We start from the raw sequence: 56,244 nt of genomic DNA on the forward strand, positions 1-56,244 counted from the left end.
ATGGATTTTTATTGAAGAAGCTTCCGCGGCTCTTGCCAATAACCGGGATATCGACACCTGGCAGCAGGGTTATTGCAGGGTCCTGCAAAGAATGAAGGAGAACAAAAACCTTGTTTTGAATACCTACCGTTCCATCAGCCGCGAATATCTGGAGACATTTATGTACAAGGTTCTGTATCAGGTGATCTTTCCGGTTGTCGAGGAACAGGCGAAAGGCTTGAATGTTGAAAAGAGACATAAGGAGTTTATCGCGCATTTTTACAGCCTTGCCGTTGTTGCAATGGGAATCGACTGGGTCCGTACGGGAATGAAAGAGGATCCGGAGGAAATAGCCGAGCAGGTTGCCGTCCTGGTAAAAGGGGATTTTCAAAAGGTGCTGAAGCAATACGCCACCTGACGTCTGTCGGCTAGCTTCGGCGGAGGCGGTTTATTTGCGGACGGAACAGGCGCCGATCAAGCATCAGACCTCAAAATTTCGGTCCGATGCATGCGTGTGCCTGCTGCTGCCGAAAATGCCTCTTCAAGTGGCATCGCATACCGGAAGGAACCGAGTGGAACGAAAGCCGGCAGGGAAATTTTAAGGACAAACAGAATCCCTGCCGTTTGATTCATTAGAATACAGGAGAGAAAAATATGACATACGCGGGAGTTATATACCGGCCGCCAAGCGAGGCGCGAAGCCTGATTGTGCAGGTTACGACCGGCTGTTCCCACAACCGCTGCCGTTTTTGCACGATGTATCGGGACAAGGAATTCAAAATCCGAAGCATGGAAGACATCAGGCGGGACTTTTGCGAAGCCCGTGAGCAATACGGAGATCAAATCGAAAAAGTGTTTTTGGCCGACGGGGACGCTTTGGTGCTGTCCGGCCAAAGGCTGATGGAATTGCTTGCTTTTATTCGGGGACTGTTTCCCCGACTGAGGTCCGTTACATCCTATGGAACTCCGAAGGATATTCTGAGGCATTCGCCTGCGGAACTGAAATTGCTCCGGCAGGAGGGCCTGTCGATGGTTTATCTTGGGGCGGAGTCGGGGGACGCCCGGGTCCTGCGCCAAATGGAAAAGGGCGCAACCAGAGAGGAAATCATTGAAGCCGGGCAAAGGCTGAAATCCGCGGGAATTCAGTCTTCCGTCACGCTGATTTCAGGTCTGGGAGGGAAGGAGAGGCTGAGCGAACACGCCATAGGATCGGCAGACTTAATCAGCCGGATGAACCCCGACTATGTTGGGTTCCTGACGTTGATGCTGGAGAAGGGCGCGCCGGTTCTGCGGGATATCGAAGAGGGGAAACTGGAACTGTTAACTCCCGAAGGGGTTGTAACCGAAATGGAATTGTTCTTACGGAATGTGAACTCGGAAGGTACTGTTTTTCGGGCAAATCATGCATCGAATTATGTGATGCTGAAAGGGACTTTAAATCGCGATATTCCCATGATGCTGAACGAGCTTGATGAGGTAAGAAGAGAAAAATTGTTTCGCAAAGAAAACTGGCGCCGACTTTAAGATTGAAAAGGACGGGAATTTCCCAAAGTCCTGTTTGGAGGAAGAAGAGAAAATGGAATTTCTGGACATTGTGGATGAGGACGGGAACCCAACGGGCGAGACGGTATCACGCGAAGCCGCTCACCGGCTTGGTGTTCGCCACCGTACCTCTCATGTGTGGATTCTGAGGATGCGGGAGGGAAAAGGGCAGGTTCTTCTTCAGAAAAGAAGTTTTAATAAGGACTCGTATCCCGGGTGCTACGATATTTCGAGCGCAGGGCATGTTCCCGCCGGAGACGGTTTCTTGCAGTCGGCGTTGAGAGAATTAAAGGAAGAGCTTGGAGTAAACGCCGTTGAGAAGGAACTGATTTATTGCGGATGCCGCCGGTTCGAGTACCGCGGGCAGTTTCACGGTCATGAGTTCTGGGACAATCAGGTCAGTAATGTATATGCGCTCTGGAAAAATCCGGGGGACGGAGAATTTGTTTTACAGAAATCTGAAGTTGATTCAGTGGTGTGGATGAATTGGGACGCCTGTGTTGATCTGGTGAAAAACAGCAAAGCTCCTCATTGCGTTCGGCTGGAGGAATTGGAAATGATTAAAAGAGCCTGTTGCACGGAGCCCGGAAAAGAACGCTGAACCCCCTCTTCCCGGCCGCCTGTGCCGAGGGACAGCTGGAAAACCCGGGAGGCAGCCTCTGCTTTTAGGAGCAGGGCGATGCTGCCGCCAAAGGTACGAAAACCGGAATTTCTCATATGTTTTTATAAAAAGATAACCCATGCGCAAACAGTGCTGTCTGCGCATGGGTTATTGCTTTATTTCAGGGCGGCTCTGTCCGCGGTTGGTCAGACGCGCCCGAGGAGTTCCTTCGGAATTTCACCGTGAGCCTGACCGACAAACTTGTAGATTTCCACGGTCTGCTTGATCTGCGCGTCGGTCAGATGACGAATCGGGCTGACTGCGCGGGCGGCAAGATAGCCTTTGGCGCATTCTTCCAGATAAACCGCGGCGTTGAGCGCCTGCTTCATGGAATCTCCGGTCGTCATGACTCCGTGATGCGCCAAAATAACCGCGTGGCCGTCGCCCAAAAATTGGACGGTGTCGATGCCCATCTGCTCGCTGCCGGGGGAGCTGTAAGGGGCCACCGGGACGTTGCCGCCGCAGGCGTTGCCCAAAGTTGTAAGGTCGGCGTGGAATTCGTCCTGAATCAGGCCGATTGCGGTTGCGTAAGGCTGATGCGTGTGGATGACCGCGTTCACATCCGGTCTGTGATTAAAAATGTACAGAATGGCGGCTGTGTCCGACGACGGCTTGCGATCGCCCTCGATGACTTTTCCCTCTGGATCCATCACGATCACGTCGTCCGCCTTCATGTCCTCATAGATCATTCCGGACGGCGTAATCAGGATTTCGCCGGAGGGTTGGCGGAGACTCAAATTACCTCCCGCGAGAGAAATCAGCCCGTAGCGGTCCAGACTCATGCCGGCCTTGATAATTTCCATTTTTTCTGTTTCAAACATAGTAAACCTCCTCAATCTTTTATAAAAAGGGGCGGCAGTTCCTCAGGAGAGTGCACAATCCAGTCAGGCTCATACGCGGAAAGGGAGCGCGGGTTCTGGTAACCCCAGGCAACGGCAGCCAAGGGCACGCCCGCAGCCCGCGCTGTCCTCATATCCACGTCGGTGTCGCCGACGAACAGGCACTCCTCCCGACTCAGGCCGAGGAATTGAATCAAATGCAGCAGCGAACGCGGGTCCGGCTTTGAAATCGTGTCGGGTGTCTGGCCCGCGACCGAATTCAGAAGTCCGGGGAAAAAGGAAGAGATGACCTGTTCGGCCAGCGGCGCCGGTTTGTTGGTGAGCACGGCCGTCGCCGTTCCGCGACGCCGGAGCTCATGGAGCAGCTTCGGAATGCCGGGAAACGGGCGCGTCAGCGCGCAGGGGTCTTTCAGGTAAGTCTGCAAATCATATCGGCGAATCGGCTCCAGCAGTTCCGCAGCCCGGTCGGACGGGCAGCCGCCCAGCAGCAGCAGGCGGGGATAAAATTCCGCGATTGGCAGGCGGCACAGGCCGCGGCACTGTTCGGCGGAAACCGGACTCAGGCCGAAGTGCGCGAGCGAAGCGTTGCAGCAGCGGCACAGGGTCGGGAGAGTGTCCAGCAGGGTTCCGTCAAGGTCGAAAATACAGGCCCTGAACATTCCTTATACCGCGGAGAAATCCTCGAAGCGAATTTCCTCAAGGTCTTTTTCGCTGATTTCGAAGGATTTTCCCATCAGGTTTTCGACCGCGCCGATTAGCGTCATGGCATCCATCTTGTATTTTTTGAGCAGGTACATTTTTGAAGCGCCGTGCGCGTAGGTGTCCTGCAGGCCGACCTTCACCAGCTTTTTGCCGATTCCGTGCTCGGCCATCACGTCTGCGACCGCAGAACCCAGACCGCCGATCACGGTTCCGTTTTCAATGGTGACGACGCCGTATTTTGCCTTTTGGCACGCTTCCACTACTTGCGGGTCCGTGAAGGGCTTCAGCGTGGAGACATGCAGGTGCCGGATGGAAACTCCTTTTTCCCGGAGCGCGGCGGTCGCGCGCAGAGCTTCCTCCGTGCAGACAGAAGAAGAGAGCAGTGTAATGTCTGTTCCCTCTGAAAGAATGCGGGCGTGGTTGAAGCGGATCGGCTCGTCCGCCGGGAAGAAACGGGGGACTTCCTTGCGGAGCATCCGGATAAACACGGGGCCGTTGTAGCTGTAGGCGAGGTCGAGAACCCCCTCGATCTCCGTCGCGTCCCCAATGTCGAAGATGGCGAGGTTTGGAACCGTGCGCAGCACGCCCACATCATTTGTGGACTGATGCGTCACGCCGCCCGGCGTGGTGATTCCCGGGACAAAGCCGACAAAAACCACGGGAAGATTCGGGTAGGCCACGCTCATTTCCAGCTGGTCGAGGATGCGGCGGTACAGAAAGACCGAAAACGTGTGCAGGAACGGACGGAAACCTTCGCGCGCCATACCGGCGGCCCAGGAGCACATGTTCTGCTCCGCGATGCCCATGGAAAAATAGCGGTCTGGGAAAACCTCGTGGAATTCCTTGATTTCACAGGAGGTTCCCAGGTCCGCAGACATCACGACGACCTCCGGGTGCTCTTTGGCAAGACGAATCATGTTTTTGGAATGCGTATTCACTTCAATTTTCATTGCTTTTCACCTCACCCTTTCGTTACATCTGCTCGCAGAAAGAGATGAACTCTTCCCGGCGGTCTTTCGGAATTCTGACAAAATGCTTCGGGACAAGGGATTTCAGCGGAGGAATCCCCTGCGCGGGGTCGGTGTCGCAGAGAACCATCAGCGGCTTTCCCGGATGCGGGGTCTGCGCCGCTTGTTCCAAAGCTTCAATATCGTGGCCGTTAATCTGCACCGCTTCCCAGCCGAACGCCTTCATGCGGTCGGTCAGCGGCTCCGTGTTCATCACGTCCTTGGTCCAGCCTTCCACCTGCTGATGGTTGATGTCCGCGTAAACGATGAAATTGTCCAGATGATAATAGGCGGCGGCCTGGAAGCATTCCCAGTCCTGTCCTTCTTCCAGTTCTCCGTCGGAGAGCATGCAGTAGATTTTTCCGGCGTTTCCCTTCAACTTGTACGCGTGGGCTGTGCCCGCTGCAATGGAAACCGTCTGCCCCAGGGACCCCGCCGTGTTTTCAAAACCCGGGGAGTGTTCCGCTCCGATCATTTCCATATTCCAGCCGTCCGCGTTGAATTTGTCGATGGCGGCTTGTGAAATGCGTCCGCATTCCGCCAGTGCGCAGTAGATGACGGAGGCGTAATGGCAGCAGGAAACGAACAGGCGGTCCCGATCCGGCGTTTGTTCTCCATTGTAAAGAGAACCCTTCGGGTAGTCCATGTTTTGCGCCGAAGGAACTCCCGGAAACGGCTGGGCGTCCGGATTCCCGAGGCTGGGCCCGATGTTCAGGATGTTCATGTAGAGAGTGGTGACGATTTCTGCGGAAGAGCAGGCCTGTGTGAGGTAGCAGCCCCCGCGCTCGATCGCCAGGCTGAGAATGTGCTTGCGCACGTTGGTGGCTGCGCGGGCAATCTCCTCGTTGGAAAATTTTTTGTCCGGCATAATACAGATCTCCTTTCGACTCTAACTCCGTAGGAATGTTTAGACGGAAAAAGCTGGGCAGGGCTTTCTAAGCAAGCCGCTTGTTGCCGTGCTGGCCTGACCGGGTAACGGGACATGACCCAGACGGTATAATAATTATTTCATATAAATGAACATATGTCAATACATAATATTTGATAAATCCCTAAAATATATTTAAATAAAACGATTAAAATGTGCAGAATATCAAAAAACAGTTGACATTTTATCAAAAATTGAGTAAAGTAGAATTGTGAAAAGATTCATTGGTATGAACATAATTTAATTCATGAGCACGAATGGCGGAAAAAACAGGAGGAATTTCAAGCATGAAAGCAGTTGTAAAAAGCTCGACTGGCTACGATAACATGATTTATGAGGAAATCCCGGAACCGGAGGCGACCGGTGATCTGGTGAAAATCAAGGTTGCCTATTCCGGAATCTGCGGGACGGACCTTCACGCGTTCAAAGGAACTTACTCCAGCACAAAGCCGCCGGTGGTCCTGGGACACGAGTTTTCAGGAATCGTCACCGCGGTGGGGCCGGAGGTGAAAAAAATCAAAGTCGGGAATCGTGTGACAAGCGAGACGACGTTTTCCACCTGCGGCCACTGCTCCTACTGCCTTTCCGGGGATTACAACCTCTGTTCTCACCGCAGGGGCATCGGCACCCAGATCAACGGCAGCATGGCGGAGTATGTGGTCAGCCGCGAAGAGAGCATCCACATCGTGCCGGAAGGTGTCTCCCTGCTTTCGGCGGCGCTGACCGAGCCGCTGGCCTGCGGTGTTCATGCCGGCATTGAAAAGGGAGATGTGCAAAAGGGCGACGTCGTCTGCATTTTCGGTGTCGGCGCCATCGGCCAGATGGTGGCGCAGGTTTGCAAGGCAAGGGGAGCGACGGCTGTCGTGGCCGGGTTGAGCTCGGACCGGGAGCGCTTCCAGATCGCGCTGGACAACGGCGCGGACCGCGCGGTCGACCAGATGAAGGAGGACCTGGCGCAGGTCATCGGCCAGATGACCGGAGGCGAAGGGGCGGATATTTCCTTTGAATGTTCCGGAGCGGTGCCGGCAGCCAACAAGGCGCTGGAAATTACGCGCCGAAAGGGCAAAGTGATTCAGATGGGTGTTTTTCCGCAGTCAAAGGAGCAGATCTGGACGGATTTGATTCTGCACAAGGAGATCAACTATGTCGGTTCCCGCAGTCAGAAGCCGAGTTCCTGGAGAACTTCCATTCAGCTGCTTGCGGCCCACACGGTTGTCCCGGAAAAAATCGTGACGAAAATCGTCACCCTGGAGAATTGGAGGGAGGGGTTCGAGACGTCGATGCGCGGAGAGGGAGTGAAGGCCGTAATTTCCTGCAACGCCGACCTGGAGGACAAATAAAAAGGCAGAGGCAAAAGCCTCTGCGCAACATTTTCTGTTTTGTTTTGGGAACGGCTAATTTCCGCGGGCAAGCTCCAGCATGCGAACGGCAAGCGCTTCGTCTGCGACAAGGACGTTGATGTATTTTCCCCGGATGGCCCCAAGCACCGCCTCCGCCTTAAACGCAGCCGCGCTGATGCCGACGGACCACTCGGCGGCATGCATGGCGTCCAGCGGCGCCCCGATGGTGTAACGGCCCTCCGGCTCCATATCGATCGGGCTTCCGTTCCGGTCATAAGGGCGCGCCAGCAGGTGCCCCACGGCCCCTTTCCCGATGATGTTCATGCGGTCCTGATCGGTGAAATAGCCGGACTGCTGCAGCGTGGTGCCGGAGTCGAACGATCCGATTCCGGTCAGGATGATGTCGACATGGTTGGCCTGGTTCAGGGTTGCCTCGATCTGAGGCTCTTTGATCAAATAGGAGTGTACGGTTTTGCTGCCGACGTAAATCGGGGCGTAAATGTTGGAATAAGTGCCTCCAAGCCGCTTGGAAATCCGGAGAGCCAGCTCGATCCCGTCGATGTTGGGATTCCCGGTGCCGAGGCAGCCGACCATTTGGACCACGTGAACGTTGTAGTAGTCCTTCCGTTCGATCAGATCGCAGAGGTACTGCGGCGCGGCGCCCCAGGAAATGCCGATGACCTTGTTGTTCTCCATAATGGTGTTAAAAAAGTGGCTGGCCGCCTCGCAGCACCTGCGCAGTGCCTTGTGGTATTCGTAGGAGCCGTTAACCACAATCGCTTCCCGCAGACCGAACGTGTTCCGCAGGTCGAACGAGAGCTTCGCGTTTTTTCGCACCGGGCTGTGAACAATAATTTCCACGATTCCGGCATCCTTCGCTTCCTCCAGAAGGCGGGATACCGTTGGCCGGGAAGTATTCAAAATTTTCGCAATATCAATTTGATTCAGTTTCTGTTCATAATAAAGTTCGGCGGCACGCACCAGAAGGTCGGTTTTATCTTCCATTGGGAAGAATACACTCCTTTGTTAAAATCGGTAAAGATATTCTGATAGCAGTATACCATAATCTTGACGATCTCAAAAGGACTATTCAATAAATCATTTCGGAATGGAGACGAGAGACATGTATCGGTATGAAACAGCCGTAAAAAATCCAACCGGTCTGCACGCAAGGCCGGCTTCACAAATGACGCAGCTCTGCAAAAAGTTTTCCGATAATATCGCGCTGGTCTGCGGAACGAACCGCGTGAATCCCAAAAGCATCATTTCCATCCTGTCCGCCGGAATCAAACAGGGGACCGCGGTCACCGTTGAAGTGGAGGGGGAAAACGAAGAGGCCGTGTGTATGCAAATCGTTTCGCTGATCGAAAATCTTACTGATTAAGGAGATGACCGGGACATGCGGGCAATTTACGAAGATCTGGTTGTCTGCGGCGTTGATGCCGCGGACGCGGAGGACGCGATCCGTCAGGTTGGGCGTCTTCTTTTCCGGAAGGGATTTGTCAAAGACACCTACGTTGACGCGGTGGCCGCACGTGAAAAGGAGTTTCCGACGGGCTTGCAGCTGAAAAATCTTGCCGTGGCAATGCCGCATACCGCGGGCGTTCACGTCAACACGCCAGCGGTATGCGTGGCCAAGCTGGCACATCCGGTTCAGTTCGCGCACATGGGCGATCCGGAAACGGAAGTTCAGGCGGAGCTTTTGTTCATGATGGCGATTCAAAATCCGGATGCCCAGCTGGAAACCCTGCAAAAGGTGATGAAGGTTTTTACCGACGAAGCGGCCGTCGCCGAATTTAAGGCGGCCGGCGACAGGGAATCCCTTTATCAGGCGGCGAAACGCCATATCGGGTAAAACGAAGAGATGAAATTCAAGGAGGTAAATGCAATGGCAAAACATGTAAAGATTCTTTGCGTCTGCGGTTCGGGGACTGTCAGCTCCGCGATGGTCGCGAACAAGCTGAAGGAAAAGCTTGCCGACTACGGCTATGCTGTTGAGGCGACGGAATGCAGCCCAAACTCCGCCGAAACGGCTTTGGCCTCGGGAGGATTTTCCCTGATGGCCTGTGTCAGCCCCGTCTATCAGGAGTTCGGGGTCCCAAAGGTAAACGCGGTCGGCATGCTGACCGGCCTTTCGGAAGATCAGGTGCTGCAGGACTGCTTGAAAATTTTAGAGAAGGAATAAGCAATCCTTCTGCGCGGAGAGTATGAATTTATAAAGAAATCCAAAGGGATTAAAAAAATACGGAAAGCCGTTGGACGGCGTGACAAAATCAAGGGGGATGTTTGTATTGGATAATTTCTTTAAAGGCATGAGCGACGTTTTTTCTACGTTCGGGGCGGGTGTCTTTGTTCCTGTCATTTTGTTTGTCATTGCGATCGGCATGGGAGTAAAAGGGAAAAAAGCCTTTAACTCGGCTCTTCTCTGCGCGGTTGGACTGACCGGGTTCAATCTGGTCATCAGCAGCTATGGGAACATCATTACTCCTGTCGTCAATTCCATGGTAAAAAACTCGCATGTAAACCTTCCCGCGCTGGACACCGGGTGGCAGTCCACCTCTGTGATTGCTTATTCCACCAGCGTCGGCCTGATCTTCATCGGAATCGCCATTGTAATCCAGCTTGTGCTCTTTTTCAGTAAATGGACGGACATATTCATGGCTTCCGACTTATGGAACAACTATTCGTTCATGGTATGGGGCTCCATGCTTTATGCCCTGACGAAAAACATGTGGCTTGCGCTGACCTGCATGGTCGTGCAGCTGCTGTACATTCTGCTTTTCAGCGAAGTGGTCGCCAAGCGCTGGTCGAATCACTATCAGTACCCGAACTGCTGTATGACTGCTCCGCACCATATGGAAGCGGTGCCGTTTGCCCTTTTCATGAACTGGTTTCTCGGGAAGCTCGGTTTTAACAAAATCAAGCTCAACGCGGCTTCCATTCAAAGACGGTTCGGCCTCCTGGGCGAGCCGATGTTCATCGGCCTGGTGATCGGCGCACTCATCGGCGTATTGGGGAATCTCAGCGCTTTGAATCAGCTGGCCTCATGGGGAGTCATCACCTCCTCCGCGGTTTCAACTGCGGCGGTTATGGCGGTTTTCCCGAAAGTCGGCGGGATTTTCGCTTCCGCGTTCACCTCGCTGACAGACGCCTATAAATCCAAGGCTGCGAAGAGCGGGCAGGGACGCGTCTGGTATCTTTCCGTCAACGACGCCGCCGGCTACGGCGAGCCGAACACGCTGGTGACCGGCATTCTGCTGATGCCCATTATGCTGCTGCTGGCGTTTGTCCTGCCGGGCAACACCATCCTGCCGATGCTTGATCTGGTCGCGCTGCCTTACATGGTTGAGGTGTTTGTCTGCGTTTCTCACGGCAACATCGCCAAAAGCCTGCTTTCCGGCGCCATTTGGTTCAGCCTCGGCCTGATTGTTGCCTCGCAGCTGGCTCCCACCTTTACGCAGGTTGCGATTGCAGCGGGCTTTGAGCTGCCGCAGGCCGGCGTGTACATCATGAGCTTCGGAATCATGTGCCATCCCCTGATCGCGGGTCTGTTTTACGCGTTCCTGTCCCGGAACCCGGTGATCATCGGCGGCGTGATTATCCTGTACTTTGTTCTTTACTATCTGTTCCGTAAGAATAAGGACCGTGTGGTGGACTGGCTGGAAAATTACGGAGCCATTCCGGAAGTTTCCCAGACCTGAGCACGATTTGCTGAAACAGAAGGCCCTGCAGCAATCGCAAGTTCCAAAACAGATCCGCAGCCGCTGTTGCAGGAAAGGACAGCGGCCCTTTTTTAAGGAGAGGGAAATGCTTGATTTTTTGAAAAGCGAACCACAGAACATAGTTGTCGTCGGCGATGCTTTTGTCCGGCCGGAGACGATGGAGCGCGCTGTCCGCGCCTCGCGGGTTAACGCGGCGGAGGTATCGCGCGTTTTCTGGGGAAATGAGGATAAAGACGACTTTGCCGCCCGCCAGATGAATCTTGAGAAAAACGGACCGGAAGCGGAACCCTGGGCGGAGGGCCTTGCTCCCCTGCTGAAGGACTGCACCGTGCTGATGACTCATTTCAGCCCTGTGCCGCGCGGGCTGATTGACCGGGCACCGAAGCTTCGGGCCGTACTGACCTGCCGGGGCGGGATGGAACACATCGACGTAAAGGCGGCCGGCGAGCGGAAAATCCCGGTGATCAACGTAATCCGGAACGCGGTGCCCGTCGCGGAATTCGCACTCGGCTTGATGCTTGCAATGACGCGCAACATCGCGTCTTCCCATCATCGGCTGATGGAGGGAGAGTGGCTTAAGGAATTTCCGAACTCCGGGTTTGTCTCCACGCTCGGCAGCCTGACCGTCGGTCTGGTCGGACTGGGAAATGTGGGGATGGAGCTTGCAATCCGTTTAAAAGCGCTGGAAGTTCCATTGATCGTACAGGACGATTATCTGGACCGGGACCGCATGAAGCGCAATGGTTTGGGAGATGTTACAATCGTAGAGACGAAAGAGGATGTGTTTCGGCTTGCCGATCTGGTGAGCCTGCATCTGCGCCTGACGCCGGAGACGCGAGGCATAATTGATCAAAGCTGCTTTTCACTGATGAAGCCGAGCTCCTATCTGATCAACACGGCCCGGGGAGGACTAGTCAACCAGGCCGACCTGATCGACGCTCTGCGCCGCCATGCCATTGCGGGCGCGGCCCTTGACGTGTTTGACCGGGAGCCGCTGACCCCGGAGGATGGATTTGCCGGATTGGACAATGTGGTGATTACCCCCCACATTGCCGGCGCTACCGTTGACGCGATTCCAAATTCCCCATTTCTTCTCATGCGAACGGTCGATAAAATCCTGACGCAGGGACTGAAAGACAGAATTGTAAATTACAAAGAAATTTTTTCGGACTGATTAGGAGGATTTTGACATGATTTTAAAAGAGGAACGCGAGCAGGTTGTGGAGTTTGGAAAGAAGCTGGTGGAGCTGGGCCTTACCGCAGGCACGTTTGGAAACGTCAGCGTATATAGTCCGAAGGAAAAGCTGATGGCGATCAGCCCGTCCGGAATGGACTATTTTCAGATCGACCCGGAGGATGTGGTTGTGCTGACGCCCGACGGAGAAAAGGTAGACGGCGAAGCGAAGCCTTCGAGCGAATACGACATGCACCGAATTTTCTACCAGAAGAGGCCGGGCGTCAATGCCGTGATTCATACGCACTCCGTTTACGCGACCACGCTGGCCTGCCTGCACTGGAAAATCGAGCCGATTCACTATGAGGTTGCCTACGCGGGGCCGGATGTCCCGTGCATCCCGTATGTACAGTTCGGAACCTACGAGCTGGCCGTGGCGGCTCTGCAGGCCATGGGGAACGATCATTATGCGTGCCTGCTCGGCAACCACGGCCTTCTCGCCGTGGGAAGCAGCCTCACTTACGCGCTGGATGTTGCGCAGCAGACGGAATTTGTCGCTCAGCTGTATTACAACACCAGAGTTGCGGGCGGCGGCGTCAACCTGACCGACAAGGATATGAAGAATGTTTTGGGAGCGTTTCAGTCATACCGTCAAAGATAACAAGGGAGATAATTTTATGAAAGTCATCAAGGGCCTGGCCGGTGCTTCCGGATATGCGGCCGGACATGCCGTGGTTTTTTCGCGGACGGTAATTCCGACCGATAAAAAGAAGATTGAAGATCCCGAAGCGGAAATAACCGCGCTTGAATCCGCGCGTTCGCGTTACGTCCGCTCTTTGGGGCTTTTGGCGGAACGCGCCCGCCGGGAGCACGGCGAACAGGAGGCCGCTATTTTTGAGGCTTACCGGGAAATAGCGTCGGACGACGTGTTTTTTGATGAGATCAAGGAAAAAATTCGCACGGAGCGCGTCGACGCCTCCTGGGCGATCGAACAGAAGCGTTCGGAAACGGAATCTGTTTTGGACGGTTTGGACGATCCCTATTTGAAAACCAGAAAGGACGACATCAACAACGTCTGCAGGGAGGTTACGGCGGAGCTGCAGGGCGCCGGCGCCGCGGACCCGATTGCCGAAGCCGGCGGGGACGACTTGATCGTGTTTGCCGAAGATCTGACTCCTGCCGATACCGTCCGCCTGGACCGCGCGCGTCTGAAAGGCATGGTGACAGAAAAGGGCGGCGTGACGTCCCATACCGTGATTCTGGCCAAGCTGCTTGGAATTCCGGCGATTGTGGGAACGGGCCCCATGCTTTCGGAGGTTCAAAACGGAGACGAAGTGCTGGCCGACGGCGGCTCCGGCACGGTGGTCCTTTCGCCGGACGCAGCCGGCAGGCAGGGTTTTCTCGCAAAACAAAAAAAGGCGGGGCTTCGGGAATCTTTATACGCGGAATGCCGTGCGAAACCCGCTCGTACCCGCGACGGCTTTTCCGTGCGCGTGGATGTTAATTCCGGCGATAAAGAGAGCATAGAGACGTTCAACGCCGATGAGTGTGACGGCGTAGGGCTGTTCCGCACGGAGTTCCTCTATATGGGGCAAAAGGATTACCCGTCCGAAGAATTCCAGTTTGAAGTCTACCGCGGCATGGCGGAAAAGGCGGGCGGAAAGGAACTGATTATCCGCACGCTGGATATCGGCGGCGACAAGCAGCTGGATTATATGGACCTTCCCAAAGAAAGCAACCCGTTTCTGGGGTTCCGCGCCATTCGGATCTGCCTTTCCAGGCCGGAGCTTTTTCAAACGCAGCTGCGCGCCATTCTGCGGGCCGGCGTGTATGGAAACGTGAAAATCATGTTCCCAATGATTGTGAACCTGGAGGAGCTGCTTCAGGCGAAATCACAGCTGGAGGCCGCCAAGAGAGAACTGGACGGACGCCAAATTGCCTATCGAAGAGACATCCCGGTCGGCATCATGGTGGAAACGCCGGCCGCGGTACTGCTCTCGGATATTCTTGCGAAGCATGTGTCGTTTTTTTCCATTGGCTCGAACGATCTGATTCAGTATACCACGGCGACGGACCGGATGAACGAAAAAGTTCAGTATCTGTATGACAGCTGCAACCTGTCCGTGCTGCGGTCGATCCGGATGGTCTGCCGGAACGCGCACGCGAACGGCGTGCAAGTCGGAATCTGCGGAGAGACGGCTTCGGAGCCCCGCCTGATTCCGCTTTGGTGCGCCTTGGGCGTGGATGAGCTTTCGGTGGCTCCGCCGCTGGTCGGGCGGACCAAATATATCGTCGGGCAGGTGTCCAAAAAGGAAATGGAAGAGAGGACGGAAAAGCTTCTCGCTTCCGGAAGCATTCCGGAAGCCAAACAGGAGCTTTCGGGAATTCTCGGGGAGCTTGGACTATGAGTGGAAAACGGGCAGGGAAAAAGCGGGCGGCGGCAGTCCAAAGTAAAAAAATCGAATCCGTGCGGGGCGAACGCTGCGTCTACTGCGGGAAGCCCCTCGAAGCGGGCGGCGAACCGTTTGAAGCGACAGTTAAAAGCCGCAGATTCCATACGTGCTGTGCCTCCTGCAAAGAGGCAACCGAGCGTTATGTCCTGCTGGATAAGCGGAAAAAAGTCTGGCTGTATCTGACTCTTCTTCTCTGTGCGGCCGGGATTATCATCAGCGCCATGGGGGCCGCGAATCTCTTTATGTACGGCAGCATCCTTCTTGCCGGAATTGGATTTTTGGCCTTTCCGTACCCGATTACGACGTTTGAGACATTTTTGAGCTGCCCGATTCAACGGGTGACTGTGATCACCCGCGCGGTGGGGGCCTTGCTGAGTGTTTTGGGTCTTCTTTTCCTGCTCCTGGCCCACTGAAAGAAGCGGGGGCTTTTACCGTCTTTTGACCGCGTTCCGCCCGCAGCGAGCGCGGATTCAGCCGGAAGTCAGCATGCCGGTTTCTGAAACGTCGTATCCGCCGATCGCCTGAAGCTCGGCGCGGAACTCCGGGGAGCGAACCGTTTCCAAAGTCTGCCGAAACAACGGCTTTGAAAGGTTTTCCTTCTTGAAAACAAGGTCGTACCGTTCCTTCTGCAGAGGAACGAATTCAATCGAATCAACCTGCATCGCCGTTTTTTCAATGCCGACCGCGGCGTCCGCTCCGCCGCGGGCAACCGCGCCGGCAGCCGCAAGATGTGTGAGGCAGGCGCGGTTGTAGCCCTTGATCTGCGTTCCCTCAAGACCGAGCAGGCGCAGATGCTCATCCAGAAGGATTCTGGTTCCGCTTCCTTTTTCGCGGTTTGCAATGGTGATGTCGGAGCGTTTCAGGTCTTCCCAGGAGCACAGGTTTTTCGGATTCCCTTTTTGCACGTAGAAGCCCTGCATCCGGTAGGCCAGATTAACCGAGACAACCGCAGTTCCGGGGAGCAGGCTCCGGAGGTATGTCGTGTTGTACGTTCCGGTTTTCCCGTCCCAAAGATGAGCCGTCGCAAGCTGCACTTCATTGTTGTAAAGCCCGTAAAGACCGTTGTAACTGCCGATATACGAACGAAGAATCCGCTGGCTTGGGCGGGATTCCTCCAGCCTGCGGGAGAGCAGGTCGAGCGCAAGGTCCTGCCCGCACAGGACAAATCCGTTTTCGACAGGCTCCCGCTCTGAAAGAAGAGGATTTCGGCCTGCGTTTTTGTCCGCTTTGCCCGGGCCGGTCTTGGCGGACTCAAGATACGCGCGAATGTCGCTGTAATCAAAGCGGATTTTATTGCCGATGCGGTAGCCGTTCAGCTCTTTCCGCTTAATCAGCTCGTAGACCAGATTTTTGCTGATTTTCAGCAGATCCGCGACTTCCTGGGGAGTCAGTGCAGTAAGCTCTTTTGCCGGTTGGTTCATTTCACAAGTCCCTTTCCGCTTTGTTTTGTTATTAATTATACCAAATTGTCATTTGTTTGCAAGAAAAGGATGGTGCCTTTTTGCACTGACTTTATTTATTTTGGTTTATGATGGAATTAATTGGGATTTTTTCTACGCCTCATTAATAAATTATGTTTAAAATCGAATAAAACCTTTTATCTAACGGATTATTTTCGAAGTATTGCAATATAAAACAAAACGATTTAAAATAAAACGGTACAAAAACAAACAGAATGCGGACGGAAGCAAAGAAGCTTAACGGCTTTGCTTCGTCTGTTTTTTTATTTGCTGGTACCGGAATACCCGGCTGCGGCAGACAGGAGGAAAGAGAGGATGGAAATGGGTCAGGTAAAGTGGAAAAATGTACGATTATACAGGGTCGCCGTCGGCCTATCCCTGACGATTCTGGCGGTCGGTCTTTTTTGGGGATGTTCTCAGGGGAGCGCGAGCCCGCCGAATTCACAGGCCGCCTCCATTCTCTCCTCCGACATCTCATCCGAGGCGACTTCCAGTCATCGGAAGGCCGCAGACGGGACAAGGACGATCACGGACATGATGGGAAACCGCATCACTGTGCCTGACGAGATCCGCCGGGTGTACTGTTCCAGTCCCATTGGAACCGACTTCCTTTACACGCTCGCGCCAGAAACGCTCCTCGGGTGGAGCTGGGCTATGTCGGACGAGGAGAAAAAATATATTCTCTCTCCGTACAAGGATCTGCCGGTTCTCGGAGGGAATATGGCGGGACAGAATTCCATCAATACGGAAACCGTTATTAAACTGAAGCCGGATATCATTCTGGACTTTGCGCACGAGGGACAGGTCGGCGAAGCGGTGAAAAAGCTGAGCGAACAAACAGGAATCCCAATTGTGGAGGCGCCCTCCGATCTGGACCGGACTGAGGAATGCTATCGATTTTTCGGGGATCTCCTCAATCGGAAAGACCGCGGCGATCAGCTGGCGGATTATGTAAGGGACTCTCTCGCAAGGACGAAAGCCGTCTGCGAAAAGGTCCCGGCCGGCCAGCGGATGAAGCTGTATTATTCGGAAAGCGCCGACGGGTTAAAAACGGATGGGACGGACTCCATGCATACGGAGGTGATCGACTTTGTCAGGGCAATCAACGTGGTGGATATGAAAACCACCGCGATGGCGAATGGAACGGCTGTGTCGATGGAACAGGTCCTTGCCTGGAATCCGGAGGTAATTCTGTTGAATAGGAAGATGGGGGGCGATGAATTTTTAAAATCCGTTTACTCCGACCCTAAATGGGCCGCCGTTTCCGCCGTGAGGAACAAACGAATTTACACGCCGGTTTCCGTCCCGTTCAACTGGTTTGACCGCCCGCCCTCCGTGGCGCGCGTGCTGGGGGTACAGTGGCTTGCGAGTGCTTTGTACCCCGATACGGTAAAAATAGACCTGAAAAGTGAAATACAAAAATTTTATCAGCTTTTTTATCAGGCCGAAGTATCCGGTGAGCAGGCCGAAGCGCTGCTGAAAGCCTCGGGAGTCGGTCCATGAACGCCCCGTCGGTCAGGCTTGTAAAGATCGGGCCAAGGGCCGGACGCGTGAGTGTGAGCCAAAAAAGAGTGAAAATCGCGGCGGTATTGCCCATTCTGCCGATTGCCGCTTTTCTGTTTTCCCTCACGGTCGGGCGGTATGGAATCCCGCTTCCCGAGTTTTTCAGGCTGCTCCGGATGCGGGCGCTGGGAATCGCCTTGGAAGGAAACTTTTCCACAATGGCGACGGTCCTGTTCGGCGTGCGCCTTCCCCGGATCCTGAGCGCCTTGCTGGTCGGCGCGGCTCTTTCCGCCTCCGGCGCGACGTATCAGGGAATATTCAAGAACCCGATGGTGTCGCCGGATATTCTCGGCGCCTCGGCCGGCGCCGGTTTCGGCGCGGCGCTGGCGATTCTGAACTCGTTCGGAATCCCGGGGATTGAACTCTCTTCTTTTTTAGGCGGAATCACCGCCGTTTTAATGACTTCGCTTTTCACCCGCGCGGTTGGGCGGCACGGAGAAACGGTTTTGCTTTTGATTCTGACCGGAATGGTGGTGCAGAATCTGTTTAGCGCATTCACCTCCATCACGAAGTATGTTGCGGACCCGAATGACAAGCTCCCGGAGATCACGTTCTGGCTGATGGGAGGACTTTCCTCCATCACCTGGCGGGAGGTTTGGATGCTTCTGATTCCCTGTGCGGCCGGCATGATCCCGCTTTTTTTAAGCCGCTGGCAGATCAACGCGCTGACCTTCGGGGACGAGGAAGCACAGTCGCTCGGCGTGGATACGCGGAAAATCCGCATTTTGCTGATTTTCTCGTCCACTCTGCTGACCTCGGCTTCCATCGCGGTCTCCGGAATGATCGGCTGGGTCGGGTTGATTATTCCGCATCTGACGAGACTTGTGGTCGGCCCCAATTACAAAACGCTTCTGCCGGCGTCCGTTCTGATCGGGAGCGCCTTCCTTCTTTTGGTTGACAATGCCGCCCGCTGCATTTTTCCGACGGAAATTCCGCTTGGAATTCTGACCTCAATCATCGGCGCCCCGTTTTTTCTCTATCTGCTGCTGAAACGAAGGGGGGCGGCGGAATGAAACTGGAGCTTTCGTCCGTCGCGTGCGGGTACGGCGGAAAGAACGTCCTCAGCGGAATTTCGTTCAGCGTTTCCTCCGGCGAAATTCTCTGCATTCTGGGACCGAACGGCGTGGGAAAAACCACGCTGTTCAAATCGGTGCTCGGATTTCTGAACCTGAGGGGAGGGGAAATCCGGGCCGATGGGGAGAATGTGAGCGGCTGGTCGCGAAGACGGTTTGCACGTTCCATCGGCTACGTCCCCCAGGCGCACAACACCCCCTTTCCGTTCACGGTCTTCGATGTGGTCCTGATGGGCCGCACCGCCTATTTCGGCACGTTTTCCACGCCGGGCGAACAGGATCGTAAAATCGTTGAACGGGTGCTCGAGGCGCTGGAGATTGGTTGTTTGAGGAACCGCCGGTTTACGGAGCTCAGCGGCGGCGAACGGCAGATGGTTCTCATTGCCCGGGCGCTGGCGCAGAAACCGAAAATTCTTGTAATGGACGAACCAACCAGCAATCTTGATTTCGGGAATCAGATTCGCGTTCTGAGGCGGATTAAGAAGCTGTCGCAGAGCGGCCTGGGAGTCGTGATGACGTCCCATTTTCCCGATCATGCGTTTCTGTGTTCTTCCCGCGTGGCCCTGCTGCGGCGGGGGTGGGTTGCAGATCGGCGCGCCGGATACAATCGTTACGGAAAAAAATCTACAGGATATTTATGGGGTTTCCGTGAAAATTGCTGAAGTTTCCATCGGAAACGGCATTGGTGTCAAGACCTGCGTCCCCCTGATTAACTGAAAAAGCGTGAAGAACAAGGAGATGAAGAAGATGAATCATGCGGAAGATTTTGACTGCATCGCGGAAAATATCTTTTTCCCGATCTATGAGGTGATTGCAAAGGACATCCTCGCTTATTCCAAAATCACCTCCGGAAGGATTCTTGACCTGGGCTGCGGGGGCGGGCATCTGGGGCTTTCCGTATTAAAACAGGAAAAAGGGCTTTCAGCTGTTTTACTGGATCGGAACCCGGACGCGGCGGCGATCGCGGAACATCGGGCGGCGCAGTGGGGCCTCAGACAGCGCGCAACGCCGATCGTTGCCGACGTTTCACGGATTCCGCTTCCTGACGGCAGCGTCGACCTCGCCGTGAGCCGCGGTTCTTTCGGTTTCTGGCCGGATGAGGGCCTCGCCTTTTCTGAAATTCTGCGGGTTTTGAGCCCGGGCGGCAAAGCCTATATCGGCGGCGGATTCGGGAACCTGGACCTGAAGCGGAAAATCGTGAAAAAGATGAAGACGGTTTCCCCCGACTGGCCGGAGTGCGTTCACCGGAAGACCAACGGATTTACCGCAGAGGATTACGGCAAAATTTTAAGCGGGCTCGGCGCGGAATTTGAGTTCATTGACAATGAGGAGAAGGGCTTCTGGATTTTGCTGCAGAAGCCACGCAGAATGGAGGCTGTGTCATGAAGCTGATTACAGTTTCGGGCCCGCCGTCCTCCGGGAAAACTTCCGCCGTTCTTCAGGCAGTTCGGTTTTTCCCGCAGAATGTCAGATTCGGCGTTGTTAAATTCGACTGCCTTTCCACCTGTGACGACGGGATATATCAAAAATCGGGGATTCCGGTGCGGGTCGGCATCTCCGGAAATCTGTGCCCCGATCACTATTACATCACAAATATCAGCGAGGCGGTTCAGTGGGGGCTGAATAACCGCTTCGATTATCTGATTTCCGAAAGCGCGGGGCTGTGTAACCGTTGTTCTCCCCATATCCGGGACGTCCTCGCCGTCTGTGTGATCGACAATCTTTCCGGAATCAACACGCCCCAGAAAATCGGCCCGATGCTCCGCAACGCGGACCTCGTGGTCGTAACGAAGGGCGACATTGTTTCGCAGGCGGAGCGGGAGGTGTTTTCCTTTCACATCCGAAAAACAAACCCGAGGGCCGCCGTCGTTTCCGTCAACGGTCTCACAGGGCAGGGGGCGCTGGCTCTAAGCAAGTGGTTTGAGCGTGCAAAAGGCATTGACAGCTTGGAGCACATGCGTCTCCGCTTTACCATGCCGGCGGCCGTATGCTCCTACTGCCTCGGACAGACGCTGATCGGGAAGGAATTCCAGATGGGATTTACCAGAAAAATGGAGTTTTGAGGAATCAATATGGAACACAGTCAGATTTTAAAAATGATTCACACGCAGAAGCTGGGGCGGCTTTTCGAGCTTTGCCCTGCCATCCGGCTCTTTTTCAGCGGAATTCGGCTGGAACGGCTGGACACGGAGGAGACTCTGGAGGAGGCGCTTCAGGGGATCGCCGACGAATATCTGGAGGATTTCGGCCTGACGCGCGGAGAAATTTCGGACTCCCTCGTTCGCCTGATGGAAAAGGACCGGGACGAGAAATCCGGGGAGCAGGTCGCCGTCAGGGAACTGACCGTCCTTCCCGGACTTGATAAATCCGGGAATGCGGAGCAGTCGGGCTTTACGGTGCGCCGCGGGGAAATCGTCGCCGTCGTCGGGCCGACCGGTTCCGGGAAAAGCCGCCTTCTGGGAGACATCGAATGCCTTGCCCAGAGCGACACGCCGACGGAAAGGAGCATTCTGATCAACGGTGAAATTCCGGACGACGCCTGTCGCTTTTCGCTTGGCGGACGCTTAATTTCCCAGCTTTCACAGAACATGAATTTTGTCATCGACCTGTCGATCCGCGACTTTTTAACCATGCACGCGCAAAGCCGCATGGTTGAACGGGTGGATGACAGAATCGAGGAGGTCTTTCTTTGCGCAAACCGGCTGTCCGGGGAACCGTTCCAAATGGATTCCGGCGTCACACAGTTGAGCGGGGGCCAGTCCCGGGCGCTGATGATCGCCGACGCCGCAATCCTCAGCAATTCCCCGATCGTGCTGATCGACGAGATTGAGAACGCGGGAATCGACCGGGAACAGGCCGTCAGGCTTCTTGCCGAGCGAGAAAAAATTGTGTTTCTTTCAACGCACGATCCGCTTTTGGCCCTTTCGGCCGACCGCAGGGTGGTAATCCGGAACGGGGGCGTTTACCGGGTGCTGGAAACGTCCCGGCGGGAAAGAAGCAACCTTGCGGTGATCGAACGGGAAGACCGGAAGCTGATGGAGCTCCGCCGGTCCATCCGTCTTGGCGGCCGGCTGGATTTCGACATGGAAGCTTTTTTTCACGGAGTTCAGGGTTCGGCGTAAAGAACCTGAAACAAGAAGGAGGATACATGTATGAGTCAAATGGTCAAAACCGGCGAGGCCTGTTCCAGCGTCATCGCGGACAGCCGACTGGACTTTATCGGTCAGGTCCTGTGCCCGATGAAAGCCAATTTTAAACAGGGCTACGACGAAGTGGCGGAACAGTATAAGAAGGAAACAGGATGTGCTTTTTACAGCTATGTTCCAACCATCTGCGGGAGCAAGGGAGACCGGACCGAAGCGACGGCCGGAGACATCCTGAAATACCTGACCATCGACGATCTTCCGGGTATGATCGCCTCGTTCGGACTGGGGGATTACTTTTCCTCACAGTTCCGCGAGCGTTTTCTGAAACAGGGTTATTTTGAGTCCATCAAAAGGAACGGTTTGAGCCCGGCCTTTGAAGAAGCGGGAATTGACGACCCATCCGGCGAGTTTTACATTTATTCCGGGTATCCCGCCGTATTTCTGGTGGACCGGAAAAAGCTCGGCGATCTGCCGGTTCCCCGCAAATGGGAGGATCTGCTCAGCCCCGTTTACCGCAATAACATCACCATCGGGGGAGCGCACGGCATGGTTTCCCAAACGCTTCTGCTTTACCTGTACAAGATGTTTGGGGATGAGGGGCTTAAAATGCTGGAACCGAATGTCCGTCAGGCGATGCACCCCTCGGAAATGGCCAAACTTGCGGGCACATCTGCCAAAGCGGGTACCGCCATCTACGTCATGATGCTGTTTTTTGGAAAAGCCTGCGGCAAGACAGACCGCACGGAGCTTGTCTGGCCGGAGGACGGCGCAATTTTCGATCCCGCTTTTATTTTGGTCAAAAAAGGCATGACCGAAAAGTATCAGGTGCTGATCGATTATATCACCGGAGAGCGGTACGGGAAGATTTCCGCCGCAAACAGTTTTCCGGTGACGACTCCTCTGGTGAAAAATCCCCTGCCCGAAGGAGCAAAGCTGCAATGGCTGGGGTGGGATTTCATTAATTCTCACCGTATGGAAGAGGTTGTCGACCATGTGACGGAACCGTTTCAAAAGTTTTTAATTTAAGAGGCTAATTAAGAGGCTAAGCTGGGCTTCGGCACATAGGTTCTCGGGGCGTCTGAGAATCGGGATTATATGCGCCGCGTTTGACTCTGGGAGCTTGCAGCGAGCGCGTCAATTTTTTAGCTCTAAATATTTGACAGAAATTACCTTGCCGGATATACTTATATTTGGAAATAGAGGCGAGATTCAGACGGATGGATCTCCCATCATTTTTAAATTGGTTCCCCTGATTTTTCAAGGAATTTAGTTGCGGGCAAATGGAATGATACTATTGAAGGCGCATAAAACAGTGTGTTCCATCGCTGAATCCGGAAGGGAGAGTATCACATTGAAAACCGGTCGGAAATTGATCAAGCGGCCTTTATCGTTGTTTCTTGTTCTGGTTTTAGTTTTTTCTATTCCGTTCGTTCCAGGGGCGGATGCCGCCGTCAATGAGAATACGGTCCTTCTTGCAAGTGAAAATCTGGCGGAAGGCATCCGCTATACGGAAGAAGATGTACAAAATTATGCGGGCAAGGCGGGAGACCGGGTGCGTTTCAACCATCTGGCCGTAAGCTCCGGCGCGCGGAACATCCGGATCACAGCCGGGAAAGCAAAGGAAACGGTCAATGCGGTGGAAACCATCGGCGATCAGGCCCAACGTGAAATTTCAAGAGGAAATCAGGTTGTCGCAGGGATCAACGCCGATTCTTTTGATATGGATTACGGCAGCAACCGGGGCATTCTGGTACAAAACGGGGATATCGTCACCAGCCAGCCGTACAATTCGTACACGGAAACGCAGCCCGCCTTTTGGGTCGATTCCTCCGGATCGGCGCATATCGGCGCTCTCCGGGCAGGCGGCACGATCCGGATCGGCGGCAGCTATCAGGCCGAGGCCGATTTCATTAACCGGAACCATTTCATGGGCCCGGCCGGTTATCTTTCCCCTGCAAATTCTACGCGAATTTTCACCAGTGACCTCACAGCGGACCACGTCATGAGGAACGGCGCGGGTAAAGCGCCGACCGATCAGGCGTATGCCTTGATTCAGATCAGCGGCTTTTCCGGCTTCCTGCATGCGGGAACGGAATATACCGGAAAAGTGACCGCCCTGTATTCCTCGGCGGGCTTTCCGATCCCCGCCGACTGCATCGTCTACGCCGGATACGGGACGAAGGCCGCGGAGGTGCGCGGGCTTGCAGCGGGCATGGACGTTTCCTACGTCTGCCATCTTTATTCGGGCTCCTATACTGAAAACCCGGACGGGACGCTGAACAACCGCGGCATATTGCAGGACGACGCCGTGACCGCCGTCAACAGCTTTCAGCTTTTGGCACAGAACGGGGAATTGAACCATGCGGTCGTGGATGCGACAGGGACCGATCAGAACGCGCGGACCGTGATTGGCCTGACCAAGGACGGAACGATCCACGTGCTCACCGTCGCCAAGGCCGGTGCCTATTTCAGCGCAAGCCAAGGCTCGACCATGAAAGACGTCGCCGAATATATGCTTCAAACTCTGCAGTGCACGGGCGTAATCAATATGGACGGGGGCGGTTCCACCGAGATGATCGCACGGCGCGCCGGCAGCGGCAAGCCGACCACGGTCAGCTATCCGAGCGACGGCAGCTCCCGAATCGTTTCGAACTCCCTGTTGTTTGTCAGCGACGCGCAGCCGACCGGCGTGGTCGGCCAGGTGCTGGTGGACGGAAACACCAGCCTTTACAAAGATTCCCACACGAGTTTTTCCGTCCGGCTGACGGACCAATACGGCAATCCGATCTCCGCGCAGGGACATTCCATCGTTTGGAAAGCGGAAAAAGGCGCGATCGATCAAAGCGGAGCTTACACAGCGCCCGGCAGCGCCTGTCAGGATACGGTCACCGCAACGGTAGATGGAGTTTCGGGCACGGCGAATGTCCGGGCCTTGGATCTGAGCGGGATGAACTCGATCGGTCTCAGGGAAACCGGTGCGATCGCGGTTCAGAAAGGGGCGAAAAAGCAGTTTGCTCTTCAGGCGTATGACGCGGAAAATCAGACGGTCCTCATCGATCCCTCCGCTGCAAAATGGTCCCTGTCGAACGCAAAAACAGGGTCGATGAAAAACGGCCTGCTGTCCGTCACGGCGGCCAGCGGCACGGCCACTGTTTCCGCAAATTTCGGCGGAAAGACCTATTCAATTCCGGTGGTCGTAGGTCCGAAAGGGCAGACCGTCGACAACTTCGAGCAATTCCCGATTGAAGGATATTATGCCGGCAGCGTGCTGTATGGAAATCAAAATCAATACGGCGGAAAAAGCAGCATGCTGGGGCTAGAGACAAAAAGCACGCCGAACAGCCGGGTCCGGGACGGCAGCCGCAGTTTCCGTCTGACCTATGACACGTCGCTGTGGGCGTGGGACGACAGCAATCAGAAGCGGACGGCGAACGGGACTGCAAATTTGGTCCCGCTCTGGGATACCGGCAAGGATTATGCAGGCCATGGCAAATGGAACGAAAAGGAGCGGGCTGCGATGGAATCCAGCTTCACTGCGAAAGCCATGCCGAAAAATTTCGGCGTGTGGGTGTACAGCGGGGATGAGAACCATGACGGCGTCAGCGACAACAAAAGCTGCATGTTGAGTGTGAGTCTTTATGCGGACTGCGAGGGCGGCTATCGGAACGAAACCAAGGCGAAGCCGAAAATCCTTTTGCTGACAGACAGCATGGACTGGATCGGCTGGAAATATCTGCAGGCGGATATTCCGCAGGACTGGAAGATGCCGATTGTGTTCAATTACCTTTCCTTTTCCAACACGGAAAGGATTTTAAAGCAGTCTCAGAACTACAAGACCGACGTGCTTTTCGACGACCTTCAATTCAATTATTAATCACGAAATGAGGAGCAATTCCCTTAGAAGCTGATTCTTGAAAGTTATGAGAAATCGCGGAAGACCGGTCCGTTTCCAAGCTTATCTTCCCCGAATCCGTTCAGTACTTCTCTTAAAACCTGCTTGATTCATTTTCTGAAGCCCTAAATTGCGAACTTCTTTTGACACTGCCTTGGGTGTAAAAAAGAGCTATGTTCTCCTATTGAAAAACATAGCTCTCCTCTGTTGTTATCAAAACATGCTGCATAGATAAAACAAAAGCATCGAGGATCCCCCAATGTTTCTGGATAAGGACAATATATTACTGATTCGGATTTTGTTTGAAGCTATTTCCCGCTACAGTGATTGCCGGGGTTCGTCTTCGAATCCATTTGATATACCGTTGCTCTGAAAAAGCTGTGATATCTGACGATCCGCGCTGAGGATGAAGTTGCATAGGAAATCGCGGTCGACCTTGACCGGGATCTTGTCACAGCAGGAAAGGATGAGATTTCGGTCGAGCTTATGGATGATTTGTTTCGTAAAGTATTGAAGCGCCTTTGGACGCTTCAACAGCAGTTCCTGAAAGAGCTCGATCAGCTTATCGTTTTTGCGGTATTCGTTTTTTGGGTAACCCCTTGACAGAAGAGCAATGTTGTTATCAAAATTTGGTGCCAAGGACAGCACCGCCCCGGTCTGCACATCGCGCAGAATCCCGTAATTTTCCGTATGCCTGTCCATATTGAAGCATAAAGTGTCCAGATAAATCAGGGTGACATACTGCTTGGCGGTATCTGGGAATAACGTTTCAAAGGCATCAAAATTAAAAATATAGTCGTCGTTGTCACCGACAAGACCGTTCGCCGCCTCATAGTTGACACTGGCGCCGTCCGTGAAATCACGGCTGCGGATGTACTTGCCGTCCAGTTCATATTCCGCCATGGAGAAGCCCAGAGCTTTCCCCAGCTCATAAATAAACATTTCTGAGAACCGTTCCATGTCGTTGCCCTGCTTATAAAGCCACCAGTGCCCGTCGATCAGCCTCCAGCATTTTTCGTAGCTCCCGATATTGGTCAGCTCCGGAGTGGGGCTGTATTTTAAATTAAAGCTGTCTGGGTCACCGTACAAAGCCAGCTTGTCGAACAAATTCTCTTTAAACACAATGTCACGATAGGTGAGTGTGCTTTCCTCGTCGCCCTTAAACCAGTAGGTATCGGTGATGGTGGCGGCGCTGACTTTCAGGACCATGGAAACATCATCGTAATTGCTGAGCCGCAGCGCCTTTTTCAGAAGCCTTGAGTTCGTGCGGTGCCGGTCGATTGCCCTGCTTTCAAGCCAGCCTTCCAAATAGCCGGTTCGTTTTAAATACAGAGGAAGAAGAGCCTCGTTTATCACTTCCAGATTGCCGTCTTTTACCTGAGCAACCTGTGTGTCGCGGGACATTAAGGTTCCGTTGAGCCGCAGCAACTGACACCGCCTCCCATCCATGATGCTATGAATTTATCGTAAAGTATTTTCGTAATGGAAACACTTCCACCTGCCCCGATTTTTCTATCAAGTGTCCGGTCGCTGTCAGATAAAAGATAAACCACAGGGCTTTTGGCCTTGTGGTTTCCTGTTTTTGGTGGAGCATAGCGGGATCGAACCGCTGACCTCCACACTGCCAGTGTGGCGCTCTCCCAGCTGAGCTAATGCCCCTCATGTCAGAAAACCTAGCATTCATGCGGTTTTCCGGATCTTCCAATTTTTCGTTTGTCTTTTTCTTGTGGGGGAGTACAGGTGGTAGCTTGCGCTTCCATCTGAGCAATACCCCAAATGTCTTGCCTTTCAAACAGCTTTGTTATAATATCATATTCGTCATTTTTTTGCAAGAGCTATTCGGAAATTTTTAAAAAAATCCGATGATAGGAATGAAATTGAAAAAATATGGAAATCGTGATAAAATAAAAAGTAAAAAATAAACAATAAAATTCAAAAGGGGATCTGCATGACATACCAAATCTTATTGATTTTAGCGTTCACGCTGATGTCGGCTTTTTTTTCTGCCAGCGAAACAGCGTTTACAACTCTGAATAAAGTGAGAATTAAAAGTTTGGCGAATAACGGGAACGCGCGTGCCGCCGCAGCTTTTCATCTGGCGGAGAATTACGACAGCCTGCTTTCCACGATTCTGATCGGCAACAATATTGTCAATATTGCGGGCGCTTCCATTGCGACGATTGTCTTTACAAACTTATACGGGAGCGCAGGCATTACAATTTCCACCGCCGCCATGACGGTGATCGTATTGATTTTGGGGGAGATATCCCCAAAGTTCCTTGCTAAGGAAAGTCCCGAAAGTTTTGCGCTTTCGGCTACTCCGGCGCTGACTTTTTTCGTTTTTCTCTTCACGCCCCTGAATTATCTTTCCTCATGGTGGAAGAAGCTGCTGGGGCATCTTTTTAAGCGCAAGGATGAAAAAAAAGTTACGCAGGAGGAGCTGATGACTTTCGTCGACGAAGCTCAGAACGACGGCGGCATCGATGAGCGCAACGGGGAGCTGATTCGCTCCGCGATCGAGTTTAACGACCTTGATGCGAACGACATTTTAACTCCAAGAGTAAATATCGTAGCGGTTGATCAAAAAATGCCTATGGAAAAAATCACCGAGCTGTTTTTAAATACAAATTATTCGCGCCTGCCGGTTTACGAGGAATCCATTGACAATATTGTGGGTATGATTCATGAGAAAGACTATTTCCGGGCTTTGCACCGGGGAGAACCCAGTGTTTCACAGATCGTAAAAAAGGTTTCTTATGTCGGCACGGGCATGAAGATATCGGATCTTCTGCGGCTTTTGCAGCAGGTAAAAACACATATGGCCGTTGTTGTCGACGAATTCGGCGGCACGGAAGGCATCGTGACAATGGAAGATATTCTGGAAGAGCTTGTAGGAGACATTTGGGACGAACATGATGAAGTGATCGATTATTTTAAGAAGATAGACGATTTGACTTATGAAGTCAACTGCGCGGCAAACCTGGATGATATGTTTGATTTTTTCGACCTGAAGAAATCGGATGATGAATTCGATTCCGTGACGGTCAGCGGCTGGGTGATGGAACAGCTTGGAAAAATACCCGCCGCGGGGGATAATTTTGAATTCCAGAAAATAAAAATCACGGTATTAAAGGCTGCCGCCAGACACGCGACAATGGTAACGTTTCTGCTGCCGTGTCCGATCAATGAGGAACAGGACCGGAGAAGCAGCGAATGATTCGTCGGGAAAGCAGGGGGTGTTTATGTCCGAGTCGCTCATCACCAAAAAGGCGATTGCACAATCCGTCAAGGAACTCATGAAAAAAGAGGATCTCAGAAAAATATCGGTCGCAGACATTGTGCAGCACTGCGGAATCAACCGCCAGACGTTTTATTATCATTTTAAAGATAAGTATGATCTTGTAAACTGGATTTACTACAACGAGGTTGTTTCCGCCGTCTCCTCCCGCAAGACCTTTCAGGACTGGAGCGATGTTCTGCTTGAAATCCTTAGCATCATGAAACGAGAAAAATTTTTTTACAGAAACGCGTTGAATGTGACAGGGCAGAACGCTTTTCAGGATTATTTTTTCACTCTGACGAAAAGCCTGCTGGTAGAGATTGTCAACGCGGTGGAGGACGGGAAAGAAATTCAGGAAGCGGATAAGAATTTTATCGCCGAGTTCTATACATACGGTCTGGTCGGGATCGTAATACAGTGGGCTCGCAGCGGAATGAAAGAACAGCCGCAGGAATTGGTGGACAGGTTGAAGTATTTCATCGACGACAGCAAAAAGGTTGCGGCCGCGAGATATTTGGGCGGGATTGCCGACCAATCCAAAGGGCCGGACCGGCGTTAACACCAACGCGTCTTTGGGGTTTGGCAGTGGCGCTTTACCGCTTTGTCTGAAAAAATCAAATAACACCGTCCTCCAGTTACAAACCGGTTCAGGATCATTCGGTCGTTATCCGTACTGAGAAGAAGCAGCGGCTTGCTTCGGGAAGTTAAGGAATATTTCATCAGCCTGTTTACAGCCAGACGGCAGGCGCTGTTTTGGCCTCCCTGCTCCGCAGCGTAATACCAGCCGAACAGACAGCCATATTTTGCCATACAGTTGATGAAGCCGTCGCTGCAGCATGATTTAGCCGAGGAGGATCCTATTTCAGCGATATAGCCGAACAGGCATTTCTGCTTTTTTAAAATTTGAAAGAAACGGCTGCATTCAGCGACCATTTTTTCAGGCTCGATCCGGGTGTTGATTCTAACGGATAAAATAATGTTTCCGGCCTTCGCGATCTCCCCCGGCGAGATTTTCATTGATATCGTTCCCATCAGCGGCAATATAAAAGACACAGTCCCTGTTTTTTCGGCATATGTCGAGAATCCTTTCACGAAAACGGAGAGGACGATAACCGCAGAGGACGAAGAAATAGATTCCTGCTTCTTTTGCCGACTTTACCTTTTCGGAAAGCCGACCGGGTGAAAACGGGAGGGACCCTTTCGGCTGCTTTTCCACGGCAACCCGCTCCGGTTCAGACAGAATGGCGATACGGTTATAGCACATATTAGTACCGACAGTTTTTAAAATGAAATGGTCCACATTCTGAACCATCGAGGTTATCATGCGGTAGAAACAGCTTCTTGGATTTTCCGCCTCACGGCGTATCTTTGACATCGTGCTTTCACCGAACAGGTCCTCGGTCATGTAGCTGAACAAATCCACCGCGTTTTTCATGCTTCGGCGGGGGTCGTCCACGATTTTCCGAAGAGCAAGGTCCACGGTTGCCCCGATTGCGGCTCTTTTCATAACGGAATCAAATTTCATGCTGATCACCCCCCTTTTTTAAAATACCTTTTTGCCGAAAGGCATAAAATAGACAATTTTATAAAAGTGTCATATTTTTTTACAATTTTGTCGGATTAATATGACAGGCAGGGAAACTAAACAAGAAATCGGTAATTTATATCCGCGATCTGTTAAAAATAAGGCTTTCCTCCCGCCGGCAATATGATATACTTTTATTGCAGGACTGAAAAAGTTGAGGTGTATGTCACTGTGAAGGCTATGGAACTTTCCCTTATATTGCCGGTCAAAAATGTTGAAGAAGAAATTGTGGGTGTTCTCGATTTTATTCAGAAGCAGACCGAGAGCGTGAGCTCGGAATTAATTGTCGTCGACATGGGTTCCACTGACCGCACGGTTTTGCAGGCGGTTCGCCGGATGAAGGATATGGGACTTCACGGTTATGTGATTCAGAATGGAAATTCAACGGCTTCCGCAGCGCTGAATACGGGTATCCAAAAGGCGGACGGCAGTTACGTTTCCTTTGTATTTGCCCGCAGATTATATGAAAATTTTATTTCTGTTTATCTGGAAACGGCGAAGCGGACAAAAGCTGATTTCGTATTCGGCTGTACGGGCCGGGAGGAAGCCCGCGCAGCCGAGCGCCGTTCGCTGAGCAGCGCGATTCTTCACCGCGGCGGGGGTCAGTATTTGAAGAACTGGGTTCTCCACGGCTCCGCCATTGACATTTCCGCCGTTTTAATCCGGCGCGGATTCCTGCTGGACCGGCAGATTGAATTTGAAGAATCCTGCCGTTACGGTTATTCGGAGGAGTTTATCGCGCGATGCCTGCTGCTTTCGGACTCTGTCGTGCAGGCGCCCGTGGTGCTGAAACGAAACGAAATTAGCGAACTGAAGCGCGGAAAACAGAAACCGGCGGGCACGGATATTTTTCAGCGCGTGGAGTCGGTCCTTCGCGTTGCGGACGCGGTCAGAACCAACTGCCCGGGGGATACGGAACTGCTTCGGCTGATCGAACGGGTCCGAGCGCCGCAGGCCGTCATGAACGCGGTCGACGTCCTGCTTCGCGAAGGGAACGATATTCGCTCCGTACGGGGGTGCCTCCAGGCTTTTGGCTATAATCACTTACTGACGGTTGACCGCAGAATGGACCCGGGATTGAGAAAAAGCATTCTCCTGTGGCGCTTTTCGCCCGGACTGTACCGTCCAAAATAAATAATTTTTCTGGCCGTCCCGTTTTGGGACGGCCTTTTTTTCAAGGAAATCGCAGCCGATGCGAAAAAATACTCGAAGTTTTCAATAAAAACAACCCGCTCGTGAATCTAACAGATGAGCGCGAAATGAGGAAATGAGGTGCGGCAGTGGACGACACATCCTTCTTTGAAAGGACGGACCAATTGAAACGAAGATTGTACCGGATTGCTTTCGGCTATCTCGGGAATGAAAACAGCGCGCTGGAAGCCGTGGACGAAGCAATCTTCCGAGGGTACGGTGCGAGGAAAAAATTGAGGAGGAAAGAGTTTTTTGAAACCTGGATGACCCGCATTCTGATCAATGTCTGTAAAAAGGAGTTAAAGCGCGGCAAACGGGAAACTTCGGTGGAGACGATTCCGGAACAGGCGCGGGAACAGTATGACGCACTGCCGCTCAAAGAGGCGGTCCGCCGCTTGCCGGAGGAATTGCGCAGCGTGGTTGTGCTGCGGTATTATGCCGGGCTGACCGTCGCCGAGACCGCGCAGCGGCTTGGAATTCCGCAGGGGACGGCGGCAACCAGACAGCGCAGGGCGTTGGAACTGTTGAGACTGGAGCTGAAGGAGGATTTGGAATGAACCGTATGGAAGAATTTATGACACTGCAAAGAGAATTGGAAAATGAACCTGCGGCGCTTCAAAGCACGACGCTGCGCTGTCTGGAAAGGGTCGGCAGGGCCAGAAAAAGAGCGCGCTTTTGGAAGATACCGGTTTCCGCAGTCGCGGCGGCTTTGGCCTGCTTTGTCATATTGGCAAACACCTCCGTCGCGTTCGCGCGCTCCGTGGGAGGAATCCCTCTGCTCAGCGATCTTGCAAAAGCGGTTACGTATGAGCCGGGGCTGAAAGCTGCGATTGACAATGAGTATGTGCAGCCCGTCGGACTGTCGCAGACAAAGGATGGAGTGACCCTGTCCATTCCGTATTTGATTGCCGACAAAAGTCAGCTGGTTCTGTTTTATTCGCTCCATTCCGCCGACGGACGGAGTCTTGAACTGCGGGGCGCGGGCCTTGGCGGGCTGACCGATGAATTTGGAAAAAAAGTCGAATATACTTCTTACTGCGAGGGACCGGAAAACGGCGCGGAGGCGCTGCAAAAAATCCATTACCAGTTTACAAATGGCTCCGAAACGCCTGAAAAGATTCACCTTGAGCTGATTGCGGCGGACAGGTCCGCGGTTGTGCCGGACGCGCCAGCGGCGGCGAATTTTACCATGGATGTTTCGATCGACCATTCCCTGTTTCAGGAGCCGGAAAAATTCGGAATTCAAAAAGAGTATTCCGTTTCAGGGCAGAGGCTCATCGTTCAATCGGTGGAAATTGCTCCGACTATGACGAAAATCACGTTGGATACGCCGAAAACCAATACCGCGTTGCTTCGGAATATCGCGTTCAGTCTGTCGGATGAACAGGGAAATATGTGGAGCGGCAGAAAAAACGGGATAACCGCGACCTTTGACCCCTTCGGCGACAATGTCCGCGATGTTTATCTGGAAAGCAATTTTTTCTCTCATTCCAAGCATTTGTACCTTAAACTGGAAAGTGTCGGCTGGCTGCCGAAATCGATGAGAACCGTTGAAGTTGATGTAAAAAATAAAACGGCTTCGCCGCTTTCGGATTCCATCCGGATGACGCAGTTGGAACAGAACGGCAGCCGACTGAATCTGACGTTTGAAAAACCCATTGACGGAAAGAACCTTTCGCAAATTTTCAGCAGTGTTTATTCCGATTCCGCAGGGAACTGGGATGTGAAGTCGTTCAGCGATCGCAGCAGCGAAAATCGAATGGAAGAAATCGTTTCTGTCAATCATTGGAAGGGCGGAATCATTTATCTGACGCGCGACTGGACGCCGCCCGCCGTTCCCAACGAACCGGTTGTCATAACGCTGAAATAAGGTGCGAATCCTCTTGACAGGGAATACTATGCTATGTATAATATATCCTAATCGGAGGTATTGCCTTGGACACACAGCTGAAAAAAGGAGTTTTGGATATCTGCGTGCTGGCGGCGGTCAGCCGAAAGGATTCTTACGGCTACCAGATTATTCGCGACGTTTCGTCCTGCGTAACGATTTCCGAGTCAACGCTGTATCCGATTCTGCGGCGCCTGGAATCCGGCGGATTTTTAGCGGTATATTCGGTGGCGCACAATGGAAGGCTGCGAAAATACTATCGGATTACGGATACGGGGCGGCGGAAAATCAAAGATTTTTTTGAAGAGTGGCAGGATCTGGTTCGGATTCATGATTTTATTTGTCAGGAGGCAGAAACCGATGAATAAGAAACAGTATTTTCGTCGGCTGAAATTTCTCTTAAGGTCTCTTCCGCGCGGCGAGAGGGAAAAAATTCTTCAGTTTTACCGTGAAATTCTGGAGGATAAAATAGAAAACGGGATTCCGGAAGAAAATGCGGTAAACGAGCTGGGCGATGTTCATGTACTCGCACAGAAAATACTGGCGGAAAATCCGGTGAGGAGACAAATGTCACCGGGAAAAATCGTTGCGATCGTCCTCGTGTCATTTTTTGGTGTCGTCCTGGTCGCCGCGCTGACTGCCGCCGCTCTGGGCTTCGCTGCATACACACAGGTGAAAACGAGCGCAACGGCCTCCTCGTCAAGCACCCGGGACGGCGGTGAGAAGGAATCAAGAACTTATGCCGCGGCAGCCGACGGTGTTTTGACGGTTCAGGTGAACGCGGAAAACAAAAAGATTGAACTTGTTTCAACCGACGGCGACCAGATCACGGCTCAATACTGTACGGCACAGGACCAGGTTTACAAGCTGTCAAATCAAAACGGCGTTTTTTCCGTAGCCAACAAGGACTTAAGCTACGGCAGCAGATTTCCGGATTCATGGATTAACGGGTCCGTGATCGATCCGGCGGATCTGATTACGGTGAAGATTCCGAAAGATTTCGCGGGCGATATCACGGTGGAAACATCGAACAGCGCCATCGCCGCTTCGGACTTTTCTAAGCTGGGCGGCTTCCGCTGTGAGACCAGCAATTCCGCCATCTGCTTGTCCGGAATTTCCGCGCGGGATGTCAAACTGGAATCTTCAAACGCGCTCATTTCGATGGAAAACATCTCAACCGCCGGGCAGCTTTCGGCGCGAACGGACAATGCCGCGATTTCTCTGGAAAGGATCGCGTCGCCGGATATCAAGCTGGAAACCACCAACGGAATGATCCGCGGGACGATTCAGGGTCGGGAAAACGATTATACGATTGACGCGGACACCACCAACGCGGTCAGCAATCTGCAAAGCCGTTCCGGCGGGGAAAAGAAGCTGTCGGTTCATACGTCGAACGGATTGATTCACATTGATTTCGACGAATAAAAGCACGGCCCCGCTGCGGTACGAAACAGCGGGGCCGCGCTTTTGATACGAAGCTACCGAATATTTTTCCCCTTGATACAATCCACAAATGTGGCCCCAGTCCAGACGGCAATCCCGTAGGCAAAGAGGGTTTGCATGGACAGGGGAAACAGGATACAAGACCCAAAAAATAATGACCAAATTGGCTGCAAGAGGATTAAAATGCCGGGGACAACCAGCACGAGAAAGCGGGCCAGGTTGAACCGCCCGCCATCATGCCATCGCGAAATCAGGCTCGGAATTCGGGTCAATCCGCCGAAAACCATCGGCGTTACGGTTCGGTAAACGACAACCCAAGTCATAGTATAGTATCGTTCACCTTGAAGCTTTAAATACTGCTCTCCTTTTGTGATCAGGTACAAGAAGCCGAAAACACACAGCAACTCCAGGACACAATCAATCAGTTCGTGCTTTTCAACGGATTCCCTCCTCTTTATGATTTGGCTTTCCTTTCATACAGTCCAGAAAAACAATGCAGGTCCAAAAGCCCAGAGGCCCCAACACGTTAACTTTCAGAACAAAGGGGAACGAAAGACCCACGGCGGCAAGTGGCTGCAATAAAACCAGAAAGCCGGGCACAGCCAGAATAAAAAAACGAAGCCGGTCGAACCGGTTGTCTCCATGCAGACGATTAATCAGGCCCGGGAACCTGATTGCCACGCCGGCCGCGCCACAGAGCAGCGTAGCCGCATAAATGGAAAGAGGAGCAGTCTTTTCGGCAGGCTCAAAGAAATTACCCGGATTGAAATTGCTATGAATGAAAACCAGTAAAAACAAGACTGCAAAAAGCGTTGCATCATTCCAAATGCTGTTGCGCTTCAGAACGTTTCTTTTTGAGCTCTGAAAACTTTTCTTTGATTTTATTTTCAGCTCGGTAAAAATCTCCGCGTACACGGTACATAAACGATGAAGAAGATTTTTCACTTTAATTACCATCCCCCAGCTTAATTGTATGGGGATGGATTAAAACTGTCAAGTTCTGTGACCGTACCGATTGAGACCTCGCGGACGGAATGCTTTTTCCTGTTTTTTCTTGAAGCATTTCCGGCGCTATGCTATAATGATCTGTAATCCAAAGCATGGGAGGAAATTTAATTTGGCAGCAGAAACCCCGCTTTTTTCTCAGGCCCAGACTCTTGAGAACGACGAAGCCGTCAGGGAAGTCCGTGAAATCATGGCGCTGCGGGCGCGCGGAAGCGCTCCGATGGCGCTGGTTCGCACCTACGGGTGCCAGCAGAATGTTTCCGACAGCGAAAAAATCAAAGGCTTCCTCGCTCAGATGGGCTTTTCATTTACGGAGGATGAGGAAGACGCGGATTTTGTCTTATTTAATACCTGCGCGGTTCGGGAACACGCGGAAGACCGGGTCTTCGGCAATGTAGGAGCTCTGAAGAACGTCAAGCGCCGCCATCCGTCCACTTTGATCGCCGTATGCGGCTGTATGATGGAAGAGGAAAAGGCGGCGGAGCGGATTCGCTCCGTGTTCCCGTTTGTCGGCCTTGTGTTCGGCACACATGTGATTCATCGTTTTCCTCAGCTGTTGCTGCGCGTGCTGACGGAAGAAAAGCGCGTGTTCGAACGCGGCGACGACAGCGAGGACCGTGAAATTGCGGAAGGGCTTCCGGTTCGGCGGGACGGCGCCGTCAAGGCGTGGCTGACCGTGATGTACGGCTGCAACAATTTCTGCTCCTACTGCATCGTGCCGTATGTGCGCGGCCGGGAACGCAGCCGCGAGCCCCAGGCGATTCTGGAGGAGTTTCGCGGCCTGGTTCACGACGGATACAAGGACATTACCCTGCTGGGCCAGAATGTAAATTCCTACGGAAAAACGATCAAGACTCCGGTCAGTTTTGCGCGGCTTCTGCGCATGCTGGATGAAATCGACGGGGATTACCGGATCCGTTTTATGACCTCTCATCCCAAAGACCTGACCAAAGAGCTGATCGATACCATCGCGGCGGGCAGACATATCAGCCATCATTTGCACCTGCCGTTCCAATCCGGGAACAACCGCGTTTTGAAAGAGATGAACCGCGGCTATACCCGGGAGCAATATCTGGACCTGATTCAATACGCGAAAGAAAAAATTACAGACCTTTCGCTGACTTCCGATGTGATTGTGGGATTTCCCGGGGAAAGCTATGAAGAGTTCCTCGACACGGTTGACCTGATCCGCAGGGTGGAATTTACTTCGCTGTTTACGTTTATCTATTCTCCCCGGACGGGAACAAGAGCGGCGGGGCTGCCGGACCCGATTCCCGCAGAAGAAAAGTCAAAATGGCTGCGGGAGCTGTGCGCCGAGCAGGAAAAAATCGCCGCCGTTCGGTGCGCTTCCTCCGTCGGGACGGTGCAGCGGGTCCTTGTTGAGGAAAAGAACCCCAAAACCGGTCTGTTAACCGGGCGCACGGATGGAAATATTATTGTTGATTTCGCCGGGGATCCGGCTTTCATCGGCAGTTTTGCCGAGGTTCGCATCACCAGCGCGCGCAACTGGATCTTGGGCGGGGAGCTGGCTTAATTATTTATTAGAAATTAGAAGGAGAACTGATCATGGATATTATTCAAATGACAAGAGAACTGGGCAAAGAGATTCAGAAGGACGAGCGGTACCTGAAAATGCAGCTTGCGGTGCAGAATACCGACAATGACGGGCAGCTTCAGGATCTGATCGGCCAGTACAATCTGAAACGGATGGCGCTGGAATCGGAGGCGCAGAAGCAGGACCGAGATCAGGAGAAAATACAGGCTTACAACCAGGAGCTGGGGGGCCTTTATGAAACGATCATGAAAATTCCGAACATGATCGCCTATAACGAAGCGAAGGCGGAGATTGACACCCTGCTGCGCCGGGTTAACGCGATCATTGAACAGAGCGCCTCCGGCGCCGACCCGGAAACGGCCGACTATGTCGAACACTCCTGCGGCGGAGAATGCGGTTCCTGCAGCGGCTGCCACTGAGTGGTTTCTTCCCCGATTCAAGCGAATGCCGGATTGAATGATTAACGGAGGCGGTCAACTAATATGGCGGAATTATCTCCCATGATGAAGCAGTATTTTGAAATCAAGAAACAGTACCCGGATACGATCCTTTTTTTCCGCCTCGGCGATTTTTACGAGATGTTTTACGACGACGCGAAGCTCGCTTCGCGCGAACTGGAGCTGACGCTGACGGGGCGCGACTGCGGGCAGGCGGAGCGGGCCCCGATGTGCGGCGTCCCGTTCCACAGCTATGAAACCTATGTCGCGCGGCTGATTTCAAAGGGCTATAAAGTCGCCATCTGCGAGCAGATGGAGGACCCGGCGCTGGCGAAAGGGCTGGTGAAGAGGGACATCATCCGTGTCGTGACACCGGGAACCGTACTGGAAAACAGCATGCTGGACGAGTCAAAGAACAACTATATCTGTTCTCTGTGCATTTCCGGCACGCAGGCCGGCGTTTGTTTTGCGGATGTTTCCACCGGGGAGCTGCACGCGACCACGCTGTACGGAAAGAACGCGGAGGAGCTGACCCAAAGGCTGATCAACGAGCTGAGCCGGTTCTCCCCGCGTGAAATTCTGATCGGTCAGGAAGCGCTTGACTTAAGCACGCTTCCCGATTTTATCAAAAAACGTATGAGCGTCAGTCTGGAACTGCTTTCCGGAGACGACTTTGCCGCAGAAACCTGCGCCCCGCTGGTGCTGGAGCAGTTCCATAAGGACGATCTGGATGAGTTGGAGCTTTCCGAAAAGCCGGAAATCACACGCGCGGTCGGTGCGCTGCTGAAATACCTGAAACGGACCGAACGCGCCGGGCTGGAGCGTATGGAGGACCTGGACCTGTACAGCGGAACCCAGTACATGCGGCTGAACCTGAATACGCGGCGGAATCTGGAGCTGCTGGAAACCATGCGGAGCAAGGAAAAGCGCGGTTCGCTTTTATGGGTTCTGGACCGGACGAGGACCGCGATGGGGAAACGGCTGATCCGCAGCTGGATCGAAAATCCACTTTTAAGCCCGGCGCAGATCGGCCGCCGCCTGAACGCGGTGGAAGAGCTTCTTGACGACAGCATCCTTCGCGACGGCCTGTCGAACCGCCTTTCGGGAATTCACGATCTGGAACGGCTGATGTCCCGCATCGTTTACGGGAATTCGAACGGCAGGGAGCTTCGGAGCCTTTCCTTCGCGTGCGAATCGCTTCCCATGCTTAAGTCGCTGCTCAAGGATTCCCGCTCCGAAATGCTCCGCGGCATCTGGGGGGAGATTGACGAGCTTCAGGATCTCCGCGGGCTGATTGAATGCGCGATTGTGGACGAGCCCCCGTTTTCCGTGCGGGAAGGCGGCGTGATCCGCCCCGGATTCAGCGAAGAGCTGGACCATCTCAAAGGCGACATGAGCGACGGGCGCGGAGTGATTGCCCGGATTGAGGCGCAGGAGCGCGAACGCACGGGAATCCCGAAGCTGAAAGTCGGGTACAACCGCGTGTTCGGCTATTACATAGAAATCAGCAACGCCTACAAGGACCAGGCGCCGACCGAATATATCCGCAAGCAGACCCTGACAAACTGCGAGCGGTTTATCACCCCGGAGCTGAAAGAGCTGGAGGGCCGCATCCTTGGCGCGCACGACAAATCCGTTCAGCTCGAGTATCAGCTTTTTGATTCCGTCAGGAAGCGGGTGGCGGCGCAGATGAGCCGCGTGCAGAAAACGGCCGCCGCCGTCGCGCGTCTGGATGTTCTGCTCTCGTTCGCTCAGGTTTCGGCCGACCGGAAATATATCCGGCCCACCGTAAATCTGAATGGAAAAATCATTTTGAAGGAAAGCAGGCATCCCGTTGTCGAGGCGCTTTCAGAGGAACCGTTTGTTCCGAACGACGCGGACCTGGACCGCGAGGAAAACCGGGTCGCGATTATCACCGGGCCGAATATGGCGGGAAAATCCACTTTCATGAGGCAGATCGCCCTGATCGTCATCATGGCGCAGATCGGCTGCTTCGTTCCGGCGGCGAGCGCGGAAATCGGCATCGTGGATGCGATTTTCACCCGGGTCGGCGCGTCGGACGACCTGGCCTCGGGCCAGTCCACCTTTATGGTGGAAATGGCGGAGGTGGCGGAAATCGTGAAGGAAGCGACAAGCGACAGCCTTTTGATTCTGGATGAAATCGGCCGCGGCACCTCGACGTTCGACGGCATGAGCATTGCGCGGGCGGTGCTGGAATATGTGGCGGACCGCAGGCAGCTTGGCGCAAAGACCCTGTTCGCGACCCACTACCATGAGCTGACCGAACTGGAGGAACTGATTCCGGGGGTCAAGAATTACAACATCGCGGTTAAGAAGCGCGGGGACGACATCACCTTTCTGCGCCGTATCATCCGCGGCGGAGCGGACGACAGCTACGGGATTGAAGTAGCCAAGCTGGCAGGTGTTCCAAACCGGATCATCACGCGCGCGAAACAGATTCTGGCGGAGCTGGACAGCGGAAACGCGGTGCCGCAGCAGAAGGGGAACGTGAAAAAGTCAGAGGACCCCGAAGACGATATGCAGCTTGCGCTGATCCCGCCGAACCAGACGGAGATTCTCGACAAGCTCGGCGGGCTGGACGTCAATACCCTGACTCCGATCGAGTGCATGAACACGCTGTTTGAACTGACGAAGCTTGCAAAGTAAACGGGTTTTTAGAGGAGGGTATGGATTGGCTAAGGGTCTTCTAAAAGACGGGCGAGAGCTTTTGATTCGGCCGGCGGAGGAGAACGACGCGGAGCGGCTGGTGGAATACATGAACCTTGTCGGAGGGGAAAGCAATTTCCTCACCTACGGGGAAAACGAATGCCGGTTTACGGTCGAAGGAGAAAAGCGGTTTCTCCGGGATCAGAGTGAAAATCCGGCCAATCTTTTTCTGGTGGGTTTTGTCGGCGGCGAGCTGGCCTGTTCCGCGAACCTTGCGGCGGAAAGCAAGAAAAGAATCGCCCACAACTGCGAACTGGGCATTACCGTACGAAAGAAATACTGGCGGCAGGGCGCGGCGAGCGCCCTATTGACCGAACTCATCCGTTTTGCAAAGGAAAACGGAACGCTGAAAACGATTCACCTCGACGTCTACGCAAATAATGCGAATGCGATCCGCCTGTATGAAAAATTCGGGTTTCAGGCAGTCGGGCGAATCAGAGATTATTTTCGGGTCGGCGACAGATATTACGATGACCTGATCATGGATTTGTATCTATAAAAGAAAAATGGGAAGAAGGGCGCGCTGTGGGAAAAATCAATGTGCTGGACAAACACGTCGCGGAGCTGATCGCCGCGGGCGAAGTTGTGGAGCGCCCGGCCTCCGTCGCCAAAGAACTGGTGGAAAACGCGGTCGACGCGGGTGCGACAGGCGTTACGGTCGAAATCCGAAACGGGGGGACTACTTTTCTGCGTGTCGCCGATGACGGCTGCGGCATTGCACGGGAAGACGTACCGCTGGCTTTCCTGTCTCACGCAACCAGTAAAATTTCCGGCCGCGAGGATCTGGACTCGATTGCCACGCTCGGCTTTCGGGGCGAGGCTCTGGCTTCCGTCGCCGCCGTGGCGCGTGTGGAGCTTCTGACCCGCACGGCGGAAGAGCTTGCGGGGACTCATTACGTGATCGACGGAGAAGGGGAACATATCTGCGAAGACGCAGGCTGCCCCAAGGGCACGACCTTTGTGGTGCGCGATCTGTTTTACAATACGCCGGCCAGAATGAAATTTCTTAAAAAGGACGTAACCGAGGGCAACGCGGTCGCCGCCGTCGTGGACAAAGCGGCGCTGTCCCATCCGGAGGTTTCGTTCCGCTTTTTGAGGGATGGGAGGGAAACGCTCCACACGCCGGGGGACGGCCGGGTGAAATCCGCCGTTTACGCGGTTTATGGGAAGGAGTTTACCTCCGGAATGATCCCCGTTGAATACGAGCTGAACGGAATCAGGCTGAGCGGCTTTGTCTGCAAACCCTCCGCGGCAAGACCGAACCGGAGCATGCAGAACTTTTTTATCAACGGCCGCTTTGTCCGCACGCGGACCGCTTCCGTCGCGCTGGAAGAGGCGTTTAAGGGGTCTCTGATGGTGGGAAAGATTCCGTCGTGCGTACTTCATCTTCGGATTCCGCTCGGCACGGTGGACGTCAACGTCCACCCGACGAAGCTCGAAGTGCGGTTTATTAATGAAAAGCCTGTTTTCGACGCCGTTTATCACGGCGTGAAAACCGCTCTCAACCGCGGGGATACCCCAACGGTGCTTTCACTTCACGGGGAAAGCAGGACGCCGCTTGCCTCCGTTCCAAACGCGGTTCAGATTCGTTTCCCCGCAGAGCCGGAGCAAAAACCGGTGGATGCCCGCTTTCCGCAGGTTCCACCGCCGGCACGGGAAAAAAGCTACGCCGTGAACGATTCGGCGTGCGACATCGAGGCGGATGATCTTCCGGAAGTTTCAGCGCCGGTGCCGCGCGCGGTACCGGCTTCCGGTTTTGGGGCGATGACAGTTCCGAGGAGGCCGGAGGAGGAAGCCGGCAGTCCCCCGGCAGCAGCCCTGTCGCGCGTGGAAAAAAATCCAGAACCGGTCGCGCCGGCTGCGGAAACGCGTGAGGAAACGCAGGAAGAGCCGGAACGGCTGATCGGGGAAGCGTTCGGCACTTACATCGTGCTGGAGCGCGGCGAGTGCCTTGTGTTTGTCGACAAGCACGCGGCGCACGAGCGGATGCTGTATGAGAAGCTGAAGAACGAGGGCGGAGATGCGTTCTGCCAGATGCTTCTGGAGCCGGTGACGGTCACACTCGAAAAAAACGAGTACTCTGCGGTGCTTGAGTCGCTCGATCTTTGCAGACAGGCCGGTTTCGAGCTGGAGGATTTCGGCGGCGGGACTGTGCTGGTGCGCAGCGCCCCGATGATTCTGAATGACGGGGACATTTCCGGGGCTGTGATGGAAATCGCCGGTTATCTCGCCGAGAATAAGAACGATCTGACAACACGGAAGGTCGACTGGCTGTACCATAATGTTGCCTGCCGCGCGGCGGTCAAGGCGGGCGACAATACTTCCCCGATGGAGCTGGCCTTGCTTGCCCGGCGGGTGGAGCGGGAGGATGTCCGGTACTGTCCGCACGGCAGACCGGTTTCTTTCCTGCTTAGAAAAAAAGATCTTGAGCGTCAGTTTGGGAGGATACAGTGATGGACCGGATTCCGGTCGCCGCGGTCGTCGGCCCGACCGCCACAGGGAAGAGCCGGCTTGCGGTGGAACTGGCCCTGCGGCATCGGGGCGAGGTCGTTTCCGCCGACTCCATGCAGATTTACCGAGGCCTGGCCATCGGTACGGCACAGCCGGCACGGGAGGAGATGAGGGGCGTTCCCCATCATCTGATCGGGTTTCAGGACCCGGAGCGGCCGTTCAGCGTTGCCGATTATGTTGCACTGGCATCGGAACGCATCCGGCAAATCTCAGAACGCGGCTGTATGCCTTTCCTGGCGGGAGGGACGGGCCTGTATGTCGCTTCCCTGCTTCGTCACCGGAGCTTCACTCCGGAGGGCCGGGACGACGTGCTGAGGGAAAGTTTGTTTCACAGGGCCGAAGCACAGGGACCGCTCGCTTTGTGGGAAGAACTGAAAGGCTTTGACCCCAGGTCGGCGGAGCGGATTCATCCGAACAATATCGCGCGTCTTGTGCGCGCCATCGAGATTTACCGCACGACGGGGACGACCATGACCGAGCAGGTCGAGCGGTCCCGGCGGGAACCGTCGCCTTACGACGCGTGCCTGATCGGTCTGGATTACCGCGACAGAAATAGGCTTTATGAAGCGATCAACCGGCGCGTCGACAGCATGGTGGAGGCAGGACTGGTGAGGGAAGCGGAACGGGTGCTCGGCCTGCCGGCCGGAACGACCGCCCGGCAGGCGATCGGCTATAAGGAGTTTCTCCCGTATTTCAACGGCGAATGCAGCCTTGAGGAAGCGGCGGAACAGGTCAAACGGGAGAGCCGCCGTTACGCGAAACGCCAGCTTACCTGGTTCCGGAGGCAGGAGCAGGTCGAATGGATTTACCTTGATGAGGAACCCGATTTTGGCTCCGTGTGCCGCAGAGCGGATGAAATTCTTCTGAAAAAGGGGTGGGTCCTGCAATGAACAGCCCCTTGCTCAGACGGCTTGCGGCGTCGGCCATTGCGCTGCTGCTGCTTCTGTACGTCGGGTATCAGGTTTACAAATCTCATTACACGGGGATTCAGACCGAAACCGCTTCTTATTTTACCGCTTCCGATTCCGTGCAGGTGAACGGAATCGCAGTCCGGGACGAAGTTCCGCTGAAAAGCAGCGGCGGCGTGATCGATTATGTTCTCTCTTCCGGCGATAAAGTCGCGAAGGGGGGGCATTGTGGCCAAGGTTTATTCGAGCGCGCAGCAGGTGACCGCCCTCCATAAAATGGAAAGCGTGGATGACGAAATCAAACAGCTGGAGGAATTGCAGTCGCCGGGTGATACCTATGCGGCAAGTCCGGATTCCCTGAACGAGCAGATTCACCGCAAGTTGTCCAATCTTCTTGTACAGACGGTGTCCGGCTCCCTGTCATCGCTGAGCGAGACGCGGGAGGACTTGTTGTATCTTCTGAACGAACGACAGATCATTACGGGAAAGGTCACTGATTTCACCGCCAGGCTGAAGGAGCTGCAGGCGGAGCGCACAAAGCTGAATCAGCAGGCGGGTTCCGCCCTGAGTGAGATTGTATCGTCGGATTCGGGCTATTTTATCTCTTCTACCGACGGTTTTGAATCCGCGGTTGATTTTTCAAAGGTTAAGACCCTTACCTGCGACCAGATACAGGCGGCCCTGGACGCAAAGACGGCCTCCGATTCCTCCATCGGGAAGATCAGCAGAAGCTATGAATGGTATTTCGTGTTCACGGTTTCATCCGGGCAGGCCGCGGGGTTCAGGCAACTGGCGGACGGAGGTACCGTATCCCTTCGGTTTCCGTTTGTTTCAAACGTAACCGTTCCCGCTTCCGTCGCGGCCGTCAACCAGGCCGGCTCCGACTCTAACGCGGCCGTAATTCTTCAGTGCAGCAACATGAATTCCGAACTGGCGTCCATCCGCAAGGAGACGGCCCAGGTAGTCGAACGGGAATATACCGGAATCCGTGTCAGCCAGAGGGCGCTTCATTTTGAAACCGTAACAAAAAAAACAAAAGATGAAAAAGGGAACGTTAAAACGACTAAAAAGGAAGTTAGCGGGGTATATGTTCTTCATGGCAGCCAACTCAGCTTTCGTCAGGTCGTGCCGCTTTACAGTACGGATAATTATGTGATCTGCGATCCGAACCCGGATATGAAGACTCTGATGACGGACGAAACCATCAAACTGCATGATGAAGTTGTTGAGGAAGGGACTGATTTATATGACGGAAAAGTTGTCCAGTGATCTGGAACAGCGTTTTTTGGATGTTGAAGAGAATTTAAAAACAGTTCGTGAACGGATTGCGGAGGCCGCGGTCAAGAGCGGGAGAACGCCGCGGGACATCACTCTGCTGGCCGCGACCAAAACCGTTTCCGCGCAGGTCATCAACCACGGAATTGAGCTTGGAATCGATCATATCGGGGAGAACAGGGTTCAGGAGCTGGAGGATAAGTTTGACTCCTACGACCTTTCGCACTGCGAGCTTCAGTTTATCGGCCATTTGCAGACCAATAAAGTGAAATATCTGATCGGGCGCGTTTCCATGATTCAGTCTGTCGATCAGGAAAAACTGGCAAAAGAAATTTCTAGATTGAGTGAAAAACAGAATCTTACGACCGATATACTGATTGAAGTGAATATCGGGCATGAGCCGAATAAATCAGGCGTTTTGCCCCAGAATCTGTATGAACTGGTGGAAACGGTCTCGCTTCTTCCGGGAGTACGCATCCGCGGACTGATGGCAATTCCTCCGGCCGGAGCATCGGAAAAAGAGACGATGAATTATTTTTTGCAGATGAATCAATATTTTGTTGACATAAAGAGCAAAAAAATAGATAATGTAGCTATGGACTTTTTATCAATGGGAATGTCTGCCGACTATCCCCAGGCAATTCTTGCAGGCGCCAATCTGGTCCGGGTAGGCACGGCTTTGTTCGGACCGAGAAATTATAATAGATAGGCTTTTGGAGGTGCTCATTTTATGCCCGGATTTGTAGAAAAAATCAAGGACATGTGGAATCCGCCCGAGGACGAATACGAATACGACTATGCGGAAGAGCCGGAAGAGGTAGATTCAATGGCTGGTGACAAAAGAGAAAGCGAAGCTGAAATGCAGCAGCGTGAATCCGCAAGACGCATGCAGGCGATCAATTCGGGGAATAAGGTTGTCAATATCCATGCCACGGCTCAGCTTCAGGTGGTTCTTTTTAAGCCGGAGCGCTTTGGGGAAGAAACCTGCGCTACTGCGGACGAGCTGTTGAAAATGCACACCGTTGTTCTGAATCTTGAAAACACCAACAAGGATGTTTCGCGCAGGATCATTGATTTTCTCAGCGGAGTTGCCTACGCCAACGGCGGAAAAATCAAGCGCGTTGCAACCAGTACGTTCATTATAACGCCGTACAACGTCGACCTGACCGGGGACGATGTTCTGGATGAGCTGGAAAGTAACGGCGTTTACTTTTAATGGAACAGAAACCGGGTTCGGCGGCGCTTGAATCCAGATTCCGCGACCTCACGCGCCTTTCCTCATCCGGCGGCAGAGCCAGGTTCATGGGCTTTCTCGATGAGCGGGAGGCTTTTGCAGTTCATGGTTTCGCACAGCGGGAAAAAGAGCGGTGCACGATGCTTTGGGGCGGCTATCCCGATGCGGAACGCGTGATGTTCGGCGCGTTCCCCGACTTTATGCAGCCGGATGGGGACGCTTTTCCCATTGCGGCAGTGACTGCGGCTTTCCGAAAATGCGACAGGCTTTCCCACAGGGATTTTCTGGGGGCGCTTCTTCATGCCGGAATTGAACGAAGCGCCCTCGGGGATATCCTTGTTGAGGAGGGCCGATGCGTTTTTTTCTGCCGGGATGAAATTTCCGGATTCCTGATTTCTCAGATTTCGAAAATCGGCGGCATCGGCGTCCGCTTGTCAGAAGGATACGGCGAACCTCTGCCGCAGGCGCATCATTTTGAGGAATGGACCGCCGTAATCGCTTCCGCGCGACTGGACTGCGCGGCCGCGGCGGCGGTCTCCACAAGCCGGGAGAAAGCTTCGGAGCTGATTCGTTCCGGCTTGGTGCAGCTGAATCATGAAACCGTCGTTTCTCCTTCGGAAGAAATCCGGGAGGGCGATAAGCTTTCCGTCAGGGGAAAAGGCCGGTTTGTCCTTGACCGGGTGGGACCTGTCACCAAAAAGGGCAGACTTATCATAAGGGGCCGAAAATATTTGTAGTAGGGGTGTGTTTTCTATGCTTTCGATGAACGACATTATTAACGCCAGTTTTCGTAAATCAGGTTTTTCCGGATACAAAACCGACGATGTCGACGTCTTTATCGATCAGGTCAGGGATACTGTCGACCAAATGCAGAAAAAAGAGGTTGAACAGGAAGAGCTGATTGATAAGCTGAGGGCTGAAAATCAGCAGATGACCGAAAAAGTGAAAATTCTTGCCAATAAGGTAGAGGAGTTCCGCTCTCAGGAGGATGAAATCAAAAATGCCCTGATCAGCGCCCAGAAGGTTGGGGATGCCTCCGTGCGCGAAGCGCGCCACAGGGCGGAGATCATCCTGAAAGACGCCAATCTGAAAGCCGAGCATATCGAACAGGAAGCGCGCGAGAAAACCGAGGAACAAAGAAAGGAAATGGAACGTCTGCAGCGGGCTGTTTCGGATTTTCGCTCCCATTTGCTTGCCGCATATAAAGAACACCTTACCCTGATCGACGCCTTGCCCTCCAACAAGCCGGAGTCAAAGCAGGAAGCGGCTGTGCCCGCGTCTGTTCCGCTGCCGGAGCCGGAACCTCAAAGTGCTTCTGCCGCTCAAGCCGGCGAGGAAGCGCCCGAGATGTTCCAGGCCGATATCTCCTGCTTTGAAGCCGAGCCGGCGCAGGATTAAAAACCGCACGAATTCTAAATCTTAAGGAGAGAGTCAACCAATGGATTATAAAAGCACCCTGAACCTTCCAAAGACTGATTTCCCGATGCAGGCGGGCTTACCGAAAAGGGAGCCGGATCTGATGGGAAAGTGGCAGGAGGAAAAACTTTATCAGAAAGTTTTGAAAAAGAACGAAGGCCGTCCTCTTTATGTGCTGCACGACGGCCCTCCGTACGCAAACGGAAACATCCATCTGGGAACCGCTCTCAATAAGATTCTGAAAGATATCATTGTCCGGTACCGCAATATGGCCGGTTACAAGGCTCCTTATGTTCCCGGGTGGGATACCCATGGCCTTCCGATCGAACGGAAGGCGATCGACAGTGTCGGGCTGGACAGCAGGAACGACGATCCCGTTTACTTCCGGAACCAGTGCAGGGACTTTGCCTTGACGCACATCAGCAGCATGACCGAACAGTTTCAGCGGCTCGGCGTGATCGGCGACTGGGAGCATCCCTATGAAACGCTCAGTCCGGATTTTGAAGCGAAGCAGATCGAAGTATTCGGCGAGATGGCGTTAAGAGGTTATATTTATAAGGGCCTGAAACCGGTTTACTGGTGCGCGCATGATGAAACGGCTTTGGCCGAGGCGGAAATCGAATACAGCGAGGATCCCTGTGATTCCATTTATGTAAAATTTCGCGTGACGGACGATAAAGGTCTGCTGACGGCCAAGGGTGCGGATCTCTCAAAGACGTATTTCGTGATCTGGACGACGACGACTTGGACGATTCCGGCGAACACGGCGATCTGCCTTGGCCCGGATTTCGATTATTCCCTGGTAAAAGCGGGGGACGAGTATTATGTTCTTGCGTCCGCTTTGACGGAAGCAACCATGCGGGAAGCCGGCATTTCGGAATATGAAAAGATTGCCGAATTTAAGGGCAGCGAGCTGGAGCATATCCGCACGGTGCATCCGTTTATCGACCGCCCGTCTCCGATCATCCTCGGCGACCATGTCACGCTGGAAAGCGGAACCGGCTGCGTTCACACCGCCCCTGGACACGGAATTGAAGACTATGACGTCTGCCATAATTTTTACCCGGAAATTCCCGTCATTGTGCCGGTCGACAGCCGCGGCAGGATGACCGCCGAAGCAGGCAAACGCTTTGAAGGTCTGACCACGGAAGAAGCGAACGGCGCCATCCGCGATTATCTGAAGGAAATCGGCGCCCTGCTTGCCGTAAAGCACATCATCCACCAGTATCCGCACTGCTGGCGCTGCAAGCATCCGGTGCTGTTCCGCGCCACGGAGCAATGGTTCTGCTCCGTGGAAGCGATCAAGGACAAAACGGTGGAAGAGATCAACAAGGTACAGTGGATTCCCGAATGGGGACGCGACCGCATCACTTCCATGGTCCGCGACCGCAAGGACTGGTGCATTTCGCGCCAGCGCCTTTGGGGAGTACCGATTCCGATTTTTTACTGCAAGAACTGCGGGAAAGAGCTTGTCACCCGCGAAACGATCGAGGCGGTTGCGGCCGCTTTCCGGAAAGAAGGCTCCAACGCATGGTTCAGCCATTCGGCGGAAGAACTGCTGCCGAAGGGAACACACTGCGATTGCGGCTGTACGGAATTCACGAAGGAGACCGACGTCATGGACGTTTGGTTTGACTCCGGCTGCAGCCATGCTGCGGTTCTGACCACCCGCGACGACCTGCACTGGCCGGCAGAGCTTTATCTGGAAGGGAACGATCAGCACCGCGGGTGGTTTCAATCCTCGCTTTTAACCAGTGTTGCCTGGAGGGGACAGGCCCCCTATAAGGCGGTGCTGACGCACGGAATGGTCATCGATCTGGAAGGGCGCAAGATGTCAAAGTCCCTTGGCAACGGCATCGCACCAGGAGAAGTCGTCCAGAAGTACGGCGCCGATATTCTCCGTCTTTGGGTTGCTTCCAGCGATTATCAGGCGGACGTTCGTATTTCCAATGAAATTTTGAAGCAGCTTTCCGATGCGTACCGGAAAATCCGCAACACCGCCCGCTTCATTCTTGGAAATCTTTCCGACTTTACACCGGACAGGGATATGGTTTCCCCCGACCGTCTTCTTCCGATCGACCGCTGGGCGCTTAACCGCTTTAACGGCCTGCTTCAAGGGGTTGACAAGGCGTATCGGAACTTTGAATTCCACGCCGCCTATCACGCGATTCATAATTTCTGCGTGGTGGATATGTCGAATTTTTATCTCGACGTGCTGAAAGACAGACTTTATGTGGAAAAGGCGGAGAGTGAGGAGCGCCGCGCGGCGCAGACCGCGATGTTCCTGATTCTTTCCGGTCTTACCCGTCTGGTTGCCCCGATTCTTGCCTTTACCTCGGATGAGATTTGGCACAGCATGCCGCATCTGAGCCGGGAGAACCAGGAATTTGTCATGCTGAACGACCTCCCGAAGCCCGTGGACGTGAATGCGGACGAGGAATTCGTCGCAAAGTGGGACCGGATTCACCAGATTCGCGACGAAGTGAAAAAGGCGCTCGAAATTGCCCGTAAGGACAAGACGATCGGCGCGCCGCTTGACGCGGAAGTTCAGCTTTACTGCACCGGCGAACTTTATGATTTCGTAAAGTCGGCGGAAGATGAGCTGAAGACCGTTTTGATTGTCTCCGGCGTGGAAGTTTTCAGCGATGGGTCCGGCACGTTCCAGGGCGAGGAGCTTCCGGAGCTTTCTGTTTCGGTTGCGCATGCTCACGGGGAAAAATGTGCCCGTTGCTGGTGCTACAGCGATTCGGTCGGCACCGATCCGGAGCATCCGGATATCTGTGCCCGGTGCGCGAAAGCGCTCGAGTAACACGAAACTGTATAACCGTGCCGGCAGCCGGCAAAGGCTGCTCGGTACGGCTTTTTTGTTATGGGACGGCTTTGTTGGGGTTTATGGTTCTTTTTCCTATCTTTTTGTGGACAAACTATGAACGCGCCTCTATAATAAATAGAGTGAACCGTAACGAATGAATTTTCTGATAAGGAGATGTTTTTTTGCCTTTGATCATACTGCTTCTGTCGGTTCTGGTCATTGCAGCAGACCAGGTTTTAAAGCTGCTGGTGATTCAATATTTAAAGCCGGACGGGGTAAAAACGATTTTTGACGGCCTGCTGTCTTTTGTCTATGTGGAAAACCGGGGAGCGGCGTTCAGTATTCTTCAAAATCAAAGATGGCTGTTTATTGGGATCACACTGGTGATCTGCATCCTGATTATTTACGCGCTGTTCCGCTACGGAAATCATGAGTTCTTTTCTTACGCAGCCTCCGCACTGATTGTGGGCGGCGGAATCGGAAATTTGATCGACCGCATTTTAAAGGGCTTTGTTGTGGACTACATTCATGTTTCCTTTTTTCCCGCGATCTTCAATTTCGGCGATTGCTGCGTGACGGTGGGAACCGTGTTTTTAATGATACATGTCCTGTTCTTCGCGGATGACAGTCACGGCGCGGAAAAAGTTCTTCGGACCAAATAATGATGGAATTGCAGCATAAAATGGTAGAAGCGGAGCAGGCCGGTTTGCGGCTGGACAAGTTTCTCAGCCTGAGCATGGAGAATGTGACCCGGTCCGCGGCGGAAAGATGGATTGACGACGGGCTTGTTACAAAGGACGGGCGGCCTTTGAGCAAAAGTTATCGCTGCGCAGAGGGGGATTTTCTTGAAATCCGGATTCCGGACCCTGTCCCTCTTGAAGTCCGGCCGGAAAAAATTCCGCTCGAAATCGCCTATGAGGACGACGACCTGCTCGTGGTGAACAAACCGAAGGGCATGGTGGTCCACCCAGCGCCCGGCCATCCGGACCGAACGCTGGTCAACGCGCTGCTTGCGCATTGCGGCGCGTCTCTTTCCGGAATCAACGGAGTGTTGAGGCCTGGAATTCTGCATCGGATCGACAAGGATACCAGCGGACTGCTGATTGTCGCAAAAAACGATTTCGCCCATCAAAAATTGGCGGTTCAGATTAAAGACCACAGTTTCACGCGGATTTACGAGGCGGTTGTACACGGCAATCTGAAGGAAGACAGCGGTACGGTGGATGCGCCCATCGGGCGCCATCCGGTTGATCGGAAAAAGATGACCGTTACCAAACAGAATTCCAGAAACGCCGTGACTCATTATCAGGTCATTGCCCGGTACTGCGGGTTTACCCATATCATGCTGAAGCTTGAGACCGGGCGCACCCATCAAATTCGGGTGCATATGGCCTATTTGGGCCACCCGGTGGCGGGCGACCCCGTCTACGGACCGAAAAAGCCGGCTCCGGGCCTGGACGGTCAATGCCTGCATGCCAGGCTCATCGGCTTTGTGCATCCCCGCGACGGAAGGTATCTGGAGTTTTCCAGCGAGCTGCCGGCTTATTTTACGGATTTTCTGAATCGGCTTACTTTGCTTTAGCTTTCTAAAGGGATGGGACCAAAATGGATGAGGAATCCCGGCAAAAAAAGCTTTTGATTTTGCTGGCGGCGGTGATCTGTTCGGTTATGATCGGCTACAACGCCTTTTATGTGCCGGACGCGACCGTCGCCTGGAGACAGGAATCTTCTTCGCGGTCGGAAACACCGGCTTTTTTCTCAAGCGGATCGGAACCGGCGTCCTCCGATTCTGCGGTTTCTGCCGGCGTGCGGAGTGCCGCTTCATCGGGCTTGTCTTCGGCGGTCCGAATCAGCGGCAAAGTGAATATCAATACGGCGACCCCGCAGGAGCTGAGCGACGGGTTAGTCGGAATCGGAAAAACACTGTCTCAGCGCATTGTTGACTACCGCGAAAAAAACGGGCCGTTCCGCTCGATTGAAGAAATTAAGAATGTATCGGGAATCGGCGATAAAATTTTTGATCAGATACGGGACTCTATCACAACTTAAAAAGAATTTTGAAACGGGCACCCAATCAAGGAGATGCGCGGCAAAGCCTGATTCTGCTCTGTTTATATTGCGTTTTTCATAGTTTTATGGTACCATATGCTATAGATGGGGATTTCATCCATCCGGGTCCTTTTAAGGGGGGTCTTATTGATTTATATTCTATATATGCCGTTTATCTGGATTGCCGTCATGGTGCTTGCCGCTGTTCTGGAAGCTTCCACGGCGCAGCTGGTTTCCATCTGGTTTGTTGTGGGCGGAATCGGGGGACTGATCGCCAGTCTTGTCGGAGCCTCGGTTTCCGTGCAGGTGCTTATTTTTGCGCTTGTATCTGCGGTTACGCTGATTGCCACAAGACCGTTTGTCAAAAAAGTTCTGGATTTTAAAACGACCGGAACAAACGCGGATCGTTATCTTGGAAAGATTGCCGTCGTGACTGTTGAAATTAACAATACGCTTGGCGTGGGTCAGGTCAATGTTCTGGGGAGCATCTGGACGGCGCGTTCGTCCGACGGCTCCGTCATCCCTGTCGGATCGCGCGTATCTGTTGAATCCATAGACGGTGTGAAACTGATCGTCCGTTTGAAGACCGATTAATTTTTTATGGAGGGATTATTCATGGGTGGATTTATTGTCGGCATTGTTATTATTCTTTTGGTAATCATCCTGCTGATTTCAAACATCAAGGTGGTGCCGCAGGCTCACGCTTATGTGCTGGAGCGTCTCGGGGCCTATCATGTTACCTGGAATACCGGTTTGCATATCAAGGTTCCGTTCGTTGATAAAATTGCAAAAAGGGTTTCGCTGAAGGAGCAGGTCATTGATTTTCCCCCTCAGCCGGTGATTACGCAGGACAACGTGACGATGCAGATCGATACGGTGGTCTATTTTCAGATTACGGATCCCAAACTGTACGCGTACGGCGTGGAACGTCCGCTTTCCGCAATAGAAAATCTGTCCGCCACAACGCTGCGGAATATTATCGGCGATCTTGAATTAGATAAAACCCTGACGTCTCGCGACACCATCAACACGCAAATCCGTACGATTTTGGACGAGGCGACCGACGCATGGGGCATCAAGGTCAACCGAGTGGAACTGAAGAATATAATTCCGCCGAAAGAAATTCAGGATTCCATGGAAAAGCAGATGAAGGCCGAACGTGAGCGCCGCGCCCAGATTCTTACCGCAGAGGGCGGAAAGCGCAGTGCGATCCTGATCGCGGAAGGCGACAAAGAGTCCGCTATTTTGCGCGCCGACGCCGCGAAGCAGACCAAAATCCTGGAAGCACAGGGTCAGGCGGAAGCGATTATGCTCGTGCAGAAAGCCTTGGCCGACAGTATTGTTTTACTGAATACCGCCAATCCGGCCGAGAACGTGATTGCGCTCAAGAGTCTGGAAGCGTTCCAGAAGGCCGCGGACGGAAAGGCGACCAAGATTATCATTCCGTCCCAGATTCAATCCCTGGCAGGGCTTGCCACTTCGCTGAAGGAGTTGGTTGTTGACGCTCCAATGGGCGGGCAGACGGGTAAGTCTGCACAAAGTTAATTCTCACTTGATTTGTATTCCTTGCTAAAGAGTCGAAAAAACATTCCTTAGGAAGGGAACAGTTGAATTTGTTGTTGGAATCCCCTACAATAATAGGGCGAGGATTTCGGAGGTGGATGCAATGACAGGGTTGGGAAAAAATCGGGCCCAAAAGATTTCTGTCGGTGCTGTCCTTGCCGGGTGTGTTAAAATTCTACAGTAGAACTGCAGGCTGCGCCGGAAAAAGGCGCAGCCTTTTTCCGTTTCGGAGTCCGGCAGCCGTTTTTCTTCCGCCATTCTCGTCAGCAGTGTCCGCCAGCCTTCTGTTTTTAGACAGATAAAGGAGAATAAAAATGCAGAATATGAAAAAGGTAGCCGTGATAATGGGAAGCGACAGTGATTTTCCGGTTGTCTCGGCCGCGGTCAAAAAGCTCAAGTCCCTTGAAATCCCATGTGAGGTACATGTTCTTTCCGCACACAGGACACCCGCCGAGGCGGCTGAATTTGCAAAGAATGCCAAAGCGAACGGTTTCGGCGTCATGATCGCCGCTGCCGGGATGGCTGCGCACCTGGCAGGTGTGCTTGCGGCCTACACCACTCTGCCGGTCATTGGAATTCCGATGAAATCTTCCGCTCTTGAAGGGCTGGACGCGCTGCTCGCGACCGTACAGATGCCCGGCGGAATTCCGGTCGCGACCGTAGCGGTCAACGGCGCGGAGAACGCGGCTGTCCTCGCGGCGCAGATTCTTGCCCTTGGAAATAATGAGCTGGCCGAAAAGCTGGAGCAGATGAAACGGCAGATGAGCGAAAAGGTTGCCGCAAAAGACGCGGCGATTCGTGCGCAGGCAGAACAGCTCTGAAAGGGTTAATCAAGCAGATTGATGGAGGAAAGAATGAAAAGTTACAGTGAAAGTTACAAGGCGGCCGGTGTGGACGTGACGGCGGGATACCAGGCAGTGGAACGGATGAAAAGCCATGTGGCAAGGACGAACATCCCGGGAGTCCTTTCCGGCATCGGGGGGTTCGGCGGCTTGTTCCAGCCTGATCTTTCCGGAATGAAAGCTCCGGTTTTTGTCAGCGGTACCGACGGGGTGGGAACCAAGCTGAAGCTCGCGTTTTTAATGGACAAGCATGATACGATCGGGATCGACTGTGTTGCCATGTGCGTAAACGACGTGGTCTGCTGCGGTGCAAAACCGCTGTTCTTTCTCGATTATTTGGCCGTGGGCAAAAATCACCCGGAAAGTATTGAGAAAATCGTATCCGGCGTCGCGGACGGCTGCGTTCAGGCCGGGTGTGCGCTGATCGGCGGAGAAACCGCGGAGATGCCCGGTTTTTACCCGGCCGACGAATATGACCTTGCCGGATTCACGGTCGGCGTTGTAGACCGCGGGAAAATGCTGGACAGTACTTCTGTTCGCCCCGGGGACGCGCTGGTCGGATTGGAGTCCTCCGGACTGCATTCCAATGGCTTTTCCCTGGTGCGCAAGGTGTTCAATATCGGGGACCGGAACGTGAACATGCAGATCGGCGATCTTGGCTGCACCCTGGGCGAGGAACTGCTCAAGCCGACGAAGATTTATGTCAAACCGATGCTTGAATTGATGCGGCAGCTCCCTGTCAAGGCGGTTTCCCATATTACGGGCGGCGGATTTTATGAAAATGTTCCGCGTATGCTTCCGGCGGGCGTGACGGCCCGAATCGAAAAAAACCGTCTGCCGCAAATGCCGGTCTTTGCTCTTTTGCAGCAGCAGGGAAATATCCCGGAGCGCGACATGTACAACACCTTCAACATGGGAATCGGAATGTGCGCCGCCGTAGCCCCGGAGAATGCCGACCGGGCGGTGAAATTCCTGAACGCGAACGGAATGCCGGCTCGTGTCATCGGTGAAATTGCCGAAGGCGGGGAAGGCGTCGAGCTAT

General features: G+C 53.6%; 58 protein-coding genes, 1 tRNA gene and 1 pseudogene (3 of these 60 cut by a window edge). 49 read left to right on the forward strand and 11 right to left on the reverse strand.

The window, feature by feature from the left end:
- The 4 genes from HCR03_RS00565 to HCR03_RS00580 all read left to right on the forward strand — a co-directional run.
- On the forward strand, nt 1-397 hold the 3' portion of the coding sequence (locus HCR03_RS00565) for a TetR/AcrR family transcriptional regulator (RefSeq protein WP_066648842.1). 158 nt of this gene lie to the left of the window's left edge; the window shows 397 of its 555 coding nt (coding positions 159-555); its start codon lies off the left edge, out of view; it ends in the stop codon at nt 395-397.
- An 86-nt stretch (nt 398-483) separates the two neighbouring features.
- Nucleotides 484-615, forward strand: a complete 132-nt coding sequence (locus HCR03_RS20430) for a DUF4186 family protein (RefSeq protein WP_187036171.1) — start codon at nt 484-486, stop codon at nt 613-615.
- Nucleotides 616-633: 18 nt separating this feature from the next.
- Complete coding sequence (locus HCR03_RS00575) at nt 634-1,503, forward strand: B12-binding domain-containing radical SAM protein (protein WP_187036173.1); 870 nt, start codon at nt 634-636, stop codon at nt 1,501-1,503.
- 52 nt (nt 1,504-1,555) lie between these two features.
- Nucleotides 1,556-2,122, forward strand: coding sequence for an NUDIX hydrolase (locus HCR03_RS00580; protein WP_187036176.1), 567 nt, complete (start codon nt 1,556-1,558; stop codon nt 2,120-2,122).
- A 206-nt stretch (nt 2,123-2,328) separates the two neighbouring features.
- Here the strand turns inward: HCR03_RS00580 and HCR03_RS00585 are convergent, their stop codons facing one another.
- Genes HCR03_RS00585 through HCR03_RS00600 form a run of 4 tightly spaced genes read right to left on the reverse strand, consistent with a single transcriptional unit; the run spans nt 2,329 to nt 5,598 of the window.
- Nucleotides 2,329-3,003 carry a class II aldolase/adducin family protein gene (locus HCR03_RS00585; RefSeq protein ID WP_187036178.1) on the reverse strand — a complete coding sequence of 225 codons (675 nt, stop codon included), beginning with the start codon at nt 3,001-3,003 and terminating at the stop codon, nt 2,329-2,331.
- A gap of 11 nt (nt 3,004-3,014) precedes the next feature.
- Complete coding sequence (locus HCR03_RS00590; RefSeq protein ID WP_187036180.1) at nt 3,015-3,680, reverse strand: HAD family hydrolase; 666 nt, start codon at nt 3,678-3,680, stop codon at nt 3,015-3,017.
- 3 nt (nt 3,681-3,683) lie between these two features.
- Complete coding sequence (locus HCR03_RS00595; RefSeq protein ID WP_187036182.1) at nt 3,684-4,673, reverse strand: transketolase family protein; 990 nt, start codon at nt 4,671-4,673, stop codon at nt 3,684-3,686.
- A 22-nt stretch (nt 4,674-4,695) separates the two neighbouring features.
- Nucleotides 4,696-5,598: a transketolase gene (locus tag HCR03_RS00600; protein ID WP_066648825.1), complete on the reverse strand. Its 903-nt coding sequence runs from the start codon at nt 5,596-5,598 to the stop codon at nt 4,696-4,698.
- Between the two features lie 347 nt (nt 5,599-5,945).
- Here HCR03_RS00600 and HCR03_RS00605 point away from each other — a divergent pair, with 347 nt between their 5' ends.
- On the forward strand, nt 5,946-6,998 hold the full coding sequence (locus HCR03_RS00605) for a zinc-binding dehydrogenase (RefSeq protein WP_187036184.1): 1,053 nt from the start codon (nt 5,946-5,948) through the stop codon (nt 6,996-6,998).
- Nucleotides 6,999-7,052: 54 nt separating this feature from the next.
- Here HCR03_RS00605 and HCR03_RS00610 read toward each other — a convergent pair whose 3' ends face one another.
- Entirely contained in the window at nt 7,053-8,003 is a 951-nt protein-coding gene (locus HCR03_RS00610; protein ID WP_066648813.1) for a sugar-binding transcriptional regulator, read from the reverse strand.
- A 118-nt stretch (nt 8,004-8,121) separates the two neighbouring features.
- Here HCR03_RS00610 and HCR03_RS00615 point away from each other — a divergent pair, with 118 nt between their 5' ends.
- From HCR03_RS00615 to HCR03_RS00650, 8 genes are all read left to right on the forward strand, one after another.
- Nucleotides 8,122-8,382, forward strand: coding sequence for an HPr family phosphocarrier protein (locus HCR03_RS00615; protein ID WP_066648811.1), 261 nt, complete (start codon nt 8,122-8,124; stop codon nt 8,380-8,382).
- Between the two features lie 15 nt (nt 8,383-8,397).
- Nucleotides 8,398-8,853 (forward strand): PTS sugar transporter subunit IIA, encoded by a 456-nt coding sequence (locus tag HCR03_RS00620; RefSeq protein ID WP_187036186.1) that lies wholly within the window; start codon nt 8,398-8,400, stop codon nt 8,851-8,853.
- Between the two features lie 33 nt (nt 8,854-8,886).
- Entirely contained in the window at nt 8,887-9,183 is a 297-nt protein-coding gene (locus HCR03_RS00625) for a PTS sugar transporter subunit IIB (RefSeq protein ID WP_066648796.1), read from the forward strand.
- 97 nt (nt 9,184-9,280) lie between these two features.
- A complete protein-coding gene (locus HCR03_RS00630; RefSeq protein WP_066648793.1) occupies nt 9,281-10,699 on the forward strand; it encodes a PTS galactitol transporter subunit IIC in 1,419 nt (472 codons plus the stop codon).
- A gap of 106 nt (nt 10,700-10,805) precedes the next feature.
- A complete protein-coding gene (locus tag HCR03_RS00635) occupies nt 10,806-11,894 on the forward strand; it encodes a 2-hydroxyacid dehydrogenase (RefSeq protein ID WP_187036188.1) in 1,089 nt (362 codons plus the stop codon).
- A gap of 16 nt (nt 11,895-11,910) precedes the next feature.
- Entirely contained in the window at nt 11,911-12,555 is a 645-nt protein-coding gene (locus HCR03_RS00640; protein ID WP_187036190.1) for an L-fuculose-phosphate aldolase, read from the forward strand.
- A 16-nt stretch (nt 12,556-12,571) separates the two neighbouring features.
- Nucleotides 12,572-14,302 (forward strand): phosphoenolpyruvate--protein phosphotransferase, encoded by a 1,731-nt coding sequence (gene ptsP / locus HCR03_RS00645; RefSeq protein WP_166525088.1) that lies wholly within the window; start codon nt 12,572-12,574, stop codon nt 14,300-14,302.
- Entirely contained in the window at nt 14,299-14,760 is a 462-nt protein-coding gene (locus HCR03_RS00650; RefSeq protein ID WP_187036191.1) for an eL24 family ribosomal protein, read from the forward strand. Before ptsP ends, HCR03_RS00650 begins: the two co-directional genes overlap by 4 nt.
- A 57-nt stretch (nt 14,761-14,817) precedes the next feature.
- Here HCR03_RS00650 and HCR03_RS00655 read toward each other — a convergent pair whose 3' ends face one another.
- Nucleotides 14,818-15,768, reverse strand: coding sequence for a helix-turn-helix transcriptional regulator (locus HCR03_RS00655; protein WP_066648780.1), 951 nt, complete (start codon nt 15,766-15,768; stop codon nt 14,818-14,820).
- A 354-nt stretch (nt 15,769-16,122) separates the two neighbouring features.
- On the opposite strand from HCR03_RS00655, the gene HCR03_RS00660 reads away from it, so the two are divergent.
- The 8 genes and pseudogenes from HCR03_RS00660 to HCR03_RS00695 all read left to right on the forward strand — a co-directional run bounded on the left by HCR03_RS00660 (nt 16,123) and on the right by HCR03_RS00695 (nt 25,463).
- The gene (locus HCR03_RS00660) at nt 16,123-17,310 is read left to right on the forward strand and encodes an ABC transporter substrate-binding protein (protein WP_228725045.1); all 1,188 of its coding nucleotides are present in this window, start codon (nt 16,123-16,125) and stop codon (nt 17,308-17,310) included.
- Nucleotides 17,307-18,383, forward strand: a complete 1,077-nt coding sequence (locus HCR03_RS00665) for a FecCD family ABC transporter permease (protein WP_187036193.1) — start codon at nt 17,307-17,309, stop codon at nt 18,381-18,383. The genes HCR03_RS00660 and HCR03_RS00665 overlap by 4 nt, the downstream gene beginning before the upstream one ends.
- Nucleotides 18,380-19,160, forward strand: a pseudogene (locus HCR03_RS00670) (ABC transporter ATP-binding protein). Before HCR03_RS00665 ends, HCR03_RS00670 begins: the two are co-directional and overlap by 4 nt.
- Before the next feature lie 30 nt (nt 19,161-19,190).
- Entirely contained in the window at nt 19,191-19,829 is a 639-nt protein-coding gene (locus tag HCR03_RS00675; protein ID WP_175391776.1) for a class I SAM-dependent methyltransferase, read from the forward strand.
- Nucleotides 19,826-20,506: a GTP-binding protein gene (locus HCR03_RS00680; protein WP_066648769.1), complete on the forward strand. Its 681-nt coding sequence runs from the start codon at nt 19,826-19,828 to the stop codon at nt 20,504-20,506. The genes HCR03_RS00675 and HCR03_RS00680 overlap by 4 nt, the downstream gene beginning before the upstream one ends.
- A 9-nt stretch (nt 20,507-20,515) precedes the next feature.
- Nucleotides 20,516-21,565, forward strand: a complete 1,050-nt coding sequence (locus HCR03_RS00685) for an ATP-binding cassette domain-containing protein (RefSeq protein ID WP_156990187.1) — start codon at nt 20,516-20,518, stop codon at nt 21,563-21,565.
- Between the two features lie 30 nt (nt 21,566-21,595).
- Nucleotides 21,596-22,615, forward strand: a complete 1,020-nt coding sequence (locus HCR03_RS00690) for an ABC transporter substrate-binding protein (RefSeq protein WP_083210223.1) — start codon at nt 21,596-21,598, stop codon at nt 22,613-22,615.
- A 325-nt stretch (nt 22,616-22,940) separates the two neighbouring features.
- Nucleotides 22,941-25,463 carry a phosphodiester glycosidase family protein gene (locus HCR03_RS00695; RefSeq protein ID WP_066648764.1) on the forward strand — a complete coding sequence of 841 codons (2,523 nt, stop codon included), beginning with the start codon at nt 22,941-22,943 and terminating at the stop codon, nt 25,461-25,463.
- Nucleotides 25,464-25,799: 336 nt separating this feature from the next.
- Here HCR03_RS00695 and HCR03_RS00700 read toward each other — a convergent pair whose 3' ends face one another.
- Both HCR03_RS00700 and HCR03_RS00705 read right to left on the reverse strand, forming a co-directional pair.
- Entirely contained in the window at nt 25,800-26,909 is a 1,110-nt protein-coding gene (locus HCR03_RS00700; RefSeq protein WP_187036195.1) for a HipA domain-containing protein, read from the reverse strand.
- A gap of 155 nt (nt 26,910-27,064) precedes the next feature.
- Nucleotides 27,065-27,140, reverse strand: a tRNA-Ala gene (locus tag HCR03_RS00705).
- Nucleotides 27,141-27,429: 289 nt separating this feature from the next.
- Between HCR03_RS00705 and HCR03_RS00710 the strand changes: the two genes are divergently transcribed.
- The gene (locus tag HCR03_RS00710) at nt 27,430-28,698 is read left to right on the forward strand and encodes an HlyC/CorC family transporter (RefSeq protein ID WP_156990183.1); all 1,269 of its coding nucleotides are present in this window, start codon (nt 27,430-27,432) and stop codon (nt 28,696-28,698) included.
- 25 nt (nt 28,699-28,723) lie between these two features.
- Nucleotides 28,724-29,320 (forward strand): dihydroxyacetone kinase transcriptional activator DhaS, encoded by a 597-nt coding sequence (gene dhaS, locus HCR03_RS00715; protein WP_066642529.1) that lies wholly within the window; start codon nt 28,724-28,726, stop codon nt 29,318-29,320.
- Here dhaS and HCR03_RS00720 read toward each other — a convergent pair.
- Nucleotides 29,317-29,778, reverse strand: coding sequence for a hypothetical protein (locus HCR03_RS00720; protein WP_187036212.1), 462 nt, complete (start codon nt 29,776-29,778; stop codon nt 29,317-29,319). The two genes, dhaS and HCR03_RS00720, sit on opposite strands and share 4 nt — an antisense overlap.
- Nucleotides 29,723-30,286: a hypothetical protein gene (locus HCR03_RS00725; RefSeq protein WP_187036214.1), complete on the reverse strand. Its 564-nt coding sequence runs from the start codon at nt 30,284-30,286 to the stop codon at nt 29,723-29,725. The genes HCR03_RS00720 and HCR03_RS00725 overlap by 56 nt, the downstream gene beginning before the upstream one ends.
- Before the next feature lie 240 nt (nt 30,287-30,526).
- Here HCR03_RS00725 and HCR03_RS00730 point away from each other — a divergent pair, with 240 nt between their 5' ends.
- The 5 genes from HCR03_RS00730 to HCR03_RS00750 all read left to right on the forward strand — a co-directional run bounded on the left by HCR03_RS00730 (nt 30,527) and on the right by HCR03_RS00750 (nt 34,850).
- The gene (locus HCR03_RS00730; protein ID WP_228725228.1) at nt 30,527-31,480 is read left to right on the forward strand and encodes a glycosyltransferase family 2 protein; all 954 of its coding nucleotides are present in this window, start codon (nt 30,527-30,529) and stop codon (nt 31,478-31,480) included.
- Between the two features lie 182 nt (nt 31,481-31,662).
- Nucleotides 31,663-32,094, forward strand: a complete 432-nt coding sequence (locus HCR03_RS00735; protein WP_156990180.1) for a sigma-70 family RNA polymerase sigma factor — start codon at nt 31,663-31,665, stop codon at nt 32,092-32,094.
- The gene (locus HCR03_RS00740; RefSeq protein WP_187036216.1) at nt 32,091-33,407 is read left to right on the forward strand and encodes a DUF4179 domain-containing protein; all 1,317 of its coding nucleotides are present in this window, start codon (nt 32,091-32,093) and stop codon (nt 33,405-33,407) included. Before HCR03_RS00735 ends, HCR03_RS00740 begins: the two co-directional genes overlap by 4 nt.
- Before the next feature lie 65 nt (nt 33,408-33,472).
- Nucleotides 33,473-33,793: a PadR family transcriptional regulator gene (locus HCR03_RS00745; RefSeq protein ID WP_066642516.1), complete on the forward strand. Its 321-nt coding sequence runs from the start codon at nt 33,473-33,475 to the stop codon at nt 33,791-33,793.
- Nucleotides 33,786-34,850, forward strand: a complete 1,065-nt coding sequence (locus tag HCR03_RS00750) for a DUF4097 family beta strand repeat-containing protein (RefSeq protein WP_187036218.1) — start codon at nt 33,786-33,788, stop codon at nt 34,848-34,850. Before HCR03_RS00745 ends, HCR03_RS00750 begins: the two co-directional genes overlap by 8 nt.
- A gap of 453 nt (nt 34,851-35,303) precedes the next feature.
- Here the strand turns inward: HCR03_RS00750 and HCR03_RS00755 are convergent, their stop codons facing one another.
- Nucleotides 35,304-35,813 (reverse strand): hypothetical protein, encoded by a 510-nt coding sequence (locus tag HCR03_RS00755; RefSeq protein WP_156990177.1) that lies wholly within the window; start codon nt 35,811-35,813, stop codon nt 35,304-35,306.
- Nucleotides 35,814-35,985: 172 nt separating this feature from the next.
- Between HCR03_RS00755 and miaB the strand changes: the two genes are divergently transcribed.
- The gene (miaB, locus tag HCR03_RS00760; protein ID WP_267459202.1) at nt 35,986-37,407 is read left to right on the forward strand and encodes a tRNA (N6-isopentenyl adenosine(37)-C2)-methylthiotransferase MiaB; all 1,422 of its coding nucleotides are present in this window, start codon (nt 35,986-35,988) and stop codon (nt 37,405-37,407) included.
- A gap of 32 nt (nt 37,408-37,439) precedes the next feature.
- Nucleotides 37,440-37,847 (forward strand): YlbF family regulator, encoded by a 408-nt coding sequence (locus tag HCR03_RS00765; protein ID WP_156990175.1) that lies wholly within the window; start codon nt 37,440-37,442, stop codon nt 37,845-37,847.
- Nucleotides 37,848-37,910: 63 nt separating this feature from the next.
- Complete coding sequence (mutS, locus tag HCR03_RS00770; RefSeq protein WP_187036230.1) at nt 37,911-40,532, forward strand: DNA mismatch repair protein MutS; 2,622 nt, start codon at nt 37,911-37,913, stop codon at nt 40,530-40,532.
- Between the two features lie 25 nt (nt 40,533-40,557).
- Nucleotides 40,558-41,091 (forward strand): GNAT family N-acetyltransferase, encoded by a 534-nt coding sequence (locus tag HCR03_RS00775; RefSeq protein ID WP_066642502.1) that lies wholly within the window; start codon nt 40,558-40,560, stop codon nt 41,089-41,091.
- Between the two features lie 26 nt (nt 41,092-41,117).
- Complete coding sequence (gene mutL, locus HCR03_RS00780) at nt 41,118-43,046, forward strand: DNA mismatch repair endonuclease MutL (RefSeq protein WP_187036233.1); 1,929 nt, start codon at nt 41,118-41,120, stop codon at nt 43,044-43,046.
- A complete protein-coding gene (gene miaA / locus HCR03_RS00785; protein ID WP_156990173.1) occupies nt 43,046-43,993 on the forward strand; it encodes a tRNA (adenosine(37)-N6)-dimethylallyltransferase MiaA in 948 nt (315 codons plus the stop codon). The genes mutL and miaA overlap by 1 nt, the downstream gene beginning before the upstream one ends.
- A complete protein-coding gene (locus tag HCR03_RS19980; RefSeq protein WP_187036235.1) occupies nt 43,990-44,286 on the forward strand; it encodes an HlyD family efflux transporter periplasmic adaptor subunit in 297 nt (98 codons plus the stop codon). Before miaA ends, HCR03_RS19980 begins: the two co-directional genes overlap by 4 nt.
- Nucleotides 44,240-45,280 carry an HlyD family efflux transporter periplasmic adaptor subunit gene (locus HCR03_RS00795; protein ID WP_187036236.1) on the forward strand — a complete coding sequence of 347 codons (1,041 nt, stop codon included), beginning with the start codon at nt 44,240-44,242 and terminating at the stop codon, nt 45,278-45,280. The genes HCR03_RS19980 and HCR03_RS00795 overlap by 47 nt, the downstream gene beginning before the upstream one ends.
- Nucleotides 45,258-45,995: a YggS family pyridoxal phosphate-dependent enzyme gene (locus HCR03_RS00800; protein ID WP_066642493.1), complete on the forward strand. Its 738-nt coding sequence runs from the start codon at nt 45,258-45,260 to the stop codon at nt 45,993-45,995. The genes HCR03_RS00795 and HCR03_RS00800 overlap by 23 nt, the downstream gene beginning before the upstream one ends.
- Before the next feature lie 21 nt (nt 45,996-46,016).
- Entirely contained in the window at nt 46,017-46,502 is a 486-nt protein-coding gene (locus tag HCR03_RS00805) for a cell division protein SepF (protein WP_066642491.1), read from the forward strand.
- On the forward strand, nt 46,502-47,257 hold the full coding sequence (locus HCR03_RS00810) for a YlmH/Sll1252 family protein (protein WP_066642489.1): 756 nt from the start codon (nt 46,502-46,504) through the stop codon (nt 47,255-47,257). Before HCR03_RS00805 ends, HCR03_RS00810 begins: the two co-directional genes overlap by 1 nt.
- A gap of 16 nt (nt 47,258-47,273) precedes the next feature.
- Nucleotides 47,274-47,918 (forward strand): DivIVA domain-containing protein, encoded by a 645-nt coding sequence (locus HCR03_RS00815; RefSeq protein WP_066642486.1) that lies wholly within the window; start codon nt 47,274-47,276, stop codon nt 47,916-47,918.
- 40 nt (nt 47,919-47,958) lie between these two features.
- Nucleotides 47,959-50,745, forward strand: coding sequence for an isoleucine--tRNA ligase (gene ileS / locus HCR03_RS00820; RefSeq protein ID WP_066642483.1), 2,787 nt, complete (start codon nt 47,959-47,961; stop codon nt 50,743-50,745).
- Between the two features lie 185 nt (nt 50,746-50,930).
- Nucleotides 50,931-51,410, forward strand: a complete 480-nt coding sequence (gene lspA, locus HCR03_RS00825; protein WP_066642480.1) for a signal peptidase II — start codon at nt 50,931-50,933, stop codon at nt 51,408-51,410.
- Complete coding sequence (locus HCR03_RS00830) at nt 51,410-52,330, forward strand: RluA family pseudouridine synthase (RefSeq protein ID WP_228725046.1); 921 nt, start codon at nt 51,410-51,412, stop codon at nt 52,328-52,330. The genes lspA and HCR03_RS00830 overlap by 1 nt, the downstream gene beginning before the upstream one ends.
- Before the next feature lie 23 nt (nt 52,331-52,353).
- Nucleotides 52,354-52,797 carry a ComEA family DNA-binding protein gene (locus HCR03_RS00835; RefSeq protein WP_066642474.1) on the forward strand — a complete coding sequence of 148 codons (444 nt, stop codon included), beginning with the start codon at nt 52,354-52,356 and terminating at the stop codon, nt 52,795-52,797.
- Between the two features lie 147 nt (nt 52,798-52,944).
- A complete protein-coding gene (locus tag HCR03_RS00840; protein WP_228725047.1) occupies nt 52,945-53,391 on the forward strand; it encodes an NfeD family protein in 447 nt (148 codons plus the stop codon).
- Between the two features lie 21 nt (nt 53,392-53,412).
- On the forward strand, nt 53,413-54,342 hold the full coding sequence (locus HCR03_RS00845; protein WP_066642472.1) for an SPFH domain-containing protein: 930 nt from the start codon (nt 53,413-53,415) through the stop codon (nt 54,340-54,342).
- A gap of 341 nt (nt 54,343-54,683) precedes the next feature.
- Complete coding sequence (purE, locus tag HCR03_RS00850) at nt 54,684-55,181, forward strand: 5-(carboxyamino)imidazole ribonucleotide mutase (RefSeq protein ID WP_187037953.1); 498 nt, start codon at nt 54,684-54,686, stop codon at nt 55,179-55,181.
- 33 nt (nt 55,182-55,214) lie between these two features.
- Nucleotides 55,215-56,244, forward strand: partial view of a phosphoribosylformylglycinamidine cyclo-ligase gene (gene purM, locus HCR03_RS00855; RefSeq protein ID WP_187036238.1) — the 5' portion only. Its footprint extends 5 nt past the window's final position; the window shows 1,030 of its 1,035 coding nt (coding positions 1-1,030); it begins with the start codon at nt 55,215-55,217; its stop codon lies off the right edge, out of view.
- On the forward strand, nt 56,243-56,244 hold a 2-nt sliver of the coding sequence (gene purN / locus HCR03_RS00860) for a phosphoribosylglycinamide formyltransferase (RefSeq protein WP_066642463.1). It continues 643 nt past the right edge of the window; a 2-nt sliver of its 645-nt coding sequence is all that appears in the window; its start codon straddles the right edge of the window (only 2 of its three bases are visible, at nt 56,243-56,244); the stop codon falls past the right edge of the window. The genes purM and purN overlap by 7 nt, the downstream gene beginning before the upstream one ends.

This window comes from Caproicibacter fermentans (genome assembly GCF_014303955.1).
Taxonomy (GTDB): Bacteria; Bacillota; Clostridia; order Oscillospirales; family Acutalibacteraceae; genus Caproicibacter; species Caproicibacter fermentans.

Coding starts and splice junctions, on each gene's coding strand:
- mutS (WP_187036230.1), top strand. CDS start 37,911: ATGGCGGAATTATCTCCCATGATGAAGCAGTATTTTGAAATCAAGAAA.
- HCR03_RS00680 (WP_066648769.1), top strand. CDS start 19,826: ATGAAGCTGATTACAGTTTCGGGCCCGCCGTCCTCCGGGAAAACTTCC.
- HCR03_RS00710 (WP_156990183.1), top strand. CDS start 27,430: ATGACATACCAAATCTTATTGATTTTAGCGTTCACGCTGATGTCGGCT.
- HCR03_RS00720 (WP_187036212.1), bottom strand. CDS start 29,778: ATGAAAATCTCGCCGGGGGAGATCGCGAAGGCCGGAAACATTATTTTA.
- HCR03_RS00640 (WP_187036190.1), top strand. CDS start 11,911: ATGATTTTAAAAGAGGAACGCGAGCAGGTTGTGGAGTTTGGAAAGAAG.
- HCR03_RS00595 (WP_187036182.1), bottom strand. CDS start 4,673: ATGAAAATTGAAGTGAATACGCATTCCAAAAACATGATTCGTCTTGCC.
- HCR03_RS00665 (WP_187036193.1), top strand. CDS start 17,307: ATGAACGCCCCGTCGGTCAGGCTTGTAAAGATCGGGCCAAGGGCCGGA.
- HCR03_RS00800 (WP_066642493.1), top strand. CDS start 45,258: ATGACGGAAAAGTTGTCCAGTGATCTGGAACAGCGTTTTTTGGATGTT.
- HCR03_RS00615 (WP_066648811.1), top strand. CDS start 8,122: ATGTATCGGTATGAAACAGCCGTAAAAAATCCAACCGGTCTGCACGCA.
- ileS (WP_066642483.1), top strand. CDS start 47,959: ATGGATTATAAAAGCACCCTGAACCTTCCAAAGACTGATTTCCCGATG.
- HCR03_RS00810 (WP_066642489.1), top strand. CDS start 46,502: ATGGAACAGAAACCGGGTTCGGCGGCGCTTGAATCCAGATTCCGCGAC.
- purE (WP_187037953.1), top strand. CDS start 54,684: ATGAAAAAGGTAGCCGTGATAATGGGAAGCGACAGTGATTTTCCGGTT.
- HCR03_RS00685 (WP_156990187.1), top strand. CDS start 20,516: ATGGAACACAGTCAGATTTTAAAAATGATTCACACGCAGAAGCTGGGG.
- HCR03_RS00835 (WP_066642474.1), top strand. CDS start 52,354: ATGGATGAGGAATCCCGGCAAAAAAAGCTTTTGATTTTGCTGGCGGCG.
- HCR03_RS00725 (WP_187036214.1), bottom strand. CDS start 30,286: ATGAAATTTGATTCCGTTATGAAAAGAGCCGCAATCGGGGCAACCGTG.
- HCR03_RS00845 (WP_066642472.1), top strand. CDS start 53,413: ATGGGTGGATTTATTGTCGGCATTGTTATTATTCTTTTGGTAATCATC.
- HCR03_RS19980 (WP_187036235.1), top strand. CDS start 43,990: ATGAACAGCCCCTTGCTCAGACGGCTTGCGGCGTCGGCCATTGCGCTG.
- HCR03_RS00765 (WP_156990175.1), top strand. CDS start 37,440: ATGGATATTATTCAAATGACAAGAGAACTGGGCAAAGAGATTCAGAAG.
- HCR03_RS00580 (WP_187036176.1), top strand. CDS start 1,556: ATGGAATTTCTGGACATTGTGGATGAGGACGGGAACCCAACGGGCGAG.
- HCR03_RS20430 (WP_187036171.1), top strand. CDS start 484: ATGCATGCGTGTGCCTGCTGCTGCCGAAAATGCCTCTTCAAGTGGCAT.
- HCR03_RS00600 (WP_066648825.1), bottom strand. CDS start 5,598: ATGCCGGACAAAAAATTTTCCAACGAGGAGATTGCCCGCGCAGCCACC.
- HCR03_RS00740 (WP_187036216.1), top strand. CDS start 32,091: ATGAACCGTATGGAAGAATTTATGACACTGCAAAGAGAATTGGAAAAT.
- HCR03_RS00585 (WP_187036178.1), bottom strand. CDS start 3,003: ATGTTTGAAACAGAAAAAATGGAAATTATCAAGGCCGGCATGAGTCTG.
- HCR03_RS00675 (WP_175391776.1), top strand. CDS start 19,191: ATGAATCATGCGGAAGATTTTGACTGCATCGCGGAAAATATCTTTTTC.
- HCR03_RS00730 (WP_228725228.1), top strand. CDS start 30,527: ATGGAACTTTCCCTTATATTGCCGGTCAAAAATGTTGAAGAAGAAATT.
- HCR03_RS00655 (WP_066648780.1), bottom strand. CDS start 15,768: ATGAACCAACCGGCAAAAGAGCTTACTGCACTGACTCCCCAGGAAGTC.
- HCR03_RS00690 (WP_083210223.1), top strand. CDS start 21,596: ATGAGTCAAATGGTCAAAACCGGCGAGGCCTGTTCCAGCGTCATCGCG.
- HCR03_RS00815 (WP_066642486.1), top strand. CDS start 47,274: ATGCTTTCGATGAACGACATTATTAACGCCAGTTTTCGTAAATCAGGT.
- dhaS (WP_066642529.1), top strand. CDS start 28,724: ATGTCCGAGTCGCTCATCACCAAAAAGGCGATTGCACAATCCGTCAAG.
- HCR03_RS00620 (WP_187036186.1), top strand. CDS start 8,398: ATGCGGGCAATTTACGAAGATCTGGTTGTCTGCGGCGTTGATGCCGCG.
- HCR03_RS00830 (WP_228725046.1), top strand. CDS start 51,410: ATGATGGAATTGCAGCATAAAATGGTAGAAGCGGAGCAGGCCGGTTTG.
- HCR03_RS00805 (WP_066642491.1), top strand. CDS start 46,017: ATGCCCGGATTTGTAGAAAAAATCAAGGACATGTGGAATCCGCCCGAG.
- ptsP (WP_166525088.1), top strand. CDS start 12,572: ATGAAAGTCATCAAGGGCCTGGCCGGTGCTTCCGGATATGCGGCCGGA.
- HCR03_RS00590 (WP_187036180.1), bottom strand. CDS start 3,680: ATGTTCAGGGCCTGTATTTTCGACCTTGACGGAACCCTGCTGGACACT.
- HCR03_RS00625 (WP_066648796.1), top strand. CDS start 8,887: ATGGCAAAACATGTAAAGATTCTTTGCGTCTGCGGTTCGGGGACTGTC.
- HCR03_RS00750 (WP_187036218.1), top strand. CDS start 33,786: ATGAATAAGAAACAGTATTTTCGTCGGCTGAAATTTCTCTTAAGGTCT.
- HCR03_RS00605 (WP_187036184.1), top strand. CDS start 5,946: ATGAAAGCAGTTGTAAAAAGCTCGACTGGCTACGATAACATGATTTAT.
- miaA (WP_156990173.1), top strand. CDS start 43,046: ATGGACCGGATTCCGGTCGCCGCGGTCGTCGGCCCGACCGCCACAGGG.
- HCR03_RS00650 (WP_187036191.1), top strand. CDS start 14,299: ATGAGTGGAAAACGGGCAGGGAAAAAGCGGGCGGCGGCAGTCCAAAGT.
- HCR03_RS00610 (WP_066648813.1), bottom strand. CDS start 8,003: ATGGAAGATAAAACCGACCTTCTGGTGCGTGCCGCCGAACTTTATTAT.
- HCR03_RS00630 (WP_066648793.1), top strand. CDS start 9,281: ATGTTTGTATTGGATAATTTCTTTAAAGGCATGAGCGACGTTTTTTCT.
- HCR03_RS00660 (WP_228725045.1), top strand. CDS start 16,123: ATGGAAATGGGTCAGGTAAAGTGGAAAAATGTACGATTATACAGGGTC.
- HCR03_RS00575 (WP_187036173.1), top strand. CDS start 634: ATGACATACGCGGGAGTTATATACCGGCCGCCAAGCGAGGCGCGAAGC.
- HCR03_RS00635 (WP_187036188.1), top strand. CDS start 10,806: ATGCTTGATTTTTTGAAAAGCGAACCACAGAACATAGTTGTCGTCGGC.